Genomic DNA, 51,516 nt, shown 5'->3' with positions numbered 1-51,516 from the left:
AAATCATCACTGTCATTATCTCAAAGAGTGTTTAAATGTGATAACTGTGGCTTTGAGATTGACAGAGATTTAAACGCTGCGATTAATTTAAAACAAGAAGCGGTCAGATTGATCGTGTTAGCCTGTGGACTAGATAGTGCCGACACTGCTAGGGTGAAACAGGAAGAAAAAGCCAACTTTTGTTAGCATTAGTTAGCTTTTTTGTATCGGTTTAGTATGTTAGTTAAAAACCGAAAAACCAAAAAACAACCCACCCCGGAGTCGGAATGGGTTAATTTTATTTAAAACGAATTAAGAATTTAGGGTAGACTTAGTAGCGATTGCGACCACCGCCGCCACCACCGTAACCACCACGACCACCACCACCACCGTAACCACCACCACGGTCTTCTTTAGGTCTAGCTTTATTTACTTTTAAGCCACGACCCATCCACTCAGCACCATCAAGTGCTTCAATAGCTGCTGTTTCTTCCGCTTCTGAACCCATTTCTACGAAAGCAAAGCCACGTAAACGGCCTGTTTCCCGGTCAGTGGGGATTTGTACACGCTTTACAGTACCATATTCTGCAAATACAGATGTCAAAGCTTCCTGTGTAACTTCATAAGAAAGATTGCCTACGTAAACTGACATATTATGTCTCCAAAATCACGAGTTTGTAGAGATTTAGATTTCGGAGAGCAGTCTGTAAATACCACAAGTAAAAAGCCTGTCAATACTAACAACAAAACGCTAATCGCCGAATTAACTCTCTCCACTATTATTACACATAAATCAAGTTTTTGGAGTAAGACTTTACAAAAATTTCATAAATTTTATCAAAACCTTTGTCAGCCGTTTAAGTTTGGGTAGAGGCTAGTAATTCAAGCTGATAACTGATGGTTATCAAGAAAATCCTGACTACAATCCTTGACATCACCGGGAGCATCCCAATGAAAGAAAAAATAAACGTGGCCACTGCGAAAACTCTCTTACACTCTCTTGCCTTTGTGTCCTTTGCGTCCTTTGCGGTTCAATCATATCAGACCCTGGGATAATTGTCTGTTGTTAGATAAAAATAAACTTACACATTTGGGATGCTCCCGACATCATCAAGCCTACAACAAATCAATTAGTTTAAACTCGCTTTTCCAAGTATTGCCCAATCATCAACTGCTCACCAGCACGGGAAACAATACTTTGTCGGGTGCGATATTTATCACCGATGAGTTTAATTTCTTCCTCAAATACAGAATTATTGTACTCAGTTCGCAAACACAGAGTTTTCAGACTGGGGAAATAATATTGTGCTGTGACTGGTTTAGTAGTGGCAAAACCGCGATCGCGATACAAAATATTTCCCCAAGCACCAAACACAGTCACACCACTAGCTTCTTTTTTAGCGTTGTGTAAATCTGTACTTTCCCAAGTAACTTTTGCACCACAAGTTAAGCTTTCTAAATCCTGCAAATCATGTAACTGAGCCAGCTTTTGCAATTCATCATCCCCTTGTTGCAAAAAATGAATGGTAATAATACTTACCATTTCCTTGGTTTCTCCTTGGGGTAAAGTGTAATAGCGTCTTTCAGAGCGCCATTCACCTACAGAAGCTTGGAAAAACTCAGCAATTTGCTGTTCATCAGCAGTTAGGGCAATTTTCAGCAGTAATGTCACTTGTTACTTTCCTCACCTAAAAGTCAATGTGTTGCTTTGGTGGTTGCACCTGCAATATTCTATCTGGGATATAAAAGCAAGCTTTGTTTAATATTCTTAATATATACACAAAAACCTGAAAAATACCAGTTCGTTTGGCACATTTTTCATAAATGGCTGGGTAATGAAAAACTCCCAGGAATAAATCATGACTAATTTCCTATTACTTATTGGTGGCAAAATCTTTATACTAACTTTATAATTTTTAGGATTGTCAGCAATTCTATACATCAATATCCATAGGATATGGTGAAAATTCTGTCAGTTTTATTGAGGAAAAAAAGTTATTTGGAATACATAAATAAATAGCTGAATTTTGATTGCTATTTTTGATTATTCATACCTATTCCAAAGTATTGGCTAATAAATGGCTGTAAGAGTGCAAATACTGCCCAATTGGAGAAAAATTCATGGTTTTGGACCCAAATAAGTCACAAAAACAGGTGAAAACATCAACTCCTATAGTTGTCAGCCCAGTGATCAATAAGCTGATGAATAAGCATAATTTATTCATATTCTGTCTGCTGTTACTGGGATTACTAACAACCAGTTGTGGTTCATTACCAAAAGAATCAGCAGAAGCCCAATCGAAGCGGACTGGTGGTGGAGAACGAGCAAATAGAGAAACATCTGTAGATATAGCGATCGCCCGCACACAAGAACTGCGTCCCCCAGCGGACTATATTGGTAACACCACCCCATATCGGACAGTATCAGTGCGATCGCAAGTAGAAGGAAGACTGATATCCTTAAATATGGATGTTGGTGATACAGTCAAACAAGGGCAAATCATCGGCCAGTTAGATGATGTTCTATTGATCACAGCATTACAGCAAGCAGAAGCAGAACTAGCAACCAGCCAATCAGAAGTAGCCAGGGCAATGACCCAAGTAAGTAACGCTCAAACGGAAGTAGAAAAAGCAAAGTTAGAACTCATCCAAGCCCAATCAGACTCCCAAAGACAGCAACAATTATTCAAAGAAGGAGCAATTTCCGAACAAGCAGCCCAACAAGCTCGCACCAAAGCCCAAACAACCCAAAAAGCCCTACAAGCCACTATTGAAAGAGTCCGTACAGAAAAACAAGCCGTAGCAGCTGCCCAAGGTAGAGTATTTGCCCAACAAGCAGTAGTCAAAGCCGCCAAAGAACGCCGTTCCTACTCCCGTTTAATCTCCCCCATCACCGGCGTAGTTACAGAAAAAGTCACAGAACCCGGTAATCTCCTACAACCAGGAAGCGAAGTCTTAAAAATTGCTGACTTGAGTCGAATTAAAGTAGTAGTTCAAGTTTCTGAATTAGAACTAGCAAAAATTCAAGTAGGGCAATCTGTACAAGTGCGTTTAGATGCCTTCCCCGATCAAAACATCATTGGTAGAGTAGCGCGTATTTCTCCATCTGCTGATCCTACAGCCCGTTTAGTACCCATAGAAGTAGTCATTCCCAACAGTGGCGGGAAAATAGGTAGCGGACTACTAACAAGAGTGAATTTTACAACCCAGACACCACAGCGAGTAGTAGTATCACAAACAGCAATTAATAGCAAAGACAAAGAAACATCAGCAGAAATGAACAACGGCACAATTTTTGTTGTTCAAGAAACTGACGGTAAAACCAAGGTAAAAGAAAAATCGGTAACATTGGGTAAAAAAGTTGATGGTAACGTCGAAATTCTTTCAGGGTTACAACCAGGAGAAAGTTATATTGTTCGCAGTAGTAAGCCATTAAAAGATGGTGAAGTTGTCAAATTATCAATTTTGTCAGAAAAAGATTTAAACAAACCGCAAAGAAAGAACTTGTAAATTTTTTTAGCAGTTTCAACTCTGTCACCTGTCACCTGTCACCTGTCACCTGTCACCTGTCACCTGCTATAAAGATGCAAATCACAAACAACAAAGGCTTTAGTATCAGCGCCATTTCTATCCGTCAGCATATTGGTACATTGATGCTGACCTTAGCAGTAATTGTCATTGGTTTATTTTTCATTATTCGTTTACCTGTAGATTTACTGCCATCTATTACCTATCCTCGTATTGGTGTGATAATAGAAGCACCGGGAATTTCTCCAGAAGTAGCAGTTGATGAAATTACAAAACCACTAGAAGAAGCTTTTTCAGCCACAGAAGGAGTAATTCAAGTTTTTTCCCAGACTCGTGAAGGTCAAGTCAGTTTAAATTTATATTTTCAACCAGGGGGAAATATTGATCAAGCACTAAATGATGCTACCGCTACTTTTAACCGAGCGAGAAATAGATTACCAGACACCATAGAAGAACCACGAATCTTTAAATTCGACCCTTCCCAACTACCTGTTTATGAATTTGCGCTCACTTCACCTACACTGAAAAATGTTGATTTGCGCGTTTTTGCCGAAGAAGAATTAGCCCGTGAATTAGGTGTAGTACCAGGAGTTGCAGTTGTAGATGTATCAGGAGGAGTGCAAGAAGAAGTTAGAGTAAATATAGATTTAGATCGTCTCCAAGCTATTGGTGTCGGTTTGACTGATGTGTTAAACGAACTGCAAAATCGTAATCAAGATATATCTGGGGGAAGAATTTTAGGAGCCAATTCTGAACCGTTAACCCGGACAGTGGGACGCTTCAAAAATGCAGAAGAAATTAATAATATTTCCTTTGAAGTATCTGCACCTAATTCAAATATCAAAAATCGTGTTTATTTGCGCGACTTTGCCCAAGTTATTGACGGATCAGAAAAACAAAGATTGTACGTTTTACTCAATGGTCAAGAAGCAGTAAAAGTCAGCATTCAAAAACAAGCAGATGCTAATACTGTCAACGTTGTTGATGGAGTTAAAAAAAGATTACAAGAACTGAAAGAAGCGGGTGTTATTCCTGCGGAAGCAACTTTCACAGGAACTTTAGATGAGTCAATATTTATTCGTAATTCCTTAGCTAATGTGACTTCTTCTGGTTTAATTGGTTCAGGTTTAGCAGCGATCGCTGTATTACTGTTTCTTGGTTCTTTACGGCAAACATTCATTATTGTTCTATCTATACCTTTAGCCACATTAGCAGCTATTATTATGATGGGAATGTTCGGCTTATCCCTGAATATTTTTAGCTTAGGTGGTTTAGCATTAGGAGTGGGAATTGTGGTTGATAATTCCATCGTCATGTTAGAAAATATTGCCGCAGGAATTAATCAAACTAAACTACAAAATCACACATCAGAATTATCAACATCAGCAATTATTCAACAAGCAGAAAAAAGTAGTCGAGAAGTTGAATCAGCTTTACTTGCTTCTACCAGTACAAACTTAGTTGCAGTATTACCATTTTTGCTGATAGGGGGTTTTATATCATTACTATTTAATGAATTAATTCTCACGATTAGTTTTGCAGTAGCAGCTTCAATTTTAATTGCTGTTACTGTTGTTCCCATGTTAACATCACGATTATTAGCTTTACCCTTTTCTAGTTCTTTAAATAATTTTTGGTTTTTCCGGGAATTTAATCGTCGTTTTGATGGAGCAACAAGATTATATAGCAGTTTCCTATCTGGAATATTGCGTTGGCGGTTATTAACAATTGCGATCGCTATCATTTTCTTTGGTGCTGGTAGTGTGTGGATGTCTCCCCAAATTCCCCAAGAAATTCTTCCTCAAATAAACACCGGACAAGCTAGTTTATTTGCTCAATTTCCCCCCGGTACACCATTAGAAACTAACCAAAAAGTTATGCAAGTTGTAGATGACATTTTGCGTCAGCAACCAGAAACAGAATATGTCTTTTCTACAGTTGGTGGTTTTCTGTTTGGTGGTAACAGTAATCCTAATCCTTTGCGAAGTTCTAGTACCATTACCCTCAAACCAAACTCAGATATAGAGACTTATATTGAGCGTGTAACTAAAGAATTTAGCAAACTGAATTTAGTAGATATTCGACTGCGTTTAGCACCTGGAAGAGTGCGGGGTTTATTTCTTAATAACTCTCCTATTCGTGGTGCTGATGTTGATATAATTTTGCAGGGAAATGATACCAATACTTTAGAAAAAGCAGGACGAGAACTACTAGCAACTTTAGACGAGAAAATTACTTCAGTCAGATTCCGTCCAGATACAGATCCACGTCAACCTGAAATTCAGATTGTACCTGACTGGGAACGAGTGGCCAATGTGGGTTTAAATACTCAAGATATTGGCGAAACAATTAAAACCGCAATTACAGGTACTGTACCCACCCAATTACAACGCAATAACCGCTTGGTAGATGTGCGAGTAGAATTAAATGAAGAAGCGGTAAAAACAACTTCTCAGCTAGAAAGATTACCCTTATTTGTAGAAGGTAATCAACAAATTAGATTGAGTGATGTAGCGACAATTGTTGAAGGAAAAGCACCCGGAGAAATTCAAAGAATTAACCAGCGTCAAGTCTTTTTAATTGCAGGTAATTTAGCAGAAGGAGCAAGTCTGGGTCAAGCATTAGAGCAAGTAGATGAAGTAATTAAAAATGCCAATTTTCCTGAAGGTGTAAGTCCTTTACCCAGTGCAGCAGCAGAATCAAATCAACAATTACAAAACTCGTTGCAACTTCTAGGAGGGTTAGCAATATTTTTAGTTTTTGTAGTGATGGCTGTACAATATAATTCTCTTGTTGATCCTTTAGTAATTCTGTTTACTATTCCTCTTGCTTTAGCTGGGGGGATTTTTGGACTTTACATCACCGAAACTGCCATTGGTGCAACAGTAATTGTGGGTGCAGTTTTATTAGTAGGTATTGTGGTAAATAACGCCATTATCATGGTAGAATTAGCAAATCAAATTCAGGAACGCGAACAAGTTGATCGTCGCACCGCAATTTTAAAAGCTGCACCTCAACGTTTACGTCCGATTTTAATGACAACAATTACCACAGTTTTAGGGATGTTTCCCCTAGCTTTAGGAGTTGGGGAAGGTTCAGAATTTCTGCAACCATTAGGTGTAGTAGTCTTTTCCGGCTTGTCTTTAGCAACACTGCTCACCTTGTTTATTATTCCTTGTTTTTACACTCTATTGCATGATTTAATTGGTGGCAGTTGGGCAAAACCAGTATTTATCAAGTTGCGGATCTGGAAAAAAAATTTCAAGAAAGCTTAACACTCTCCTACATCCCAGAACTTCTGCCTGGGAAATTACACCAAATATCTGGACTATCAGGCAGTTATAGATTTATGATTGATGATCGTGGGTTTTTTTCAAAAAATAACTAGAATATGAACGTGCAAGAAGTAATCCGCTCTATAGAAGCGGAACACCTAAAATCCGATCTACCCGAAATTTATGTAGGTGATACAGTGCGGGTAGGAGTGAAAATTAAAGAAGGCGATAAATACCGAGTCCAACCATACGAGGGAGTGGTAATAGGTAAACGCAATGGCGGAATTAACGAAACAATTACCGTGCGTCGTGTATTTCAAGGTGTAGGCGTTGAGCGAGTATTTTTGCTGCACTCACCCCGCATTGATAACATCAAAGTAGTGCGTCGTGGTAAAGTCAGACGCGCTAAACTATACTACTTGCGTCAATTATCTGGTAAAGCTACCCGGATTAAACAACGGTTTGACCGCGCCCTGTGATGCAGTTAGTCCTGGGAAAAAACCAGGAAACTCAAGCCAAAAGCGGCATCTGCCGCTGACTTGACTTTCTGAAAAAATTAAGTTACACTAAAAAAGGAATTGTGTTAAACTAAAAAAAGTTCAGCGCAATCCCTGAAACAAAGATAGCTTGTGCGCTCTTAGTTCAGTTGGTAGAACGCAGGTCTCCAAAACCTGATGTCGGGGGTTCAAGTCCTCCAGGGCGCGCTCAAAAGCAAAAAATATAGCCCGAAACAAAAACGCATCTGCTAAAATAGCAGCCAGCGTTGATTATTTCGGGTCTAATTATTTTTTACTGATAGCTGAATTTGTTTACTGTAAATTGGGTCGAAGCTGTGAATAATTGTCAGCCTTGGTGCAAAATAACAAGGTGAAACGATGTAAGAAACGGGGGGTATAACGACCGTGGCCAAAAAAAACGAAGCAGAAATGCCAGAAGCAGGCAATGGTTTTAGCTTAAACAACTTCTTCCAAGGAACAAAAGAAGAACTGGACAAAGTAGTTTGGCCAAGTCGGAAGCAGTTGGTGAGTGAATCAGCAGCTGTGTTATTAATGGTGACACTTTCCGCGTCTTTGATATATTTGGTCGATGGATTGTTTGCTTGGGCAGCAAAACAGGTATTCTGATGACTTCTGCAACAGACGAACCACGGGATTTGCAGACAGAGGAAGCACTAGGAACAGCGCAAAAAGAAGCCCGCTGGTATGCAGTGCAAGTAGCCTCTGGCTGTGAGAAGCGCGTGAAAACAAATTTAGAGCAACGTATCCAAACTTTTGATGTAGCTGATAAAATTATCCAAGTGGAAATACCCCATACACCAACGGTAAAGATCCGCAAAGACGGGAAACGTCAGCCATCAGAAGAGAAGGTTTTTCCGGGTTATGTTTTAGTTCGGATGGTAATGAGTGACGATACATGGCAAGTGGTAAGAAACACAACCCATGTAATTAACTTTGTCGGTGCAGAGCAAAAACGAGGCAGCGGCCGTGGTCGTGGTCACGTCAAGCCAGTACCTTTAAGTCATTCAGAAGTAGAACGTATATTCAAACAAACGACAGAACAAGAACCAGTAGTCAAAATTGATATGGCTACAGGTGATAAGATAATGGTGCTTTCTGGTCCGTTCAAGGATTTTGAAGGCGAGGTGATCGAAGTTTCGCCAGAACGGAGTAAACTAAAAGCTCTACTCTCGATTTTCGGACGAGATACACCAGTAGAATTGGAATTTAATCAGGTACAAAAACAGAGCTAAATCCAAATGGCGAAGAAAGTAGTAGCGGTCATTAAATTGGCCTTAAACGCTGGAAAAGCCAACCCAGCACCACCAGTTGGTCCCGCACTGGGTCAACATGGTGTTAACATCATGATGTTCTGCAAAGAGTACAACGCTAAAACAGCAGACCAAGCTGGAATGGTGATTCCTGTAGAAATTTCCGTGTTTGAAGACCGGAGTTTTACATTTGTACTCAAAACACCCCCAGCATCAGTTTTAATTCGCAAGGCAGCGAAAATTGAACGCGGTTCTGAACAACCCAACAAGAAAAAAGTTGGCAGTATTACCAAAGCGCAGTTACGGGAAATCGCCCAAACTAAACTGCCTGACCTCAATGCTAACGACATTGATGCAGCAATGAATATTGTGGCTGGAACAGCCAAAAACATGGGTGTTACCATCACAGATTAATAGGTGACAGGTGACAGGTGACAGGTGACAGTAAAAAAGAGTAATGAAACCTGATAACTAGCAGCCGACCTATAACAAAATCTAAAATCCAAAATCTAAAATCTAAAATTGTATCGGGGGAGAAGTGAGAAACTTCGAGAACACCCCAGGAGCAAAAAATGGGCAAGAAAATATCACGCCGTTTACAGGCGTTGCTAGAAAAAGTAGAAGATAGGGATTACGCTCCCTTAGATGCGTTAGCTCTGTTAAAAGAAACAGCAACAGCAAAATTTCCCGAAGCCGCAGAAGCGCATATCCGGCTAGGGATTGACCCCAAGTATACAGACCAACAACTGCGGACAACGGTAGCACTGCCCAAAGGTACGGGTCAGGTAGTGCGTGTAGCAGTAATCGCCAGAGGCGAAAAAGTAACAGAAGCCACTAATGCTGGTGCGGATATCGCTGGTTCTGAAGAACTGATTGACGAGATTCAGAAAGGCATGATGGACTTTGACAAACTCATTGCTACTCCTGATGTAATGCCACAGGTAGCAAAACTGGGTAAATTGCTTGGTCCTCGTGGCTTGATGCCATCACCCAAAGGTGGTACAGTAACATTTGACGTTGCCAGTGCGATCGCCGAATTTAAAGCTGGTAAATTAGAATTTCGTGCTGATCGGACAGGCATTGTTCATGTTATGTTTGGTAAAGCATCATTTACCCCTGAAGATTTGTTAGTCAACCTCAAAGCATTGCAAGAAACAATTGACCGTAACCGTCCTTCAGGAGCAAAAGGCCGTTATTGGCGTACATTCTACGTCTCTGCTACAATGGGTCCTTCAATTAAAGTTGATATCAACGCCCTCAGAGATTTAAAAGTAACTGACGCTGCATAATTAGGTAATTGGTAATGGGTAATTGGGAATAGGTGAATATAAACCAATGACCAATGACTAAATACCAATGACCCTGAAACGAGACGCAAGCCCCTGACTTTTAGACATGGGGATAAGTCGATAGCGACCTTAGTCGCATTAAAACGATTGACTGGCTTTAGCCACAGTGGTATAATAGTGAAAAAGTGAGTAAAAAAACCATCTACGTGAAGAAACATCCTAGTGCGGAGAAATCCCGGCAACGGACATATCCAACTTGATTTGGAATAGTTAAAGGGCAAATAATGGCAGGATGTTGAGCGTACCTAACTGGCATTGTGATGGACTCACCAAAGCAAAAAAAAGTAAGCGCAATTGCAATACCTTTTGTCCTGGTAGTTGTTTTGAGCGTGTAGGGTGTTTTTGCCAGCACCATTGAAAGTCAGTTTATGGACTCTTCAAGAATCCCCCGGCTTTAGACGTGGGGAGTGTCAATAAAATTTAATAAAGCCGGAGACAGCAGGTGCTAATAGCTTAAATATCCTGCCGAGGTTGTAATTTTAAGTGACTGAAGTTTGCTCAAAAAAAGTTTGAGAACTACAGCATTAAAAATACTACTGTGAAACCCCGGCAAAGATAGCTGGGGTTTGTTGTTTTTGGCGCGTCAGTAAACAGGGGACTGGTGACTGGTGACTGGTGACTGGTGACTGGTGACTGGTGACTGGGGAGATAAGAAGATGAGGACATGGGGAGATGGGGAAGAAATATTGACCTTCTGACTCCTGACTCCTGCCTTTTGCCAATGTTCACTAATTAAGATTTTGCCCTTGGAGGTGAGATAAGCATGGGTAGAACGTTAGAAAACAAGAAAGAAATAGTAGCTGACCTGAAAGGGACTTTAAACGAGTCAACTTTAGCACTCGTAATTGACTACCAAGGTCTAACAGTTGCCGAAATTACTGACTTAAGGCGGCGTTTACGTCCTAGTGGCGCTGTTTGTAAGGTGACTAAAAACACCTTTATGGGCATTGCCATTCAGGAAGATGAGCAATGGAAACCAATGTCAGAACTGCTCAAAGGTTCTTCAGCCTTTGTGTTAGTTAAAGATGATTTATCAGCAATTAAAGCCTACCAGGAATTCCAAAAAGCCACCAAGAAGACAGAACTTCGTGGCGGTGTCATGGAAGGGCGCTTGTTGAAAGAAGCGGATGTCAAGGCCTTAGGAGACTTGCCATCTAAGGAACAACTTATGGCGCAAATTGCTGGAGCTATCAACGCTTTGGCTACCAAGGTGGCTGTGGGTATCAACGAAGTTCCAAGTTCTTTGGCTCGTGCTATTCAAGCTGTCTCTGATAAAGACAAAGACGGCGCTGAAGCTGCTGCTGAATAACAATTTTTCATTAGTTAAATGCTGTTAGTTAAAACCAGTATCTAATAACTAATGACAACTGACAAAAAACAAATCAAAATTCTTTAGGAGTTCTATCAATGTCTACTGCAACCGATCAAATTTTAGAACAGTTAAAATCTTTGACTTTATTAGAAGCTGCGGAATTAGTTAAGCAAATTGAAGAAGCTTTTGGTGTAAGTGCTGCTGCTCCTGCTGGCGGCATGATGATGATGGCTGCTCCTGGTGCTGCTGCTCCTGCTGAAGCTGTTGAAGAGAAGACCGAATTTGATGCTATTCTCGAATCTGTACCCGCTGACAAGAAAATTGCAGTTCTCAAGATTGTCCGTGAAATCACTGGTTTGGGTCTAAAAGAAGCTAAAGACTTAGTGGAAGCTGCTCCTAAACCCGTCAAAGAAGGTGTTAATAAGGAAGCTGCTGAAGACATCAAGAAACGCATTGCTGAAGCTGGTGGTACTGTAACCATCAAGTAATTTGTAATTGTAAATTATTTAGGGTGAGCTATTCTTTTAGCTTGCCCTAACAACTGGTTAAAAATTATTCTATGTTTTGTCTGTCAAAATTATTAGGCTGTTATTAATGTTCTTGCTTGCGTATAGTTAGGGTTTGCTGAAAAAGTTATCTGTGAAGGACCAGTGACAGGTGACAGGTGCTACGCCACGGTGACAGTTTCAATAGTTGGATAGGAACGATTTTTTCTTTAAGTAGGAATTAAGTGCAAGGTTTTTCAGTTGCCACCTCATAAAAGCTTGCACTTTTTGAAAGCACTTCGGCTTACTTCGACTTACTTCGACTTACTTCGACACCGCCCTTCGACACCGCTCAGGACAGGCTCAGGACAGGCTCAGGACAGGCTCAGTACAAGTCGCTCAGTACAAGTCAAAATAGCTAAAACCCTTTACCTGTAAAGTTTTCGGATTTATATGGCTAACGCCACGCTACGCTATCAGCAAACCCTACATAACCAACCATCATCAAGTAACATCCTGTAAATTCTCAAATCCTGGACATCCTAATTCTGGCAAAAAATTGAGAGTATTTTAGAGGTAATTGTTAAATTGGTTTAACATTGTTTAGCCGTTGCAGGATCAACAAAATCATGTAAATCTGCTTCCCAAACACTAATATAAATTGAATCGCAATTTTGCCTGATTATTTGCCCTTTAACTCCACCTTTTTTGAAGGTAAAATTGTCTGTCTGACGTTGTTGAATTTGTTGTAGTCCTTGTTGAATTTCTGCGGTTGCTTTTCCTGCTAATAAACCATTTAAAGTTGTTTGCATGATTTGATGATCTACAGTTCCCGCAAAACCGACTTCTGTTTGTCTGAGTCTACCAGTGTCACGGTCAAATAAATAACCCAGGTCTATTTTATCGGGTACTACTTCATAGATAACTGCACGGGTATTAGGCCATAATCCCCTTAAATCTCTTCTGGGTTTGCCTAATGCGGCTTCTACCGTGCTTCTGGATGTACCTGTAGTAAATATTGGTACACTTGTCCTGATATTGGTGGCATTTAATTGGCCTGTTGACTTAGGTTTATTCTTTTCGGGCTTTTTCTGGGTATCTGAAAATACCTCTGATTTGGGCAATACTTCTGGTTGAGTAGGCGGTTGTTCTGGCTGTTTCCGAGAATCAGATAATACCTCTGCTGAGGGAACTGCTTCTGGCTGTGGTTGCTGTTGTTGTATTTCCGCTTGGGGTGTGGATGTGACTGGAGGAATGGAAGTATTTTCAATTACAGGCTTATCCGCTGGTGGTGGTGTTATTTCTGGAGAAGAATTGCTTTCTGGTATGGGATTAGAAATGATTTCAGGTTGAATAGGGGGAGTTGGTGTAATTACTGGTGTGGGTGAAACTTCCAAAACCGGGGAATTTGTAGGTAAAACAGAGGGAGTTTGTGCTTCTGTTGTTACTGTGGAGTTGGTGGACGCTGAAGTTGAAGGTTGTGGCTGACGGTTAGAAGCTGTTACTAAACCAATTACAATACCAATTGCTACACCACCAAAAATGATAGCGGGTTTCTGCCAGTTATTAGGATTGTTGACTTGTTTGATAACTGGAGTTTTTGCGGGTGAATATGTGGGTTGAGTTGGCTGGTTAAGGATTTTTGTGGCGCTGGTGGTGGGAGAATGGGAGGGTTTGTAATTCTTATAATTATTTTGACCAGATTTTAAAGCATAGAGCATTTTACTGGCTGTGGTATAGCGATCGCCAGGACGTGGTTCAATAGCTTGTGTAAGTATCTGTACCATTACTGGGGATATTCCCGCAGCATATTGTTGCCACAATATTTGCCCTGTTTGCGGGTGAGTTTCTAATTCTTGGGGGTGTTTACCTGTGAGTAAATAAATGGCAGTTAAGCCTAAACTATAAATATCAGTAGCATAAACTGGACGACCGATCGCTTGCTCACTGGGCATATAACCAGGAGTACCGATAACTATGGATTGTACAGGATTGCTTGAAGGATTGATCACGGTACGGATAGTTTCTTTCACTGCACCGAAATCAATTAACACTGGTTTATTATCCTGGGAGCGAAGGATGATATTATCTGGTTTTATATCTCGATGAATAATACCTTTGCTGTGGACATAATCTAAAACTGACAGCAAACTGACAAGAATTTCTCTAACAACTGTTTCATTTAACTTGCCTTTTGATTGGATAATATTGCTGAGGGTTTGTCCTTCAATCCATTCTTGCACTAAGTAAAATTTGCTATTTTCGGGAAAATAGGCGTAAAGTTTGGGAATTTGATCGCTGGTTTCCCCTAGATTTTCTAATATCGCGGCTTCTCTCTCAAATCTTTGTTGAATGAGTTGAGAAGTTCCAGGATCGTGGTTAATAGGTTTTAGTTCTTTAATGACGAAGCGACGACGGGAAGGAAGGTGGATGTCTTCTGCGAGGGAAGTTTCCCCAAACCCACCAGCACCGAGTACCTGGATAACTTGATAGCGGTTGTTTAACAGTTTTGTTGTCATGAAACGTTACACGCGAGATCCTTCCCAATGTATATCAGATACTTTGACGATGTAACTATAGGATGTTTCCTGAAGTCAGGAGTCAGGAGTCAGGAGTCAGGAGTCAGGAGGGGTTGATTTAATTTCTGGTTAATTTTATTAATACAGCACTTTCCTTTGTAATGAGGTACACTCTGGGCGGGCAAGATGCCCACCTCACAGGGTTAGGTTTTTAATATTATCTGTGAAGGCAGGACAAGGAAGGCAAGGAGGGAAAGTAGACAAGGAAGATTTTAGACAAGAAATGTACTTCGGCTTCGCTCAGTACAAGGTCTGTTGAGCGTCAGTTTTTGTTACCAATCGTACATCATTTGTACGGCTTTCCTCCCTTGTCCACTGTCCTTCCTTGTCCCCCAAGTCTTGCCCTCACAACAATGTAAAATACCTACCCTTGTGAGAAGATGCCCACCCCACAAGAGTTTCATGATTATGATTTGTACCTCATAAGAATGAAATCTGCTGCATAACCGATTTATCTGAAATAGCGTAAATTGTTCTGATCTTGATATTGATTAATAAATTCTGCGTTTTCAACTTCTATTTTTGACAACAAATCAACAGGAAATTCTTGGGGTGAATATTGGGGATTATACCACGATTGCTGATTAAAATATGCTTGTAACTCAGGAGTATTAAACCTGCGTCCGTGAACTGCAAATATTGTGTTTCTCATAATATCTAATTCATAACCACTTTTACCAGATAAATCTGCTGCTGTCACCCGTCTTTGCGAAAGCCAAAAATAATTATTATTGATATTTGTGTTATTTACTGGTGATGTATCAGATATGGAAACCTTAAAAATTTCCTTGAAATATACACGATCAGGTGATGTATTAGCGTCTTTACTCGCAAGCACACAATAAGCATCTGAATTAACTTGTCCATAGGTTTTTAGAAAGTTGATACAATTCGTGCGATCGCTAAACCAATTTGCGTATACTTGATATAAACGCTTTCCTGATAGATTTGGATAATCTGGTATCCAAAACATTCCAGCTTGAGAATAACCTCTAACTTGTAAAGTTCTAACTTGTTGAGTAGCAGTTGGTAAATCTTTAAAGGCAGAATCAGCTACAAAATAAAATGAATTATTGACTACAGATTCATCTGCTAATGGGGGATTAACTTGAGTCTGTGTTGCGTCAGTAGATTGAGGTGAAGTATTTTTAGATGATTCTGTTTTTTGTTCTTCCTGAGTTGGTGATGAAGATTCTACTGAATTTTTATTTGAGGAAGATAGAGTTGTATTTGTGTTATTGGCAGATTCAACAGGTGGAGAAGATTTATTAATCGCCAATCCAATAATAATAGAACCACCTATCAAACTACTAGCGATAATACTAGGTAGAATCATTCCTGTTTGTTTATTATTCTGATTAACTGGTTGATTTGTATTCCCTGGACTAACTGTAACTGTATTTTGCAGTGGAGGAGCAATTATTGTTTGAGTAACTGGTGATTGACTATTAATAACTGACTTTATTTGCAAAGCATCCAACATTTCCTGAGCAGAAGTAAATCTTTCTCTGGGATGATAAGCAATAGATTTATCAATGACTTTTGCTAAATGAGGATTTATATTACTAGCAAAATTTTGCCAAATTATTTTCCCTGTTTGCGGATCTGTTTCCAGGGTTTGAGGCGGTTTACCAGTTAATAAATAAATTGCTGTTAAACCTAAACTATATAAATCACTAGAATAAACTGGTCTTCCTGCTGCTTGTTCACTGGACATAAATCCCGGTGTACCAATAATAATAGAACTGGTAGGATTTCCTTGCGAATTTAACACCGTTCCCATTGATTCACGCACTGCACCAAAATCAATTAAGACTGGTTTATTATCACTTTTACGAATAATAATATTATCCGGTTTAATATCTCTGTGAACTATTTTTTGTGAATGAATATACTTCAAAACAGGCAATATATTAACTAATAATTCCTCAATAGCATTTTCAGTAAATAATCCCTGCTTTTGCATTTTCGCTGTTAAAGTATCTCCTTCTATCCACTCCTGAACTAAGTAAAATTCACCCCCTGTAGAAAAATAAGCATATAAAGCAGGAATTTGATCAGATGCACTACCAAGGGTTTCTAAAATAGCTGCTTCTCGTTGGAATCTTTCTTGTACTATTTGATAAATTTGTGGATTATTGTGAATTGGTTTTAATTGTTTTACCACACAAAGGCGCTGTGATGGCATATTGGTATCTTGAGCGAGAAAGGTTTCACCAAACCCACCAGATCCCAGGGTGCGAATGACTTGATAGCGGTTGTTTAGCAGCATTGTTTTTATTAATGATTAAGTACGATATCTCTAATACCCATATTTTCGTTTTTTATTTGCAGATTGACTAGCTCTTGATTCTAAGGTAAATACTGGTATTTCCTCTAATTCATCTTCAGTTAAATTATACTGTTCACAAACTAAACTGAGGCGATTTCCAGGAGTTTTCACAGCGTTAACAGAATGGGTTAAATCTCCTTGAAAGTAAACCAGGGTATTAGTTTGAGGTTTAACTTGTCCCACTTGGCGTTTAGTTGATTTTAACACCAATTCTCCCCCTTCCATGTTTTCTGGTACTCGCACATAAAGAACACTAACTAGGTTGGGTGGTTCAATTGTTTTACAATAAGAACGCAAAGAACGATCTATGTGTGGATCAACGCGAGAACCTTCTTTTAATAGTAAGGGATTGAGATAAAAAGCATTACAATTAGGTTGCAATGCTAAATCTAAATAAGGTTTAAAAAAGGGAAACTTTTCTATAACTTTGGGTAATCCCTGACGCTGAAAAACCACAGAAAATCCTTTGGTGTTGATAAAATCACGATTAAGATTGTTGATAGCAAAGTAAGGACTAGATTGAATTTCACCCCACAAGTCATTGAGGTAATTATTAGGTAAAACGTTGGTTTGTAGTTGATAGTATTTCATGTTTTTAGTTCATAATTTTATTTGATAAATTAACTACCCAGATACCCGAACTATAAATTATAACTTATAAATTATAAATTATGAGTAATTTACAAAATAAACAAAAAGTCGGGTATCTTATTTTTAAATTTACAAATTCTGCAAAATTCGCTCAATCATCCCGTTTGCTTGGGAAGCATAACCACCACCAAATAAATTAAAATGATTTAAAATGTGATATAAATTATAAAGGGTTTTCCGTTGTTCATAACCCTGATCTAAAGGTAATATTTCTTGATAACCTTGATAAAAAGCTGGTGGAAAACCACCAAATAATTCTGTCATGGCAATATCAACTTCGCGATCGCCAAAGTAAGTTGCTGGATCAAAAATTACCGGTTCACCATCAACTGTAAATCCGGCATTTCCTCCCCATAAATCACCGTGTACTAAAGCTGGTTCAACATGATGATTTGCTAATAATTCGGGAATAGCTGCTAATAATTTTTCTGCTAAAGGAAATCTTCCTCCCTTTCTTTTTGCTAGTTGAAATTGATAACCTAAACGATGTTCTGTATAAAATTCTCTCCAGTCAGATTTCCAAGTATTAATTTGGGGTGTAGAACCAATAGTATTATTCAGATCCCAACCGAAACCTTTTTTACTAATGGTTTTGTGCATTTCTGCTAGGTTTCGTCCCATTTGTTGCCAAGATTTGTTATTACCACCGTTCATTTCTAGCCATTCTAATACTATATAACTAGAATTATTTGTATTTCCCCAACATACAGGTTTAGGAACACGGATAGTTTTGGTTTTATACATTTGTTGTAAACCCAGCATTTCTGCTGCAAACATTTCTCCCTGAGTAGCTTTGTTGAGTTTCACGAAGTAGGTGATTTTATCATTACTAATGGCATAACCTTGATTAATACAACCACCGCTTACAGATGAATGTTGAGAGGTTTGAAATTTTTGTCCTGTTACTTGACTTATATGGTGATCTATTTCTTGCCAAATCATGGTTTTTTATTGGTTATAGGTTATAGGTTATTAGTTACGCAAAAGGCAACGAAAGTAGGGGTAATACCCTTCGGGAAGCAAGCTACATGAATTACCCCTACGCAAGAATAAGGTTTTTAGTCATATCTTGCGTAAGTCCTATAGGTATTGGTTATTAGTAAGAAGTAAAAGTTATAGAATAGTATATTACCAATTACCAATCACCAATTACCCATGACTAATTTGGTTTGATGACAACTACACCATAAGCTGAGGGTGAAAGATATTTTTGTGCAGCTTGCATTAAATGATTTTCGTCTTGGTTTTGGATATATTGGGGATAATTAAATGCTGGTTCTAACTCACCTATTAAAGATTGATAATAACCATATAAACCAGAGCGATCGCTTGGTGTTTCATTGCCAAATATAAACCTATTTGCTACTCGTCTTTGCACACGAGCAATTTCTGATTCTTTAACTAATTCTGTGTGTAGTTTTTCCAAATGTTCAATGATTGCTGTTTCTACTGCTGGTAAATTTTCTACATCACATTTAGCAGAAATAGTAAATACTCCTTGGAGTTTATAATTACTATTACTCACAGAAATTGAAGAAACTAAACCTCTTTCTTCCCGCAGATCATGGACTAATCTAGATGTCCTTCCATGTCCTAAAATTCCCGCTATCACATCTAAAGCATAAGTGTCATTTAAATCAATCAATCCAGGTACTCGCCATAATATTATTAACCGGGCTTGTTGCAGACTTTCATCAATAAATTCCCGACGCACAATTTCTGGAAATGCTGGTTCTGTAACACCTGTTAAATGTTGATTTTTTGATGTTAAGCTTTTTGATGTTAAGCTTTGTGATTTTTGACTGTTTTTTTCAAATCCCTCAGCGACAATTTCTATTAATTCTTCCACTGGTAAATTACCCACAGCAACCGCAGTTATGGAAGATGGTTGATACCAAGTTTGATGAAATTCTCGCATCTGTTGGGGTGTAACTTGGGATATTACTGCTTCTGGACCGAGTACCGGACGACGATAGGGTAAAACATCAAAAGCGGTTTCCATTGTGTGCCGATAAATGCGCCTTCTGGGATTATCTTCTGAACGTCTAATTTCTTCTAAAACTACTAATCTTTCTCTTTCAAAAGCTTCTTCAGGAATGCTAGGATTACACACTACATCTATTTGCAGTGGTGCTAATTCTGCAAAATCTTTAGGGGCGGTAGTGATATAAAAATGTGTATAATCTTGGCTGGTAGCCGCATTTGTTACTGCACCTCTTTCTTCAATGCGACGTTCAAACTCACCACTGGCTAATTGTTCTGTACCTTTAAATACAATGTGTTCTAAAAAGTGAGCCATGCCATTGATAGCATCTGACTCCACAGCAGAGCCAACTTTTACCCATACATTCAGGTTCACTGCTTCTACTGGCATTTGCTCGGCAATAATGGTTAAACCGTTAGGTAGAGGATGCACCTTGGGAGCGTGAAGACGAGGAGATTTTAACAGAGTTGATGTCATTGGTGGTGAGGGCTATGTTACTGCTTATATCTTACAATGCCTTTGATGGTGTTAGCAGTGGTCTGGGTTGTGGAAGTTGTGGGGGATGTTTTTATCTAAATAAATCTAATTGTCAAATTTAAGCAATTAATATAAATCATCAATGCGAGCAAATTTAGCATAACTTTGACTGCGTTTACTTATTTCTTTAATCATATCTATTGCTTCTGAAATCTCTAAATGGTGAGCAAGGTAAGGAATAATATAAAAAAGAGCAAAAGCACTATATTCTTTATCTAATTTACAATATTCTTTCAGTATATCTATTGCCTCTTGATTACCATCTGTAGCATATTTCAGGAATATTAATAATTTTTTCACCTGATCACTCCGATGTTCCCTTAAATCTTTTCTATTAAGTTCAAATATTTCTTCAACAACTTTTCCACGTCCATCTTTTCCATAAATACTAGCTAATTTAGTATTCGCATCCCAATAAAAATCAAGATGTTGATATATATCAGAATTTTCATCCGTAGGATCAATTAATAAGGGAGCATCATCACAATCTAAAGGAAATTTTTCTCCTTTATGTCGCTTATTATTGCAAACTTCACAAGAGTAGAGAAAATTATTCCAGTCAAAAGTTAAATTAACATATTGAGATTTAGGTTTGATTTAGGTTTAAAATGCTCAATATGTCCTGTTGAAATCTCAACTTTGCGTTCACAGAAACCACATTTACCAGCAAACATATCATACAGTGGTTGCTTAACGGGATTTATCCCACTTTTTTTGTCTTTACCTGGATTATATTTATTTTGGGCATTTTCTACTTTTTTCTGTGCTGCTTGAATGTCTTGGGGGTTTGGTTTAGGATTACTTTTGACTTGTTCAAGATTAGTAATTGCTGCTTGTAGTTCTTTTAACCATGTCTGAGATTTTTGTTTCAGAATATTTGGTTCATTTGTTTTTTGTACTGGAATCATTTAAGATTTTCCTCTAAAAACCTATTAATTTTATCGTCTAAACTACCGGATTCTGGTTTACCTCCTATTGGTTTAAATTCTTTCATAAATTGTCTTAATTCTTCGTATTCTTGTATTTCTTCTACCGTTAAATTATTTCTCTGGCCTGTAAGATAATCATAACGATCAATTTTATCTTGTACATCTGGAGAATGTGTTGAAACCAAACCAAAAGCAGGACTTCTTAAAATATAATCAAAATCATAAGCTGCTATGTTCTTAACTTCCTCTATTTGAACTTCTCCATTGATCATTTTTAGTTTTAGAGTCAGTGCATCATCTCCAGCACCAGCAGTAATAAAAGGACTATGAGTAGCCACAAAAAACTGTATATTAGGAAAAACAGTTCTAAGCTTTTTAGCAATCAACCTTTGCCAAACAGGATGTAAGTGAATATCTAATTCATCTATGAGTACAATACCTGATGCTTCTCTTGGATCTTTATCTTCAAGATGGGAAAATGTTTGCAGTAAACGCCAAATTAAATCTCCAGCTAAAGCAATAATACTACGAAACCCATCTGATAATTGAGTGATAGGAATTAGCTGATTTTCTAATGAAAAAATAATAATTCCATCATTGCTAACCTGATCTATTTTAATATTTCCAGGTAAAAGTTCTAGAATAGCATCTTCCCCTAATCTTCTCATTTCTTTAGATTGAGAATCATCAGGATTTTTAGCAATGCGATAATCTAAAAAAACCATCCATTCTTCAAAAGTGCTTAAACTATCATTTTCATTAAACTGCGTGTTGAAATTAGTTTCACGATTTTTTCTTTTAAGTTCTCCTAATCTTACTGGATATCTTTCAGTACGTGAAAGGCGACGAAATGGACCATAACCAGCAGCGAACCAACCCTGAGAATCTAAAGTAAAAGCATTTGTTCTTAACCATTCAATGGTTTCTGAGTTTTTAGCATTTAGTGTATTTGCTGGATAATTGTCTTTACCAATTCTAGTATTTTTATCACCTATAAAAAAGTAAGAATAATCATAGGAAAATTTATTCCTACCTCTATTTTGCATCATACCTTCATCATCATTATTTTTCTGTATATTTGCTGTTAACTGACCATATTGTGAATCATTTCTTACCCAACTTTGTGGTAACGACATCAATTTCTTTGCTGCATCTGGTCTAGCTAATAGCAAGGCTATTGCTTGCATTAGTGTACTTTTTCCTACTCCATTTTCACCTAATAAAGTAATCCATTTATATGGTTTATTTCTATTTTCAAAGGATATTGTTTGATATGAAAATCCTTTTATATTTTTGAGTTCAATACTTTTTAGCCACATTATAATGTACCTCTTTGAATCAAAATCAAGTCTAAATTAATTCCAATTTATGCTTGACAATAATTTTATCCTCACTCTCTCAAATAGTATATCCTATTTTTGTGGTTTCATTTATTTCAGGTGGGCAAGATGCCCACCCCACAATTATTAAACAGCTACATTATCAGCTTTTCGCCATTGTCGGAAAAACAGAAATGTTTTTTGGAGCTTCAGAAGAAGTTAAAAAATTCTCTACTAACAATTTTTGGAAAGTACCTACTGACACTTGCCAGTTAGTAATTATTTGCTGCAAATCTTGAAGTTTATCCGCTGGAGTATTTCCTAATAAGGAATAGTTGAAGTTACCAGAAAATAAAATTGCTGCCGCTACTTTATCAGGAAACTGTACATTTGCTTGGTTAATACTTAAATTTAGTATTCCCCGTTTCAAAGGATAACTTAACTGCAAGGCAGCATTCACTTTTGCACCTTCAAATTCTTGCCATGAACCAGGTGCTAAAAGTTTACCATTAATGTATTGATATGCTTCTGCATCAGAGTTAAAAACTACGAATCCTCTGGGGTTAATTTCTACTCTTTGATACTCAACTTGGGAGAGTTTTTCTACTAACTGATGAGTAATTTTGGGTATTTGAATTTCTGCCTGTTGTTTTGCACCTATGGACTCAACTACTGTAACATTATTGGGCTGGGCTACAATTCCTACACCACTTTTGTAAAAAATCTGCACGACAAAATTGTTAAAAACTGGCTCTCTCGCTAATTCCCAATCTGTGGGAACAATTCCAGTATATTTCAAAAAATCAGGGGTTATGACTGTGGGATTCAAATTTTTAGCAGTGATAGCGATCGCTAATTCTTGAATTTCAAAATTTTTACTCATGTTTAATTTTGTCTATTATTATCGCAGCAGAAATACTGTATCACAAAGTCATAGGTGATAGGTGATGGGTGACAGGTGACAGAAATATATTCCACATCACCAGACTGAATTGAAAATTATGTAAAATTATGAGTAGTAATATTAAGAATTGTAAAACAGGTATTCATGCCTAGTCTATCCCTGAACAAAAACCAAACCCGTGTGATCGTCGTCGGTGCGGGAATAGGTGGACTAACCACCGCAGCATTATTAGCACATAGAGGTTATAGCGTTTTAACCCTAGATCAAGCTTTAGTTCCCGGTGGTTGTGCTTCCACCTTTAAACGTCAGGGTTTTACTTTTGATGTCGGTGCAACTCAAGTTGCGGGGTTAGAACCTGGGGGTATACATCACCGCATTTTCTCAGAATTGAATATAGAATTACCTGAAGCAACTCCTTGTGATCCTGCTTGTGCGGTATTTTTACCAGGAGAAAATACACCTATTAATGTTTGGCGAGATCCGGAAAAATGGCAAGAAGAACGCCAAAAACAATTTCCTGGAAGTGAAGGTTTCTGGCAATTATTAGCGACTTTATTTAATGCAAGTTGGGAATTTCAAGGACGTGATCCGGTGTTACCACCCCGAAATTTCTGGGATATTTTACAGTTAACAAAAGCTGTTCGTCCGAGTACATTTATTACTGCACCTTTTACCTTATTTACTGTTGGGGATGCTTTAAGATTATATGGTTTAGGAAATGATAAAAGACTGCGGACATTTTTAGATTTACAACTAAAATTATATTCCCAAGTGAATGCCGAAGAAACCGCTTTACTTTATGCAGCTACAGCATTGAGTGTATCCCAATCGCCCCAAGGATTATATCATTTACAAGGAAGTATGCAAATATTGAGCGATCGCCTTGTAGAATCTTTAGAAAGAGACAATGGTAAATTATTAATGCGTCACACCGTAGAAAAAATAAATGTAGAAAATGGCAAAGCTAACGGTGTAGTAATTAGAAATCAAAAAACTGGCGAAGTTTGGACAGAAAAAGCAGATCATGTAATTGCTAACGTCACTGTACAAGACTTAGTAAGATTATTAGGAGAAAAAGCACCATCGGGATATAAACATAGAGTAGAAAAATTACCACCTGCTTCCGGTGCTTTTGTCGTTTATATCGGTGTTGATCAAAGTGCTATTCCTGATGATTGTCCGCCCCATCTCCAATTTATGTATGATATTAATGGACCAATTGGGGAAAATAACTCCTTATTTGTATCTGTCAGTCATGAAGGAGATGGACGCGCACCAACAGGAAAAGCGACAATTATTGCATCTTCTTTTGTTGATTTTACCCAATGGTGGAACACAGAAAACTATCAAGAATTAAAAGCAAAATTTACCCAAGATGCAATTTCCAAACTTGCTCAATATTTCTATTTAAAACCAGAAACCATCATTTATGTAGAAGCTGCCACACCTAAAACCTTTGCCCATTATACAGGTAGAGAAAAGGGAATTGTCGGGGGAATTGGGCAAAGAATACCAACATTTGGACCCTTTGGTTTTGCCAATCGTACACCTATTAATAATTTGTGGTTAGTGGGTGACTCAACCCATCCAGGAGAAGGTACAGCAGGGGTAAGTTATTCAGCATTGACAGTAGTTAGGCAAATTCAAGCGCAAGAAAAGCGTTAGAGGCTAAATGAAGATAACAAAATTAAAGTAAACAGAAAATTTTGTTATATTCAAATCTATCACCCGTGAGAAAAAGAAACTATGGTAACAACAGCAACACCCGCAGAAACCAGAGTTTTACTAGAAAACATCTCCTGGCAGACATTTAAAACCATGCTAGTAGAAATGGGTTCAGAACGCGCAAATAGAATTTCTTACCATCAGGGAAATATAGAAATTATGACTCCACAAAAACCTCATGAAAACGCAAATCGGTTAATTGAGGTTTTTGTCGGGGTATTGTGTGAAGAATTTGGTTTAGAAGTTGATCGCGTTGGTTCACTCACATTAACTAGAGATGATTTAGAATATGGTGCAGAACCAGACAGTGGTTAAGCTGTGATGCAGCTAAATTGTATAATCATAAATTTCTGAACTCTTGTGGCACAGGCATCTTGCCTGTATCATTTATACAAATTAAATGCACAACAGCTTATTATATCCAGAATGAATTATTAGTCAGAGGAAAAGAGAATATTGATTTAGCCTTTGATCCACCACCAGACTTAGTGCTAGAAGTGGAATATTCACGACCTAAAATAGATAAATTGAAGCTTTATGCTGCAATGGGAATTTCTGAATTTTGGCGTTACAACGGAACTTCATTAAGAATCTACATTCTGACAAATAGGCAATATTCAGAAAATCAAATCAGCCCCACTTTTGCACCTATCCAAATCACAGAAATTCCTCGATTTATTGCGGAAAGTAAAAAAATTGGACAAATGTCCGCAACTCGCGCTTTTCGTAATTGGGTGAAACTGGCACTAAATGATTGACACTATCCTGCCTAAAGGCGTTCGCACTGTCAACTTCACCAATCACCCATTACCCATTACCCATTACAAACCATTACCAGTTGATGATGGAGATGATTGTATTTCCGGTGATGGAGTAGGTAATGACTCCAGCGATGATGTAGGTAATGTTGTAGGTGATGTACGAGGAATGAGGAATTGTCTCCAAGTTCTAATTTGTAGTTGGGCATCTCTGTAAGCAGAACTACCACGAGGAATCAATCTAGCAGTTTCAATACTTCTAGGAATATCAAACTCGCTTTGAGAACGTGCCATTTGTAATATTTGCTGACCCCATTGATCAATAGCCACGTTAACATCCATGCGTAAAATGTTACGGTTGGAAACTCGATCAGCTATGCGGATGGCCTCAGCTAAAGCTTCTGGTGTGCCAGCAATAGCCACTTCTCTGGCTTTTTTCCAGTTTTCTCTCGCCCTAATTTGTTCTTGCCAAGTATCCACTGATGCTTGTGCTTCACTAGCCAGCGCCCTTCCTGATGAAGCGATTTTTTGTGCTTCCCTAATCGCAGTAGTTAAATCACCACTTTCAGCAATAATTCGTGCTTGATCTAAATAAGGTTGGTCTTGAATACGCTGAATTTTAGCCGTCCAACTGCGGATTTTTTTCCGTGCTTCTGGATATAATGCACGACCAGAGCGAATTTGACTAGCTTCTGCGATCGCAGTTTGCAAGGAAGTAATATCTTCTAACAAAGCTATTTGTTCAGCACGGTCTAAATAAGGTCTGTCTTCAATAGTTTCTACTTGGGACTGCCAGCGATTCATCTCCTGTCTAGCTTCTGAAGCGCGGGGGTTGCTATTGGGAATCATCTGAGCTTCAGAAATGGCTGCTGTTAAATCATTGATTGTACCTTGACTAGCTAGGGTTCGCGCTTTTTCTAAACGAGTCACATCTTCTATTTCTAGTTGCCAGCGGGCAATTAATTCTTGTGCTTTAATATACACTTCCCTAGAAGCATCAATTTGTTGAGCTTGGGAAATGGCGCTCTCTAAACCAGCAACCGTACCTATCCAAGCACTTCTTTGGGCTTCACCCAAAACAATAAAATCATCAATTTCTGATTGTAATTCAGCAATAGGCGGAATTTTTCTAGCAATTTCTAATGCTGTATCCGCATCTTGCCTATCCATGCGAGATTGTGCCAATTTCAGTATCTTGCGCCCAAATTCAGGAATTAATTCCTGAGCTTTTTGATATACGTAACTCTCCGACTTAATCGACTCTACCAGCTTGATAGCTGCTAGAATATCATCCACTGAGGCACGTTTTGCTAAACCTTCAGCTTTGTCAAGTTTATCACCATCTTCCCTTGCTGTGACAATGATGCGATTTAGTTCATCATACTTGGTAGTTGACCAATATTGATTGTTGATGCGGAGCAGTTTAGATGACAGCATAAAAGCTGACTGCCAGCGTCTTTCTCCCAGTTCTTTTAATGTTTCGTCATAGATTTCTTCTGCCTTAGACCAGGTAGACTGCCATTTAGTAATTTGCTCTTCTACAATATTACGAGCTTCTAAGTCTTCAGGAATTTGTCGAGCCGTGGCGATCGCTTCTTCTAAATTCCCGGATTGGAAACTTTCCTCAGCCAGCTTTAAAATATCCCTTGACCATTCCTCCAACAAACCATTAATCTGTCCCCTGAGTGGGTGATTTTCTGGTAAGTCTCTCACCAGTGCGATCGCTTGCAGTAAGTCGTTCACATTCTGCTTAGAAGCAGCCAGGGAAGCACAGTGTAAACGTACAGACGCACTAGCTAAAGGCCAAAATATTTTTGGGCAATTTGGCGCTGATGGAAGTTTTAGCAGCATCGACATTGATATAAACCCGATACCGCTAGGAATCAATGTTAATAAAATTGACCACATCACCCAGCTTTTCATCCAGCTTGGCAATTTTACCCATTTTTTATTAGTATCAAAAGATTCCTTTGAATAGTTTTCTATAGGTAATCCTTCTGAATTGTTATCTTGTTGCTGCGTCACTGATTTAAAGTTAGAACCAGTAGGAGGGACACCAGATGATTGAGTTGTCCCGACTTCTGGAGTTCGGGACAATCTTGTATTAGGATCTGGTTTTCTGGCTCTGGTTGGAGAACAACTGTCTGAAATATCCCGATCTGTCATCTCTCACACCAAAGTAATTGAATAGCAGTTCTGATGAAACTGATTATTCCATTTTTGCCATAGTAACTTTCTTTCTCATCATTAAAAAGCTATTTTTTTCATTTTTTATCTTCCTCCACAAATACCATTTATATGTTTGGGCTTTAGTAGTATTTCACACTTATTCTGAAACAGAAGTTTCCCTTTGTAAATCAACTATTAATTGTGCTAGATTATCACCATTTGCTTGATAAACATTGCCACAAAAATCACAAGTAGCTTCCGCACCATCGTCTTTGAGAATCATATCTTGCAGTTCTGCTGCTCCTAGCATTTTCAAAGCTCCCAACACCCGATCAAAAGAGCAACCACAGTGGAAGCGCAACATTTGACTTTCTGGAAAAATCTTCAGATCCATATCTCCCAGCAAATCATGAAAAATCTCTGTTAACGTCTTCCCAGCTTGCATCAACGGTGTAAACCCTGATAAAGCAGATACTCGTGATTCCAGGGTTGTGACTAAAGCTTCATCTCTAGCAGCTTTAGGCAAAACTTGGATTAATATCCCTCCTGCCGCAGTCACTCCTTCTGCTCCTACAAACACACCCACAACCAAAGCCGAAGGAGTTTGTTCTGAATTTACCAGGTAATGAGCCACATCATCACCAATTTCTCCCGAAACAAGTTCTACTGTACTAGAGTAAGGATATCCATAGCCGATATCTCGAACTACATAGAGATAACCACTACCTACAGCACCCCCCACATCTAACTTACCTTTAGCATTGGGAGGCAATTCTACAGATGGATTTCCTACATAGCCCCTGACTGTCCCATCTAACCCGGCATCTACCAATATACCACCCAAAGGACCATCACCCCTGACCCGGACATTGACCCTAGAGCCTGGACGCTTCATACTAGAAGCCATCAGTAAACCTGCTGACATTGTTCTTCCCAGTGCTGCTGTAGCTACATAGGAAAGCTTATGGCGTACTCGTGCCTCCTCTGTTAAGCGTGTGGTAATCACTCCCACCGCTCGAATACCCCCATCCGCTGCTGTAGCCCGTATTAATTTATCTGCCATGAAAACTTTTACAATTTTTAACAAGATGACTTTATATATTGTAAGTTTTTCAGGGAACAGGGAACAGGTGACAGGTGACAGGTGACAGTAAGAAGGCAAGAGGCAAAAGGCAAAAGGCAACAGTTTATTTTTTCTTCCCAATTACCAATTACCAATTACCAATTACCAATTACCAATCACCATGCTAGGTACTTTTCAACAAAGCCAACTGCGAATTGAAATTGAAGCATCCGCTGATGCTATTCACGATAGTTTATTAATTCCTGCACAACTGGAAAAATGGCTACCAGGTCAAAGTTTTTCTCCGGGAATGCCAGAAAAGTTAACTTCGGGTTTTGATTTTACTACTTCCACTGGACCTGTGAAAATTCATCATCATGTAGATGTAGCGAAAAATAATTGTTTGCGCTTGTTACTGAGTGGGGGTATTGATGGTTTTCATGAGTGGTACTGGGGGGAAGGTTGGGTCCAGTCTCGTTTGGAAGGTGTGTCAATTTTACCTTTGAATTTGGGTCAGACTGTATCTTTACTGAGTTTACGGGAGTTTTTGCGGGGTAAAAAGGGGTAAGAAAGTTTTTTATGTTCACGCAGAGGCGCAGAGTCGCAGAGAGTTAAAGGAGAAGTTTTTTGTGGGGTGAGTCAAACGCTATCTGACTCACTCCGTTAGCAATTACAATTTTGATTATCGGATATAATTAAAAGCGAATAATTTCTTTTTGATGAACTTATTCAAAATACATATCTATTCCATGCGATGCGATCGCTCTTGGTTTTTAGATAAGTTTCAGTTATTTAAAACTAAAAATAGTTTAGTATTTCATAACTTCCAAAATTTCCTCCTTTATATTTTCTTAATAATTAATTGAGAATTATTTTTATTTATCAACGGTATTGCAATACTTTTAGCGATCTGCTATGATTTAGGAGAATTTGTAATTTGCCTTATTGTACCTATTTTTAATACGGCGTTTACAGCAGGGAATTTCAAACCTTTACCCAGTAACTATTTCAGAACTCTCATAACTGAACATCTGAAAAAAATCTGAGCAAATTATCCAGTTTTCCTGACAAGAGCGTTGAGTATTTTTAATGTTGTTATTTGCTGGTTATAGTTTTGGGTATTGACAAATTAGATGTTTTGTGATGTGTAAGCTGTTTGAGGAAGAAGAGATAGGAAGTAAAGAACCTCACCGAAAAATCACGATACATTTTTATGCTCACGTCAAGACGCTAGTCCGTTAGGATATGTAGTAGGGGACTAAATTCTTCTGGTTATCTGAGTTAAACATCAAAATATCTTATGACTCACTTTAATATCATAGAGTTTAGTCAACTTTTCAGTATTTTTACGGTTAATTACTAATGGGTTGCGATTATTTATAATTTTACGTTAATATAGCGCGATAATGTTAAAAGCGATACTTGTTTTCCTCCTGATGCAAAATCCCTCTCAACCCTAATATTTACTAATTATTCACAGCTTCGTACTTATGATAGTAGATGCTGTTTATTCGTAACTTATTTTACTTGATTATCTAATTTATAGCCTTTGTTTCATTTCACTTTAATTTCATAAATCTGTGATTTTTATGAAGATGAGATGATTTTAGGTTGGGAAAATTACAAAGCAAATACTAGTGTTTTCTTTTACAAATAAGCAATACTGTACAACAGCGTATCTGCGTATATGCAAAATATTGTGCAATTAACATAAGGAATTGTGGCATGAAATTTTTAAACCTGATCCATCTTTCTGTAAAAGCTAGTAAATTTTTTCCGGTATTAGTGCTAGGTAGCATATCAGCACAATTATTTGCAAAGATTCCTGTACAAGCACAGGTCACAGCGTCCTCTCCTGTCTGTGGAACTAAAGCTCCTTCTGGTAAAGTAGTCACTGGTTATTTTTATAGTCAAAGCTGTAGACCATCTTGGTCATGGGATATCTCTTTTACTCCTAATGCTTCTGTAGTAAAAACGCCAGTATCAGGAATGACAATATGTGGCTCTCAGGCACCTGTAGGTTATAGAGTCACTAGAAGTACATATAGCAATCAATGTGATATTTGGTTTAACATATCTCGCAGGAATAATGCTGTTGTTATTACTAAGAATTAGTTAAAAGTAGGTTGGGTTGAGGAACGAAACCCAACAAACTAACAAATATTAATTGCTGTTGAGTTTTCCCACGGTAAACCCAACCTACAAATTATGATACATTCTTGTAGAGACGTTACATAAAACGCCTCTACTTTTACTATTTTTATACATAAAAAATAATGAAAAACCTTAAACTTCCACCAGGTTTTAAATTATTAACCATTTCCGCAGGTTTAACAATTATTACCTTTACAGGATGGTTAATTTTTGCTTTCTTCATCAAAACCAACACCCAAACCATACCCGTGAGAATGGTGACAGTCACTCAAGACACCGTAGAAGATAAAATTACCGGGGAAAGTTGCATATTAAAATTAGATAATCAAAGAAATATCAAATCTCCGATAACGGGAACAGTTGAACAAGTCTTAGTCAAACTGGGAGATAACGTTAAAAAAGGACAAACATTAATTCGTCTGCGAGATACAGAATCACAAATTAAATTACAAGAATTTGCGTCAGATTTAAAAGATAAACAATTACAACTCCAGGATAAACAATCATCTTTCAAAAAAGCCTACAATAAATTATTAGAAACTCAACAAGAATACAGAAATATTCAAAATACCTATATTAATGATATTAATCGCAAAAAAGATGAAAAAGTCCGCGAAATTCAAAAACGTCAATTAGAAGTAACTAAAAAACAACAATCATTAACTACTCAAGAAAATAATTTAAAGGAAGCAAAAGTTAAATTAGAAGAAAATAAACAACTTTTTGCTAAAGGATTCATTTCCGAAACAGAACTAAAAGAACAAGAAAAAAAAGTTGCCCAAACAGAAACTGATGTAATTAATGCAAAAGATGAATTATCTTTAAGTAACTTAGATTTAGAACAACAGAAGTTAGAATTACAAAGTTTTTGGCAAGATGTCAGAAATAACAAATCTGAACCACAACAAAAATTAAAAGAAGCTAAATCTAAAATTGAACAAGCGCAACAAGAACTCAACCAAGCAAAATTAGCAGTAGATCAAACATTAAGAGAAATAGATAAACTGAAAATACAACGTCAGAAAATCGTTGAAGAATTACGCAAGACAGTTATCACTTCTCCTATGGATGGTGTTATTCTCAATTTGCAAGCAAAAGTAGGTGATGTGATTGAAAGTAAAGGAGATATTTTATTAATTGGTGATCCTAGTCAACAAGTTGTAGAATTAAAATTATCTCCTTTAGACGCAACAAAGGTTAAACTTAGACAACAAGCAGAAGTTAGTATTGTTGGTTTTCAGTCTCAAAAATTAACCGGTAAGGTTCAACAAATATCTTTATTAGCTGGAGATAGCCAAAATAATAATCAAGGTACAGATAATGTTAAAGTTACAGCAATTGTGCGTTTAGATCAAATTAATAGAAATATTGTTCCGGGAACTCTGGTAACAGTTGCTTTGATTATCTCTCAACGAAATAACGTTGTAGTTATTCCTAGTGAGGTTATTCAACAAAATGATTCAGAAACCTTTGTTTGGATGCGAGACAAACAAGGTAAAGCTTTTAAAAGAATTATCAAAACTGGGTTACAAGGTTTAGAAAATATAGAAGTTAAATCCGGTTTAAAACCCGGTGATGAAGTTTTGATTCCTAGTTTAGAAACTCCCTTAAATGAGGGTGATCATGTCATGATCAAAATGTAGTGATATCTAATGAATTTAACATATTTACACCAATGAACATCAATGATTTATTATCCTTAACATTTAACTCTTTACGCAGTAACCCCTTACGCTCTTTCTTGAGCAGTTTAGGTGTGTTTATGGGGGTATTTGCTGTGAGTGGAACATTACAAGTAAGTGATATTGGGAGAATATATTTAAAAACACAATTACAAAAAATGGAATCTCCGCAAATTTCTATTGATTCACCTTATAATTCAATCACTTATCAACAAGAAAAATATCAAAACCAAGATTTGGAATGGTTAAAAACCAGGTTATCCGGTTGGAAATATATTGCTCCTGTGCAAAATGCTGGGAATGATGCTATTTTCTTCGGAAATCAAAAAATAAATGTAGAAAGTCAAGCAGTAACACCAGAATATTTACCTATTTCGGGAAGAAAATTAATTGCTGGTAGGTTTTTCACCAGTAATGATTTACAACAAAATCGCTCGGTGGTTGTCATTGATCAACTATTATCACAAAAATTATTTAAAGGTAAAAATCCTCTGGATAAAATGATTTATTTTCAAAATAAGTCTTATTATATTCAAGGTGTTATCCAAACCAGAAAAACCAATTCTTGGAGTGAAGAACAAGGTTTGATATTAATTCCTTTGTCTGTTTATCAATCTTTGAAATCAAGTCCTTTTTTTGAGAGAATTACCATTACTCCCAAAGATTCGGAAAATATAGAACAGTTGCAAAATCAAGCACTGAATCTTTTAAATAAAAGATTCCCTAATTTAGAGATTTACGCATTTAGCAATATTGAAGATGTGAAAAGTCTAGAAAAAGTTTTAAATGGTGTGACTATTATTTTGTTACTGATCGGTGGTATTGCTTTATTTGTTGGAGGTGTAGGAATTGCTAATATTACTATAGCATCAGTTGTAGAACGTACTTCGGAAATTGGTTTAAGACGCGCTATAGGTGCAACTCAAAAGCATATTTTAATTCAGTTTTTACTAGAAGCAACTTTTATTAGTATGACAGGGGGAATAATTGCGATCGCAACTGTACAAGGAATTACTATTGTTGCTGTAACTCTGTTAAATTTACCCTATCAATTTGTGTATCAAACTCCTTTAGTTTCTCTTGGTGCTGCTATTATGGTAGGTATCATTTCTAGCTTTTTACCCGCACTGCGAGCGAGTAAGTTAGATCCCGTTGAAGCTTTACGCTCCCAATAATATTTTAATATTTTTGGATTTCTTTATCTCCACCCAAGATCCATAATCTAGATCATGAACATGAAACATTTATTATTTAAAACATCATCTTTATCACTATTATTAATTTTCCTATTTCCCAGTTTAGGAAAATGTCAAAACTTACCTAATCAACCAATATTAATACAATCTAATCCTGATTTACAATTACTTTTAAATAATTCGAGTCAGGAGTTACCTTTAAAGCTTGCTGATGCTGTTTATTTAGCTTTACAAAATAATCGAGATTTAAAAATTGCCTATCTACAACGGATCTTAGATCAAAAACAATTAGCAGAAACAGCATCTCAATTTAATCCAACCTTTACCCCTCAGCTATCTTTAAATATGAATAATAACCAAAATGGTAGTAATAGCAATAATAATATAACTGCCGATTTAAGTGCTAGTTTAAATTGGAAAATTCCTACAGGTGGTAATCTTACTTTAACATGGCAAGGACAAAATCAATTATTACGTAATAACTCTTTAGATATTTCCTCGGAAAGTAATACTTTAAGTCAAAATCTTAATTTTAATTTCAGTCAACCTCTATTAAGGGGTTTTGGTACAGGGTTAAATACTCTGAGTATTCAAAGAGCAAGATTGACGGAAAATGCAAATGTCTTAAATTTGAAAAATACGATTTCTCAAACAATTACTAATACAATAGTTAGTTATAGAAGTTTGTTGTTAGCTCAGGAAAGATTGAAAATTGAACAATTATCTTTCGCTAATGCTAAAAAAGATTTAGCCAGATTACAAGCTTTGTTTGAATTTGGGAGAATTCCTAAAAATGATTTAGTTGAGCGTCAAGCTGATATTGCTCAACAAGAGGTAAATTTATTAAATACACAAACTAATTTAGAACAAGCAATTTCAGATTTAGTTAAAATTATAGATTTACCCATTAATAAAAAACTCGTTGCAGTAGAAAAACCCCAACCTCCTACCAGTTTAAATTTACCTACCTTTGCAGAAATGCTAGAATTAGCAAAAGCTAATAATAGTGGTTATCTCGCTGCTATTAATGCTGTGGAAAATGCAAAATTTGGAATCACCGAAGCAAAAAATCAACAACAATTAGATTTAAGATTAAACTTTGGTTATGGTTTTAATAGTGCTAGTAATACTCAAGATACAAATAATCTCAGTTCATCTTTAACATTAAGTCGTGAGTTTGGTAATCTCAGTCAAGATAATGCTGTTGCTAAAAGTGAGATTAATTTACAAAGTGCTAATTATACTTTAGCAAAAACTCAAGATAATCTTAATGAAGAATTGAAAACGAGAAATCGTAATGTTAATGATACTTTTACGCAAATTAACTTAGCACAGGAAGCGCGAAAATTAGCAGAAGCTAGAGTTATTAATGCTAAGGAAAGAATGCGGTTAGGTAGTAATATTTCTATGACGGATATTATTAATTTTGAAAAAAGTTTAGTGGATGCTCAAAATCAAGAATTAAATGCAATTATTAATCATCTTAATAGTATGACTCAATTAGAACAGTTTTTGGGAATTACTCTCAATCAATGGTTAAAAAATTAAAATATCAGGGTTTAGCATTACTAAACCCCTACTACATTCTTAATTATGAATTATGAATAACTACAAATTACTTCCCCGGTTTCACCACCAACACTGAACAATGCGCTTCTTCCATTACCTGAGTGCTAACAGAACCCTGAACAATTCTATTCATCCCCGTTAACCCGCGACTACCAATAACCACCAGATCAGCTTTGTAAATATTGGCCAGTCTAATAATTTCCTCCGCAGGTTCACCAGTTACTAATTCTAACTCGCTTTGAACTGGTAATTTTTCCTGGTAGGATTGCAACTGCTTTTCTATCTGGAAATAAGACAACTTTGGTGAGTCTGGATGAGGACGATCAGCGGGTAATTCTATTTCTGCCTCTGGTGCGGGAAATACATGACAAAGAACAACTTTGGTGTTTGCGGACAGCACCAAATCACCTAAAGTTTCAATTACTCGTTCCGCAATTTCCGAACCATCCAGAGCTACTAAAATAGTTTTTAACACCGCTTTTGTCTCCTCAAAAGTAGACCCCTTAAATTGTCACATTAAGAATTTTCTTGGTTTGAACACCAACAATTTTCTTAATTTGACACTCTGCGGTCTAAAGACACGCAGATTCTTTAAGACTTGCTCAAAAGGGATAGTCAATTATCCCCCTACGCGCTCAAAACAACTACCAGTACGACAGGTATTGCAATTGCGCTTACTTTTATGTTTTTTTGCTTTCCGAGTCCATCAAATTTTGGCGGTATTACACTCCATATTTGCCTTTGCTTGTTTACCCAGGCTGCGGTCAAATGCCGAGACGAGATAAATCAGGGGTTTCTCCTGATCAAAATACTTCTTCGTGTAGATGGTTGTTCCTACTCGCAGTCCAATCGTATCATATTCGCGGCGAATAAATTCGCCGTTGGCACTTCCTCCACTGTAAGACAGCCAAGTGGCTTCCGTGCCTTTGAGCGATTTTCTTGTGAACTTTAGTTTGCTAAAATTACAAACTTTCTATTTTTAATTATGGAGTAGCTGCCGTCAACCGCACTCAGTAAAAAAATAAGCGTTCTCAATTACTCTTCTTCCTGTACTCGCCTTCGTACTGAATCAGCATGGGAAGGCAAACCTTCCGCTTTCGCTAAAGTCTCAATTGCACCGGCGACTTTCTCCAGTGCGGTTGGTGAGTATTGGATAATACTAGAGTGTTTAAGAAAAGTTTCTACACCCAAGGCAGAAGCATAACGAGCAGCACCGGAAGTAGGTAAGGTATGGTTTGGACCTGCTAAATAGTCACCTACAGCTTCTGGTGTGGAATTACCCAGGAAAATAGCCCCGGCATGACGAATGTGAGAAATTAAAGTCCAAGGATCTTCAACTTCCAATTCTAGATGTTCAGGTGCAAATTCATTGGAAAATTCTGCCGCTGCTTCTAAAGATTCGACAACAACAATTAACCCATAGTGAGCGATCGCTTTTTCTGTATCTATCCGTCTGGGATGATCTACCAGTTGTCTATCTACTGCTGCCTGGACTTTTTTCGCTAAACCCGCATCTGTGGTTAACAAAATCGCCGCCGCCATTGGATCATGTTCTGCCTGAGCTAACATATCCGCAGCAACATGGGCAGGATTAGCCGTTTCATCGGCAATAATTAGCACTTCGCTCGGTCCTGCTAAGGAATCAATGCCCACAGTGCCGTAAACTAGTTTTTTGGCCAAGGTGACATAAATGTTACCTGGTCCGCTAATGACATTCACTTTAGGAATTGTTTCCGTACCGTAGGCTAAAGCAGCGATCGCTTGAGCGCCACCAATCCGATAAATTTCTTCTACTCCAGCTTCTTGGGCAGCCACCAAGACTGCTGGATTGATTGCTTTACCTGCTCCTGGTGGTGTTACCATCACTATACGCGGTACACCTGCTACTTTAGCTGGTATCGCATTCATTAGCACTGTACTGGGGTAAGAAGCTCTACCTCCAGGGACGTATAAACCTGCCCGATCTACAGGAGTATAGCGTTTACCCAGTACCACTTCATCATCGCCAAAGTGTACCCAGCTTTTTGGTACTCGCTGACGGTGAAACGCTTCAATTTGGCGACAAGCCCGCTGAATAGCTGCCAACAAATCCTTTGATACCTGTTGGTAAGCTGCATCCAGTTCTGAACCTGTCACCCTCAGTTCTTCTGGTTGCAAGGTTTGATGGTCAAATTCGGCAGTGTAGTGCAGTACAGCTTTGTCGCCTTGGCGCTTGACTGCTTGCAACACTTCACGTACCGTTGCTTCTTTGTGAAGCACCTGTTCATCGTGAGTACGATCGCAGATACGTTGTAGTTCGGATATAACGTCTGCCTGCTGAGTAATAATTCGCAGCATGGAGTAGTAAGGACAATGCCAAAATTAGAATTTTCCTGTTTGATCATTAGTCTGGCTTTTTACCCTGAGGATATCAAGCTTTTCCTAACTCTCTTCTCTAGCTTAACCTGCATTCTTTTGATACTCCCAGGATGGCTACAGATATTTTACTTGCATAATAAGAATTTAATGATTTTATACTCACTAAAAAGCAGGTTAGATGCTGGGAGTAGTTGCGTTGGCAATTTAATTTATTTATAGGTAACTTATTCTAACCTATTTCCCCGTCATGAATATACATCCAGGCCTATTATTTTCCTACTCGGAGGCAGGAGGCAGGAGGCAGGAGGCAGGAGTCCGTTTTTATCAGGTTGATTTATACCCGCTACCAAAACTTTTGCCCTTCAAAAGCGTTAGCATAGCGGGACGAAGTGCGGTTTGAGATCCGATTGTTTCGATAAATGAGACGGCAGCGTAAGTGGCCAGTTATGGTTTTAAAGGTTAGAAAATGGGAATTACCAGAAGCTAAACAGATATAGATACAAAAATCCCATATATTTCACTGGAAATTGATTGTTTATCCTGACTCCTGACTCCTGACTCCTGAACTTCTGCCTCCTGCCTCCTGCCTTCTGCCCCCTGCCTCCTGCCCTAACATCCCACCGGAAAATTTTTCTGTGAAATTATAACATTGGCAAATTTTGTGCTATATTAGTAAGTCTAGTAGTGTGTGTACATATTAATTAATAGTTTTTTTGGAACTGACTGTGGCGAATACAAAATCAGCACTTAAACGCGCCCAAATCGCAGAACGCAACCGACTGCGTAACAAAGCATATAAATCAGCAGTAAAGACGCTGATGAAGAAATATTTGGCTGCGGTGGAAGCCTATGCAGCTAATCCTACTCCTGAATCAAAACAGGTAGTAGATACTCGGATGTCAGAGGCTTACAGCAAAATTGACAAAGCTGTCAAGCGTGGTGTGCTGCATCCTAACAACGGAGCTAGAAAAAAATCAAGGTTAGCACAAAAACTCAAACCACTGACACAAACAGCATAGAAGTCATTAGTCATCAGTCATTAGTCATTAGTCATGAACTAAGAGATTAATGACTTAACCAAACCCCATCAATGGTTTCTGACTCCATCATGCAATTAATAGACACCCACGTACATCTGAACTTTGACCTTTTTCAACCAGATTTAGCAGCAGTGCGATCGCGTTGGCAACAAGCCGGAGTAGTGCGTTTAGTCCATTCCTGTGTTCACCCAGAAGAGTTTGCCAGCATTCAAGCATTGGCACAGGAATTTCCTGAAATCAGCTTTGCAGTGGGTTTACATCCTTTAGATGCACATAAATGGCAGGATCAGACAGCAGAGAAAATCAAAACTCTAGCCAGTGCTGATCCTCAAGTAGTAGCGATTGGGGAAATGGGGCTGGATTTTTACAAGGCCAATAACCAGGAACAACAGTACAAGGTATTTGAGGCACAATTAGCGATCGCCGCAGAACTGAACTTACCAGTGATCATCCATTGTCGGGATGCCGCACCACAGGTCAGAGAAATACTGCAAAAATGGCGGGAAACACAAGGGGAAAAAGTACGGGGAGTAATGCACTGTTGGGGAGGAACACCAGAAGAAACTCAATGGTTTCTGTATTTGGGCTTTTACATCAGTTTCAGTGGCACTGTCACCTTTAAAAGCGCGAAAACAATCCAAGCATCAGCGGCCATGGTGAGTAGCGATCGCTTGCTCATAGAAACAGATTGTCCATTTCTAGCACCCACACCCAAAAGAGGCGAAAAACGCAACGAACCAGCTTATGTAGGTTATGTAGCTGAACAAATAGCCAAAATTAGGGGAGAAACAGTAGAGGCGATCGCCCATCAAACCACTGCAAATGCTTGTAGGTTATTCGGACTGTCAATAACATAAAATTAGCTATCAGTCAGTCGCCAAAATTCAGAAAAACTGAAAACTGATAAAAAACCAAAATTCAGACTTTCGGAGGACAAAACTGTGCTAATATTATTCCCTCAAAAACATTTTACTTGCGTCATAATGATAAAGGAAGGGAATTTTTAACTAGCTGCTGAAAATTACTGTTAAATGCTAGGTATAAAATATATCTAGTCAATTACATGGTGGTGAATGTTGATCAACACAAAATTCAAGGACATCTAAAAATATCTCTACAAGCAGATGCTCTCAATAAATAACAAACCCTGGAAGCCTAGTTTGATATGGAATTGTACACAGCAGCGGATTTTTGTGTATTGAAATATAGAAAATTATTAAATTTTTGACTTAAAAGCCTTGTGACAAAAAAACAGCAAAAGAAATCCATCCTGATTCCCAGCCAACACTCGCGGATTCTTCATTGTTTTTGGGTTCTTACTGTGAGTATAGATGAGGTCCCTAAAAGATACAACAGTATGGATGCGGAATTAATGAACAGGCTGTGTGAAAGAACTGGAGAGAGAAAAACCAAGAAAAATCAGCAAGATATAGACCATCTAATCTTGTTTCAAGATTTAGCACACAGACTTTTTCCATCCTTACTGATACTCAGAGGCGCTTAACCACTTGTCAAAAACACCAATTACAGATTTAATGACTGCAAAACAGTAAAGAGTTGGCAGCGTCAGGAGAAGTTACTCAACAACTTGCTCCCCACAAAGTGAGAGTCGGAACACCACAGCAGGGTTTCCCTGCTCGATCCAAGCGAAAGTTTAACCAGGTTGACAAAGGTAGAGGCATGACAAACGAAACATACATGGAACCAGCCTTTCTGTTGCCAGACTTGATTGAAATCCAGCGTTCAAGCTTTCGCTGGTTTTTAGAAGAAGGGCTAATAGAAGAGTTGAACTCATTTAGTCCGATTACAGACTACACAGGAAAACTAGAACTGCACTTTATCGGACAGAACTATAAACTCAAAGAGCCTAAGTATAGCGTTGAAGAATCCAAACGTCGGGACAGCACCTATGCAGTACAAATGTATGTCCCTACCAGACTGTTAAACAAAGAAACAGGTGATATTAAAGAACAAGAAGTATTTATAGGTGATTTGCCCTTAATGACAGATCGGGGAACGTTTATTATTAACGGAGCCGAACGGGTTATAGTCAACCAAATCGTGCGATCGCCAGGAGTTTATTACAAATCAGAAATTGACAAAAACGGGAGAAGAACCTATTCTGCCAGTTTAATCCCCAACCGGGGGGCATGGCTAAAATTTGAAACAGACCGTAACGATTTAGTGTGGGTACGCATCGACAAAACCCGCAAACTATCAGCACAGGTACTGCTCAAAGCATTAGGATTATCAGACAACGAAATCTTTGATGCCCTACGCCACCCAGAATACTTCCAAAAAACCATAGAAAAAGAAGGGCAGTTTTCCGAAGAAGAAGCCCTGATGGAGTTATACCGCAAACTACGTCCCGGTGAACCACCCACAGTCTTAGGAGGACAACAACTCTTAGACTCCCGCTTCTTCGACCCCAAACGTTACGACTTAGGCAGAGTTGGTAGATACAAACTCAACAAAAAACTTCGCCTTTCCGTACCCGACACCATGCGCGTCCTCACTCCTGGGGATATCCTAGCCGCAGTCGATTACCTGATCAACCTAGAATACGACATTGGTAGTATTGACGACATTGATCACCTTGGAAATCGCCGAGTTAGAAGCGTAGGTGAACTCTTGCAAAACCAAGTCAGAGTAGGATTGAACCGTTTAGAGCGCATCATTCGGGAACGGATGACCGTATCAGATGCTGAAGTTTTAACACCAGCATCCCTAGTTAACCCCAAACCCTTAGTAGCAGCAATCAAAGAATTCTTTGGTTCTAGCCAACTGAGTCAGTTCATGGATCAAACCAACCCCCTAGCGGAACTGACCCATAAACGCCGACTCAGTGCTTTAGGTCCTGGTGGTTTAACCAGAGAAAGAGCCGGCTTTGCTGTACGGGATATTCACCCTAGCCACTATGGACGTATCTGCCCCATCGAAACCCCAGAAGGACCAAACGCAGGGTTAATTGGTTCATTGGCTACCCATGCCCGTGTTAACCAATATGGATTCTTAGAAACACCATTTAGACCAGTAGAAAACGGACGAGTGTGCTATGAAAAAGCCGCCGTCTACATGACAGCAGACGAAGAAGACGATCTACGGGTAGCACCAGGAGACATTCCCGTTGATGAAAATGGCCACATCATTGGACCCCAAGTACCGGTACGCTATCGCCAAGAATTTTCCACCACCACACCAGAACAAGTAGACTACGTAGCAGTTTCCCCAGTGCAGATTGTTTCCGTAGCAACCAGCATGATTCCTTTCTTGGAACACGACGACGCGAACCGGGCATTGATGGGTTCTAATATGCAACGGCAAGCAGTACCTTTACTGAAACCAGAGCGTCCTTTGGTGGGAACAGGTTTAGAAGCTCAAGCTGCTAGAGACTCTGGAATGGTAATTGTTTCTCGCACCGATGGCGATGTAGTGTATGCAGATGCTAACGAAATTCGCGTCAGAGTCCGAGAGAGAACAGGTGACAGGTTACAGGTGACAGGTGACAGCGAAGAAACTTCCTCTTTCCCAGTTTCTAAACCCCAGGAAATTAAATATGTCCTGTCTAAATATCAACGTTCTAACCAAGATACCTGTTTAAACCAAAAACCCCTGGTTCGCATTGGCGAGAAAGTGGTAGCCGGACAGGTGTTGGCAGATGGTTCTTCTACAGAAGGGGGAGAACTAGCACTAGGACAAAACATTGTTGTTGCTTATATGCCTTGGGAGGGCTATAACTACGAAGACGCAATTTTGATTTCTGAACGGTTGGTACAGGATGATGTTTACACCTCTATTCACATTGAAAAATATGAAATTGAGGCCAGACAAACTAAACTTGGACCAGAGGAAATTACCAGAGAAATTCCCAACGTGGGGGAAGATGCTCTCAGGCAATTAGATGAACAGGGAATTATTAGAATTGGCGCTTGGGTAGAATCTGGTGACATTCTAGTGGGAAAAGTGACTCCTAAAGGTGAATCAGACCAACCACCAGAAGAAAAACTGCTACGGGCGATATTTGGAGAAAAAGCCCGTGATGTACGCGATAACTCCCTGAGAGTTCCCAATGGAGAAAAAGGGCGGGTGGTAGATGTGCGTTTATTCACCAGAGAACAAGGTGATGAGTTGCCACCAGGGGCAAATATGGTAGTGCGGGTGTATGTAGCACAAAAACGCAAAATCCAAGTTGGCGACAAAATGGCAGGAAGACATGGGAATAAGGGGATTATTTCCCGCATCCTGCCAGCAGAAGATATGCCTTACTTGCCCGATGGTTCACCGGTGGATATTGTGCTGAACCCTTTGGGTGTACCTAGCCGGATGAATGTGGGGCAGGTGTTTGAATGTTTGTTAGGTTGGGCTGGTCAAAACTTGGGAGTGCGGTTTAAGATTACTCCTTTTGATGAAATGTATGGGGAAGAGTCTTCCCGCCGCATTGTGCATGGCAAGTTGCAAGAAGCCAGGGATGAAACAGGGAAAACTTGGGTATATAACCCTAATGACTCTGGGAAAATTATGGTTTATGACGGACGCACTGGCGAACCTTTTGACCGTCCGGTAACGGTGGGTGTAGCTTATATGCTCAAGTTAGTGCATTTGGTGGATGATAAAATTCACGCCCGGTCTACTGGTCCTTATTCTCTCGTTACTCAACAGCCTTTGGGTGGAAAAGCTCAACAAGGTGGGCAAAGATTTGGAGAAATGGAAGTGTGGGCTTTAGAGGCTTTTGGCGCTGCTTATACTTTGCAGGAATTGTTAACAGTGAAATCTGATGATATGCAAGGTAGAAATGAGGCACTTAACGCCATTGTTAAGGGTAAAGCTATTCCCCGTCCAGGTACTCCTGAATCTTTCAAAGTGTTAATGCGAGAATTGCAATCTTTGGGTTTGGATATTGCTGTGCATAAGGTAGAAACCCAAGCAGATGGTAGTTCTTTGGATGTGGAAGTTGATTTAATGGCGGATCAAGGTTCTCGCCGTACTCCTCCCCGTCCTACCTATGAGTCACTTTCCCGTGAGTCTTTGGAAGAGGAAGAATAACAATTGTTGGCGATGAATTGGATAATTAACAATTGAAATTTATCGGTTGTTAATTATCAATTATCAATTATCAATTATCAATTAATTATGAGATCGATTCAATCTAATCAATTTGACTACGTAAAAATCGGTATAGCTTCACCAGAACGTATCCGTATTTGGGGTGAACGCACCTTACCTAATGGTCAAGTAGTGGGTGAGGTAACAAAACCAGAAACCATTAATTACCGGACTCTGAAACCGGAAATGGATGGTTTGTTTTGTGAACGAATTTTTGGACCGGCTAAGGACTGGGAATGTCATTGTGGTAAATATAAACGAGTGCGTCACAGAGGAATTGTTTGTGAACGCTGTGGTGTGGAGGTAACAGAGTCACGGGTGCGACGGCACAGAATGGGTTTTATTAAACTAGCCGCTCCTGTTGCCCATGTGTGGTATCTCAAAGGCATTCCTAGTTATATCGCCATTTTGCTGGATATGCCCCTGCGGGATGTAGAGCAAATTGTTTATTTCAATTCTTATGTGGTGTTAGCTCCTGGTAATGCAGATACTCTCACCTATAAACAATTGTTGACTGAAGATCAATGGCTGGAAATTGAAGATGCAATTTATAGCGAAGATTCCCAACTGGTGGGGGTAGAGGTAGGTATTGGGGCTGAGGCACTGCTGCGATTGTTGGCTGATATTAATTTGGAACAGGAAGCGGAAAATCTGCGGGAAGAAATTAATAACGCTAAGGGGCAAAAACGGGCGAAGTTAATTAAACGATTGCGGGTAATTGATAATTTTATTGCTACTGGTTCTAAGCCGGAGTGGATGGTAATGTCAGCTATTCCGGTGATTCCGCCGGATTTGCGCCCAATGGTGCAGTTGGATGGGGGAAGATTTGCTACTAGTGATTTAAATGATTTATATCGGCGGGTGATTAATCGGAATAATCGCTTGGCGAGGTTACAGGAAATTCTGGCACCGGAGATTATTGTCCGTAATGAAAAACGGATGTTGCAAGAAGCAGTAGACGCATTAATTGATAATGGTCGCCGGGGGCGGACAGTAGTAGGAGCAAATAACCGTCCTCTCAAATCTTTATCAGACATTATCGAAGGTAAGCAAGGACGTTTCCGGCAGAATTTGTTAGGTAAACGGGTGGACTATTCTGGACGTTCTGTGATTGTAGTAGGTCCAAAGTTGCAGATTCACCAGTGTGGACTACCCAGGGAAATGGCTATTGAACTGTTCCAGCCCTTTGTGATTAATCGGTTGATTCGTTCAGGGATGGTCAACAATATCAAAGCGGCGAAAAAGCTGATTTCTCGCAATGACCCCAGTGTGTGGGATGTGTTGGAAGAAGTGATTGAAGGGCATCCGGTGATGTTAAACCGAGCGCCTACGTTGCACAGATTAGGGATTCAAGCTTTTGAACCAATTTTAGTAGAAGGTAGAGCTATTCAACTCCATCCCTTAGTATGTCCAGCATTTAACGCCGACTTTGATGGCGACCAAATGGCAGTTCACGTGCCTTTGTCCTTGGAAAGTCAAGCAGAAGCCCGGTTATTAATGTTGGCATCCAATAACATTCTTTCCCCAGCAACCGGTAAACCTATTGTCACCCCTAGCCAAGATATGGTGTTAGGAGCATATTACCTGACAGCAGAAAATCCCAACGCTACTAAAGGTAAAAACAGCTTCTTTGCTTCCTTAGATGATGTGATTATGGCTTATCAGCAGGATCAAGTAGACCTACATTCCTATATTTACGTGCGGTTTGATGGAGAGATGGAAACCGGACAGCCGGATAATGAACCGCAGGAAGTTGTAGAAAATGAAGATGGCAGCCGGACTTTGTTGTATAAGTTCCGTCGTGTACGTGAGGATGCCCAAGGAAATTTAATTTCTCAATATATTTACACTACTCCTGGAAGAGTAATTTATAACAAAGCGATTCAGGAAGCATTAGCAAGTTAATCAATTAACAATTGACAATTCCCCATTGTCAATTGTCAATTATCAACTGTCAATTATCAACTGTCAATTATCAATTATTAAGATGACTGAAAAAATGATTTTTCGTAACCTTGTTGTTAATAAAGGTCAACTGAGAAACTTAATCGCATGGTCATTTACCCATTACGGGACGGCTCGGACTGCAGTAATGGCAGATAAACTTAAAGACTTAGGCTTTCGTTATGCCACCAAAGCCGGAGTTTCCATCAGTGTTGATGATTTAATGGTTCCCCCCTCTAAAAAATCCCTCCTAGAAGCAGCAGAAGCAGAAATTCTCAGCACCGAAGAAAGATTTAAACGAGGAGAAATCACAGAAGTTGAACGTTTCCAAAAAGTAATTGATACCTGGAACGGAACCTCCGAAAGTCTCAAAGATGAAGTAGTGACATACTTCAAAAAAACCAACCCCCTCAACTCCGTATATATGATGGCATTCTCAGGAGCCAGAGGAAACATCTCTCAAGTACGGCAATTAGTAGGAATGCGGGGACTAATGGCTGACCCCCAAGGGGAAATTATTGACTTACCCATTAAAACCAACTTCCGAGAAGGATTAACCGTTACAGAATATATTATTTCTAGTTATGGAGCCAGAAAGGGATTAGTTGATACAGCATTAAGAACCGCCGACTCCGGATATCTCACCCGGCGATTAGTCGACGTTTCCCAAGACGTGATTATTAGAGAATTTGACTGTGGCACCACCAGAGGTATTCCTCTACGGGATATGACAGATGGGGCTAAAGTATTAATTCCCATTGGGACAAGATTAATGGGGCGAGTAGTAGCTCAAGACGTAATTCATCCCACCACAGGAGAAATGCTGGCACCACGAAATACTCCGATTTCTGACGACTTAGCAGCAGAAATTCAAGAGGCAGGAGTCAAAGAAGTTATAGTGCGATCGCCCCTCACCTGTGAAGCAGCCCGTTCAGTATGTCAACACTGTTATGGTTGGAGTTTAGCACACGCCAAAATGGTAGACTTAGGAGAAGCAGTAGGAATCATCGCCGCCCAAAGTATTGGCGAACCAGGTACGCAATTAACCATGCGGACATTCCACACCGGAGGAGTATTTACCGGAGAAGTTGCCCAACAAGTGCGAGCAAAAGTTGAAGGTACAGTAAAATTTTCTCGTAAATTAAAAACCCGTCCCTATCGTACCCGTCACGGAGAAGATGCCCTATATGCAGAAACCAACGGCACCATGGTTTTAGAAACCAAGGGAGATAGAGAAAATCAAGAAATTTCCATTACCCAAGGTTCAACCTTATATATTAACCCGGGACAACAAGTAAAAATTGCCCAATTAATAGCAGAAGTAGCATTAGGCGGTAAAACCACCAGAGCAAACACAGAAAAAGCCGTTAAAGACGTAGCAACCGACCTAGCCGGAGAAGTACAATTTGCCGACGTAGTAGCAGAACAAAAAACCGACCGACAAGGTAACACTACCACCACAGCAGCCAGAGGAGGATTAATTTGGATTTTATCTGGAGAAGTGTATAACCTACCACCAGGAGCAGAATTAGTAGTAAAAAATGGAGATGCGATCGCCTCCAATGGAGTTTTAGCAGAAACCAAATTAACCACCGTACATGGTGGAGTAGTGCGACTGCCAGAAGCTATCCCCGGAAAAGCCACCAGAGAAATTGAAATCATCACCGCTTCCGTAATATTAGATCAAGCAACAGTAACAGTTCACAGTTCCCAAGGGAAAAATAATTACCTAATTCATACAGGACTAGGGACTGGGGACTGGGGACTAGGGACTGGGGAAGAGGGAGAGCCCTTCGACACCGCTCAGGACAAGGATCAAAGTTTTTCCCAATCACCAATCACCAAATCTCAAACCTTTAACCTCCGTGCTACCCCCGGAACAAAAGTCCAAAATGGTCAAGTAGTAGCAGAATTAATTGACGACCGTTATCGCACCACCACAGGCGGCTTCTTAAAATTTGCCGGCATCGAAGTTCAGAAAAAAGGTAAAGCCAAATTAGGCTATGAAGTAGTAACAGGAGGAACCCTATTATGGATACCAGAAGAAAGCCATGAAGTAAACAAAGATATTTCCTTATTGTTAGTAGAAGATGGGCAATTTGTAGAAGCTGGCACAGAAGTAGTCAAAGACATTTTCTGTCAAACCAGCGGCGTGATAGAAGTTACCCAGAAAAACGACATTTTGCGGGAAATAGTCATCAAACCTGGTGAACTGTTAATGGTCGATGATCCAGAAACAGTAATTGGTATAGATAACACCTTTATCCAGCCCGGTGAAGAATTTATGGGAACAGTAGCCACAGAACTGCGATATATTCAGTATGTGGAATCCCCCGAAGGACCAGCCCTACTAAGTCGTCCAGTAATAGAATTTGACGTACCAGCCCACCCTGACGTACCCTCCACAACCTCCATCAGTCAACAAACAGGCAGATCCATTCAACTACGGGCATTACAGCGTTTACCCTACAAAGATGGAGAACGAGTAAAATCCGTCGAAGGAGTCGAACTACTGCGGACCCAATTAGTATTAGAAATTGAACAAGAAGGAGAACAAGACCATACTTCACCCCTAGCAGCAGACATTGAACTAGTAGCAGATAGTGAAAACGCCGACATTCAAAGATTGCAACTAGTAATTTTAGAATCCTTAGTAATTCGCCGAGATATTGCCGCAGATGCCACCCAAGGCAGTACCCATACTACCCTAGAAGTAGAAGATGGCATCACCATAGCACCAGGAGCAGTAGTAGCAAGAACACAGATATTGTGTAAAGAAGGAGGAACAGTACGCGGTGTCAAGAGAGATACAGAAGCAGTGCGTCGTTGTTTAGTCCTGCGAGAAACTGACATGATCACCGTAGAAACTACCACAGCACCAAAAGTGAAAAAAGGTGATTTGTTAGTAGAAGGAACAGAAATTGCCCCAGAGGTACTAGCACCAGAATCAGGACAAGTAATTTCAATCAAAGCAAGTGACAGTAAAGGTGACAGTTCCCAATCACCCATCACCAATCACCCATCACCAATCACCAATCACCCATCACCATACACCATTACCATTCGCGTTGGTCGTCCTTACCGAGTCAGTCCCGGAGCAGTATTGCAAATTGAAGATGGAGGACTAGTACAACGAGGTGATAACCTAGTCTTGTTAGTGTTTGAGCGAGCGAAAACCGGAGATATCATCCAAGGTTTGCCAAGAATTGAAGAATTATTAGAAGCTCGAAAACCCAAAGAAGCTTGTATTTTATGCCGTCGTCCAGGAGAAGTAAAAGTCGTTTATGGAGATGGAGACGAAGCATTAGGAAGAGAAGCTTACGCTATTAAAATCTTAGAAGCCGGTGGTAGCGTTACCGATTATCCCCTTGGACCGGGGCAAAATCTGATAGTTCCCGATGGTATTCATGTAGAAGCTGGACAACCCTTAACCGATGGACCATCTAACCCCCATGAGATATTAGAAATATTCTTTAGTTTGGGTTCAGAAGATGGAATCTATGCCTGTGCTAGTCATGCCTTACAAAAAGTACAAAGCTTTTTAGTAAATGAAGTGCAAATGGTGTACCAGTCCCAAGGCATTGATATTGCAGATAAGCACATTGAAGTAATTGTCCGGCAAATGACGAACAAAGTCCGCATTGATGATGGTGGAGACACCACCATGTTGCCGGGTGAATTAGTAGAATTGCGCCAAGTAGAACAAGTAAACGAAGCAATGTCCATCACAGGCGGTGCAAAAGCGCAGTATACTCCAGTATTGTTAGGAATTACCAAAGCATCCTTAAATACTGACAGCTTTATTTCAGCAGCCTCCTTCCAAGAAACAACCAGAGTATTAACTGAAGCAGCCATTGAAGGTAAATCTGATTGGTTACGGGGTTTGAAAGAAAATGTAATCATTGGGCGATTGATTCCTGCTGGCACTGGTTACAACACCTATGAAGAAACCACCACCATTGAAGACTATGGTACTGATTTAGGTACTGGGGTTTTAGATGAAGTAGATGATTCACTGGATATGGTTTTAGACGACCGCACCGCTAAATTATACAGCTTAGATTCTTCTGACTTAAGTGATAGTAGTTACAGCAGTAGACGGGGTGACAGGCCTATTTATGACGACGACGATTTAATTGCTGATGAAGTGATTGCAGATGTTGAAGAAGAAGAAGAAGAATACGAAGAAGAAGACGATGATTATGATGAAGAATAAAACCGAAAGGTAATTTTTAGAAAAAGCAAATGTAGGGGTTTAGCAATACTAAACCCTTTCTTTATTTCCAAAACTTACGCAAAATATCTCTCAAACCCTCTTTCCTTCCTGTCCTTCGTTCCTACCCCTGCGAAGAACACCTCCAGCGAACGTAATTCGGGTTTGCTGAATAAACCTAAAACCTTGATATATCAAAGGTTAGAGGCTGATAAACACAGAAATTAGTGCAAGGGTTTTGAAGGGTATACCGGAAAAAGTGTGCATTTTTTGGGATTTCAAGAGATGGCAAAGAAATTTTCAAATCTCCTCCTGACTCCTGACTCCTGACTCCTGACTCCTATGCCCTCACGGAAAGACTTTCTCAGCAACCCCTAATTCATTCCTCCATAACTTGTGCGTAAATCCGAATTTCTTTTGCATTTTTCCTTAGCTTTTAAGCCAACCAAGACCTTTAAAACATCCTCTAAAACTATCCCCAATTCCCAATTCCCTGATGCTTGACTGTTTGCACACTTGCTGCTTTACTAAATTAGTAAATCATACATTTAATAAAGATGACTACAGAAATTGATATTCCAGCTTTAAATACTTTAGAATATGTCACTTACATTGACGAAAATGGAGAATTACCAGCACATTTTCAGGGGAAAATAGGAGTCTATGCTATTTTTGACAAAGATAAAATTCTGCAATTCGTTAGTTATTCCCGTGATGTTTATCTTAGTTGCAAGCAGCATTTAGTCCGTCAACCAGAAAAATGTTATTGGTTAAAAGTTCACACAATTGAACGCCCTAACCGCACGATTTTAGAAAAGATTGAAAATACTTGGATTGTTGAAAATGGTAGCCTTCCCTTAGGGAATGGAGAAAACAAAGAAAAATGGACTAATCCTATAAATACTCAAGCATTAATGACAGATGAAGAAAAAGCTAATTATCAAAATCCACTAATTGATGAATCGTCGAAAAGTAAAATCATCAAAAATGTAGCTCGGCGAATTGAATCAGAAATTTTAGCAGTTTTAGAATCAAGAGGATTAAAAACTCAAATGCGTTTTCATCCTAAATTAAAAGAAGAAGGTTTACTAGATTTAAAATAATTGATAATTATCAATTATCAATTATCAATTATCAATTATTTCCCCTATGAACTACGAAATAGCGCGAAAGTTACTTATAGACCAAACAGCAAATGAAGAAAACCCAGATGCTTTGTTAAATCGTCTCAAACAAGGAAAACCACCAGTACCAGGTCAAATTACCTCTGTTTTATTAGCCTTAAAAATTGTGTTTGAAGCTCTAAAAGATGCTCATAGCTTAGATAAAGAACTAGCATTAGCTTTATATAAATTAGGTATTAGAGCTTTGCAGTTATTTGCTACAGGATCTAAATCTGGAGTTGAATGGCCACCACTGCTAAAAGAAGATTTACAACGCATTTCCCGATCCGCTGAAAGTATCTTTTCCGGTAAATGGGAAACTATTTAGGGTTTGCTGAATAAACCTAAAACCTTGATATATCAAAGGTTAGAGGCTGATAAACACAGAAATTAGTGCAAGGGTTTTGAAGGGTATACCGGAAAAAGTGTGCATTTTTTGGGATTTCAA

General features: G+C 39.0%; 39 protein-coding genes, 1 tRNA gene, 1 pseudogene and 1 other annotated feature. Of the genes and pseudogenes, 25 read left to right on the top strand and 16 right to left on the bottom strand.

Annotation, left to right across the window (positions count from 1 at the left end; all coding sequences use genetic code 11):
- Positions 1–186: zinc ribbon domain-containing protein (locus tag FFR48_RS02605; RefSeq protein ID WP_162501831.1), on the top strand; the 186-nt coding region annotated here is incomplete at its 5' end.
- A 124-nt stretch (positions 187–310) separates the two neighbouring features.
- On the opposite strand, the gene rbp is transcribed toward FFR48_RS02605, so the two are convergent.
- Together rbp and FFR48_RS02595 are read right to left on the bottom strand one after the other, a co-directional pair.
- Entirely contained in the window at positions 311–631 is a 321-nt protein-coding gene (gene rbp / locus FFR48_RS02600; protein WP_137666268.1) for an RNA-binding regulator, read from the bottom strand.
- Between the two features lie 483 nt (positions 632–1,114).
- Positions 1,115–1,651, bottom strand: a complete 537-nt coding sequence (locus FFR48_RS02595) for a phycobiliprotein lyase (protein WP_137666267.1) — start codon at positions 1,649–1,651, stop codon at positions 1,115–1,117.
- 449 nt (positions 1,652–2,100) lie between these two features.
- Between FFR48_RS02595 and FFR48_RS02590 the strand changes: the two genes are divergently transcribed.
- From FFR48_RS02590 to rplA, 8 genes are all read left to right on the top strand, one after another.
- A complete protein-coding gene (locus tag FFR48_RS02590) occupies positions 2,101–3,489 on the top strand; it encodes an efflux RND transporter periplasmic adaptor subunit (protein WP_096566826.1) in 1,389 nt (462 codons plus the stop codon).
- Between the two features lie 74 nt (positions 3,490–3,563).
- Positions 3,564–6,782 carry an efflux RND transporter permease subunit gene (locus FFR48_RS02585; RefSeq protein WP_137666266.1) on the top strand — a complete coding sequence of 1,073 codons (3,219 nt, stop codon included), beginning with the start codon at positions 3,564–3,566 and terminating at the stop codon, positions 6,780–6,782.
- Positions 6,783–6,898: 116 nt separating this feature from the next.
- A complete protein-coding gene (rplS, locus tag FFR48_RS02580; RefSeq protein ID WP_096566817.1) occupies positions 6,899–7,261 on the top strand; it encodes a 50S ribosomal protein L19 in 363 nt (120 codons plus the stop codon).
- Between the two features lie 152 nt (positions 7,262–7,413).
- A tRNA-Trp gene (locus tag FFR48_RS02575) sits at positions 7,414–7,486 on the top strand.
- A 198-nt stretch (positions 7,487–7,684) separates the two neighbouring features.
- Positions 7,685–7,906 (top strand): preprotein translocase subunit SecE, encoded by a 222-nt coding sequence (gene secE, locus FFR48_RS02570; RefSeq protein WP_096566815.1) that lies wholly within the window; start codon positions 7,685–7,687, stop codon positions 7,904–7,906.
- Positions 7,906–8,532 carry a transcription termination/antitermination protein NusG gene (gene nusG, locus FFR48_RS02565; protein WP_096566813.1) on the top strand — a complete coding sequence of 209 codons (627 nt, stop codon included), beginning with the start codon at positions 7,906–7,908 and terminating at the stop codon, positions 8,530–8,532. Before secE ends, nusG begins: the two co-directional genes overlap by 1 nt.
- A gap of 6 nt (positions 8,533–8,538) precedes the next feature.
- A complete protein-coding gene (gene rplK, locus FFR48_RS02560; RefSeq protein ID WP_096566811.1) occupies positions 8,539–8,964 on the top strand; it encodes a 50S ribosomal protein L11 in 426 nt (141 codons plus the stop codon).
- A gap of 158 nt (positions 8,965–9,122) precedes the next feature.
- Positions 9,123–9,839, top strand: a complete 717-nt coding sequence (gene rplA / locus FFR48_RS02555) for a 50S ribosomal protein L1 (protein ID WP_096566809.1) — start codon at positions 9,123–9,125, stop codon at positions 9,837–9,839.
- Between the two features lie 471 nt (positions 9,840–10,310).
- Positions 10,311–10,479, top strand: a sequence feature (ribosomal protein L10 leader region).
- Here rplA and FFR48_RS02550 read toward each other — a convergent pair.
- Positions 10,416–10,628, bottom strand: coding sequence for a hypothetical protein (locus tag FFR48_RS02550; RefSeq protein WP_137666265.1), 213 nt, complete (start codon positions 10,626–10,628; stop codon positions 10,416–10,418). It overlaps the preceding feature by 64 nt.
- 34 nt (positions 10,629–10,662) lie before the next feature.
- On the opposite strand from FFR48_RS02550, the gene rplJ reads away from it, so the two are divergent.
- Both rplJ and rplL read left to right on the top strand, forming a co-directional pair.
- Positions 10,663–11,208, top strand: coding sequence for a 50S ribosomal protein L10 (gene rplJ, locus FFR48_RS02545; RefSeq protein WP_096566807.1), 546 nt, complete (start codon positions 10,663–10,665; stop codon positions 11,206–11,208).
- Positions 11,209–11,306: 98 nt separating this feature from the next.
- On the top strand, positions 11,307–11,699 hold the full coding sequence (rplL, locus tag FFR48_RS02540) for a 50S ribosomal protein L7/L12 (RefSeq protein ID WP_096566805.1): 393 nt from the start codon (positions 11,307–11,309) through the stop codon (positions 11,697–11,699).
- Positions 11,700–12,289: 590 nt separating this feature from the next.
- Here the strand turns inward: rplL and FFR48_RS02535 are convergent.
- The 9 genes from FFR48_RS02535 to FFR48_RS02500 all read right to left on the bottom strand — a co-directional run bounded on the left by FFR48_RS02535 (position 12,290) and on the right by FFR48_RS02500 (position 22,910).
- Positions 12,290–14,215: a serine/threonine-protein kinase gene (locus FFR48_RS02535; RefSeq protein ID WP_137666264.1), complete on the bottom strand. Its 1,926-nt coding sequence runs from the start codon at positions 14,213–14,215 to the stop codon at positions 12,290–12,292.
- A gap of 511 nt (positions 14,216–14,726) precedes the next feature.
- Positions 14,727–16,547, bottom strand: a complete 1,821-nt coding sequence (locus FFR48_RS02530; protein ID WP_201277564.1) for a protein kinase domain-containing protein — start codon at positions 16,545–16,547, stop codon at positions 14,727–14,729.
- A gap of 30 nt (positions 16,548–16,577) precedes the next feature.
- Positions 16,578–17,198, bottom strand: coding sequence for a 2OG-Fe(II) oxygenase (locus FFR48_RS02525; RefSeq protein WP_096566800.1), 621 nt, complete (start codon positions 17,196–17,198; stop codon positions 16,578–16,580).
- Positions 17,199–17,327: 129 nt separating this feature from the next.
- Complete coding sequence (locus FFR48_RS02520) at positions 17,328–18,197, bottom strand: fructosamine kinase family protein (protein WP_137666270.1); 870 nt, start codon at positions 18,195–18,197, stop codon at positions 17,328–17,330.
- A 220-nt stretch (positions 18,198–18,417) separates the two neighbouring features.
- Positions 18,418–19,719, bottom strand: coding sequence for a M16 family metallopeptidase (locus tag FFR48_RS02515; protein WP_137666262.1), 1,302 nt, complete (start codon positions 19,717–19,719; stop codon positions 18,418–18,420).
- 126 nt (positions 19,720–19,845) lie between these two features.
- The gene (locus tag FFR48_RS28865; RefSeq protein WP_201277563.1) at positions 19,846–20,079 is read right to left on the bottom strand and encodes a hypothetical protein; all 234 of its coding nucleotides are present in this window, start codon (positions 20,077–20,079) and stop codon (positions 19,846–19,848) included.
- 266 nt (positions 20,080–20,345) lie between these two features.
- Positions 20,346–20,687 carry a hypothetical protein gene (locus FFR48_RS28860; RefSeq protein WP_201277562.1) on the bottom strand — a complete coding sequence of 114 codons (342 nt, stop codon included), beginning with the start codon at positions 20,685–20,687 and terminating at the stop codon, positions 20,346–20,348.
- Positions 20,684–22,027, bottom strand: coding sequence for an AAA family ATPase (locus FFR48_RS02505; RefSeq protein WP_137666261.1), 1,344 nt, complete (start codon positions 22,025–22,027; stop codon positions 20,684–20,686). Before FFR48_RS02505 ends, FFR48_RS28860 begins: the two co-directional genes overlap by 4 nt.
- Before the next feature lie 163 nt (positions 22,028–22,190).
- Entirely contained in the window at positions 22,191–22,910 is a 720-nt protein-coding gene (locus FFR48_RS02500) for a hypothetical protein (protein ID WP_137666260.1), read from the bottom strand.
- Between the two features lie 165 nt (positions 22,911–23,075).
- On the opposite strand from FFR48_RS02500, the gene crtD reads away from it, so the two are divergent.
- Both crtD and FFR48_RS02490 read left to right on the top strand, forming a co-directional pair.
- Positions 23,076–24,596 (top strand): C-3',4' desaturase CrtD, encoded by a 1,521-nt coding sequence (gene crtD, locus FFR48_RS02495; RefSeq protein WP_137666259.1) that lies wholly within the window; start codon positions 23,076–23,078, stop codon positions 24,594–24,596.
- 81 nt (positions 24,597–24,677) lie between these two features.
- Positions 24,678–25,414, top strand: a pseudogene (locus FFR48_RS02490) (Uma2 family endonuclease).
- Positions 25,415–25,477: 63 nt separating this feature from the next.
- Here the strand turns inward: FFR48_RS02490 and FFR48_RS02485 are convergent.
- Together FFR48_RS02485 and hslO are read right to left on the bottom strand one after the other, a co-directional pair.
- Entirely contained in the window at positions 25,478–27,580 is a 2,103-nt protein-coding gene (locus FFR48_RS02485; protein WP_137666258.1) for a coiled-coil domain-containing protein, read from the bottom strand.
- A 160-nt stretch (positions 27,581–27,740) separates the two neighbouring features.
- A complete protein-coding gene (gene hslO / locus FFR48_RS02480) occupies positions 27,741–28,646 on the bottom strand; it encodes an Hsp33 family molecular chaperone HslO (RefSeq protein ID WP_096566784.1) in 906 nt (301 codons plus the stop codon).
- Between the two features lie 181 nt (positions 28,647–28,827).
- Between hslO and FFR48_RS02475 the strand changes: the two genes are divergently transcribed.
- The 5 genes from FFR48_RS02475 to FFR48_RS02455 all read left to right on the top strand — a co-directional run bounded on the left by FFR48_RS02475 (position 28,828) and on the right by FFR48_RS02455 (position 35,226).
- Positions 28,828–29,214 carry a hypothetical protein gene (locus FFR48_RS02475; protein WP_137666257.1) on the top strand — a complete coding sequence of 129 codons (387 nt, stop codon included), beginning with the start codon at positions 28,828–28,830 and terminating at the stop codon, positions 29,212–29,214.
- 1,157 nt (positions 29,215–30,371) lie between these two features.
- A complete protein-coding gene (locus FFR48_RS02470) occupies positions 30,372–30,761 on the top strand; it encodes a hypothetical protein (protein WP_137666256.1) in 390 nt (129 codons plus the stop codon).
- 161 nt (positions 30,762–30,922) lie between these two features.
- Positions 30,923–32,443, top strand: coding sequence for an efflux RND transporter periplasmic adaptor subunit (locus tag FFR48_RS02465; protein WP_137666255.1), 1,521 nt, complete (start codon positions 30,923–30,925; stop codon positions 32,441–32,443).
- Between the two features lie 32 nt (positions 32,444–32,475).
- Entirely contained in the window at positions 32,476–33,657 is a 1,182-nt protein-coding gene (locus FFR48_RS02460) for an ABC transporter permease (protein ID WP_137666254.1), read from the top strand.
- 54 nt (positions 33,658–33,711) lie between these two features.
- The gene (locus tag FFR48_RS02455; RefSeq protein ID WP_137666253.1) at positions 33,712–35,226 is read left to right on the top strand and encodes a TolC family protein; all 1,515 of its coding nucleotides are present in this window, start codon (positions 33,712–33,714) and stop codon (positions 35,224–35,226) included.
- A 67-nt stretch (positions 35,227–35,293) separates the two neighbouring features.
- Here FFR48_RS02455 and FFR48_RS02450 read toward each other — a convergent pair whose 3' ends face one another.
- A complete protein-coding gene (locus FFR48_RS02450; RefSeq protein WP_137666252.1) occupies positions 35,294–35,722 on the bottom strand; it encodes a universal stress protein in 429 nt (142 codons plus the stop codon).
- Positions 35,723–36,282: 560 nt separating this feature from the next.
- Complete coding sequence (gene hisD, locus FFR48_RS02445; protein ID WP_096566775.1) at positions 36,283–37,584, bottom strand: histidinol dehydrogenase; 1,302 nt, start codon at positions 37,582–37,584, stop codon at positions 36,283–36,285.
- Positions 37,585–38,330: 746 nt separating this feature from the next.
- On the opposite strand from hisD, the gene rpsT reads away from it, so the two are divergent.
- The 7 genes from rpsT (at position 38,331) to FFR48_RS02410 (ending at position 51,396) form a co-directional block, all read left to right on the top strand.
- On the top strand, positions 38,331–38,624 hold the full coding sequence (rpsT, locus tag FFR48_RS02440) for a 30S ribosomal protein S20 (RefSeq protein ID WP_096566773.1): 294 nt from the start codon (positions 38,331–38,333) through the stop codon (positions 38,622–38,624).
- An 89-nt stretch (positions 38,625–38,713) separates the two neighbouring features.
- Entirely contained in the window at positions 38,714–39,502 is a 789-nt protein-coding gene (locus FFR48_RS02435; protein ID WP_137666269.1) for a TatD family hydrolase, read from the top strand.
- Between the two features lie 823 nt (positions 39,503–40,325).
- A complete protein-coding gene (gene rpoB / locus FFR48_RS02430) occupies positions 40,326–43,688 on the top strand; it encodes a DNA-directed RNA polymerase subunit beta (protein ID WP_137666251.1) in 3,363 nt (1,120 codons plus the stop codon).
- 87 nt (positions 43,689–43,775) lie between these two features.
- Positions 43,776–45,653, top strand: a complete 1,878-nt coding sequence (locus FFR48_RS02425; RefSeq protein WP_137666250.1) for a DNA-directed RNA polymerase subunit gamma — start codon at positions 43,776–43,778, stop codon at positions 45,651–45,653.
- A gap of 82 nt (positions 45,654–45,735) precedes the next feature.
- The gene (locus FFR48_RS02420) at positions 45,736–49,908 is read left to right on the top strand and encodes a DNA-directed RNA polymerase subunit beta' (RefSeq protein ID WP_137666249.1); all 4,173 of its coding nucleotides are present in this window, start codon (positions 45,736–45,738) and stop codon (positions 49,906–49,908) included.
- Between the two features lie 554 nt (positions 49,909–50,462).
- The gene (locus tag FFR48_RS02415; protein WP_137666248.1) at positions 50,463–51,008 is read left to right on the top strand and encodes a GIY-YIG nuclease family protein; all 546 of its coding nucleotides are present in this window, start codon (positions 50,463–50,465) and stop codon (positions 51,006–51,008) included.
- A gap of 46 nt (positions 51,009–51,054) precedes the next feature.
- Complete coding sequence (locus FFR48_RS02410) at positions 51,055–51,396, top strand: Dethiobiotin synthetase (RefSeq protein ID WP_096566765.1); 342 nt, start codon at positions 51,055–51,057, stop codon at positions 51,394–51,396.
- Positions 51,397–51,516: the final 120 nt, after the last annotated feature.

Source organism: Sphaerospermopsis reniformis, assembly GCF_005402885.1.
Lineage (GTDB): Bacteria > Cyanobacteriota > Cyanobacteriia > Cyanobacteriales > Nostocaceae > Sphaerospermopsis > Sphaerospermopsis kisseleviana.
Note: the sequence above shows the minus strand (reverse complement) of the source record. Positions and strands in the feature narration are given on the sequence as shown.

Bases quoted from the DNA above. Each gene is read 5' to 3' on its own strand.
- rbp (WP_137666268.1), bottom strand. From the start codon at position 631: ATGTCAGTTTACGTAGGCAATCTTTCTTATGAAGTTACACAGGAAGCT.
- FFR48_RS02590 (WP_096566826.1), top strand. From the start codon at position 2,101: ATGGTTTTGGACCCAAATAAGTCACAAAAACAGGTGAAAACATCAACT.
- FFR48_RS02585 (WP_137666266.1), top strand. From the start codon at position 3,564: ATGCAAATCACAAACAACAAAGGCTTTAGTATCAGCGCCATTTCTATC.
- rplS (WP_096566817.1), top strand. From the start codon at position 6,899: ATGAACGTGCAAGAAGTAATCCGCTCTATAGAAGCGGAACACCTAAAA.
- nusG (WP_096566813.1), top strand. From the start codon at position 7,906: ATGACTTCTGCAACAGACGAACCACGGGATTTGCAGACAGAGGAAGCA.
- rplK (WP_096566811.1), top strand. From the start codon at position 8,539: ATGGCGAAGAAAGTAGTAGCGGTCATTAAATTGGCCTTAAACGCTGGA.
- rplA (WP_096566809.1), top strand. From the start codon at position 9,123: ATGGGCAAGAAAATATCACGCCGTTTACAGGCGTTGCTAGAAAAAGTA.
- rplJ (WP_096566807.1), top strand. From the start codon at position 10,663: ATGGGTAGAACGTTAGAAAACAAGAAAGAAATAGTAGCTGACCTGAAA.
- rplL (WP_096566805.1), top strand. From the start codon at position 11,307: ATGTCTACTGCAACCGATCAAATTTTAGAACAGTTAAAATCTTTGACT.
- FFR48_RS02535 (WP_137666264.1), bottom strand. From the start codon at position 14,215: ATGACAACAAAACTGTTAAACAACCGCTATCAAGTTATCCAGGTACTC.
- FFR48_RS02530 (WP_201277564.1), bottom strand. From the start codon at position 16,547: ATGCTGCTAAACAACCGCTATCAAGTCATTCGCACCCTGGGATCTGGT.
- FFR48_RS02525 (WP_096566800.1), bottom strand. From the start codon at position 17,198: ATGAAATACTATCAACTACAAACCAACGTTTTACCTAATAATTACCTC.
- FFR48_RS02515 (WP_137666262.1), bottom strand. From the start codon at position 19,719: ATGACATCAACTCTGTTAAAATCTCCTCGTCTTCACGCTCCCAAGGTG.
- FFR48_RS28860 (WP_201277562.1), bottom strand. From the start codon at position 20,687: ATGATTCCAGTACAAAAAACAAATGAACCAAATATTCTGAAACAAAAA.
- FFR48_RS02505 (WP_137666261.1), bottom strand. From the start codon at position 22,027: ATGTGGCTAAAAAGTATTGAACTCAAAAATATAAAAGGATTTTCATAT.
- FFR48_RS02500 (WP_137666260.1), bottom strand. From the start codon at position 22,910: ATGAGTAAAAATTTTGAAATTCAAGAATTAGCGATCGCTATCACTGCT.
- crtD (WP_137666259.1), top strand. From the start codon at position 23,076: ATGCCTAGTCTATCCCTGAACAAAAACCAAACCCGTGTGATCGTCGTC.
- FFR48_RS02485 (WP_137666258.1), bottom strand. From the start codon at position 27,580: ATGACAGATCGGGATATTTCAGACAGTTGTTCTCCAACCAGAGCCAGA.
- hslO (WP_096566784.1), bottom strand. From the start codon at position 28,646: ATGGCAGATAAATTAATACGGGCTACAGCAGCGGATGGGGGTATTCGA.
- FFR48_RS02475 (WP_137666257.1), top strand. From the start codon at position 28,828: ATGCTAGGTACTTTTCAACAAAGCCAACTGCGAATTGAAATTGAAGCA.
- FFR48_RS02470 (WP_137666256.1), top strand. From the start codon at position 30,372: ATGAAATTTTTAAACCTGATCCATCTTTCTGTAAAAGCTAGTAAATTT.
- FFR48_RS02465 (WP_137666255.1), top strand. From the start codon at position 30,923: ATGAAAAACCTTAAACTTCCACCAGGTTTTAAATTATTAACCATTTCC.
- FFR48_RS02460 (WP_137666254.1), top strand. From the start codon at position 32,476: ATGAACATCAATGATTTATTATCCTTAACATTTAACTCTTTACGCAGT.
- FFR48_RS02455 (WP_137666253.1), top strand. From the start codon at position 33,712: ATGAACATGAAACATTTATTATTTAAAACATCATCTTTATCACTATTA.
- hisD (WP_096566775.1), bottom strand. From the start codon at position 37,584: ATGCTGCGAATTATTACTCAGCAGGCAGACGTTATATCCGAACTACAA.
- FFR48_RS02435 (WP_137666269.1), top strand. From the start codon at position 38,714: ATGCAATTAATAGACACCCACGTACATCTGAACTTTGACCTTTTTCAA.
- rpoB (WP_137666251.1), top strand. From the start codon at position 40,326: ATGACAAACGAAACATACATGGAACCAGCCTTTCTGTTGCCAGACTTG.
- FFR48_RS02425 (WP_137666250.1), top strand. From the start codon at position 43,776: ATGAGATCGATTCAATCTAATCAATTTGACTACGTAAAAATCGGTATA.
- FFR48_RS02420 (WP_137666249.1), top strand. From the start codon at position 45,736: ATGACTGAAAAAATGATTTTTCGTAACCTTGTTGTTAATAAAGGTCAA.
- FFR48_RS02415 (WP_137666248.1), top strand. From the start codon at position 50,463: ATGACTACAGAAATTGATATTCCAGCTTTAAATACTTTAGAATATGTC.
- FFR48_RS02410 (WP_096566765.1), top strand. From the start codon at position 51,055: ATGAACTACGAAATAGCGCGAAAGTTACTTATAGACCAAACAGCAAAT.